This is a genomic window from Allobosea sp. GW821-FHT09G06 (assembly GCF_059416005.1).
The window spans coordinates 1-54,550 of the sequence record NZ_JBWKOI010000010.1; the positions used below are offsets into that span (position 1 = coordinate 1).

48 protein-coding genes are annotated in these 54,550 nt (G+C 64.2%); 27 read left to right on the forward strand and 21 right to left on the reverse strand.

What is annotated here, in order from left to right:
* Positions 1–398 precede the first annotated feature (398 nt).
* From AC07NY_RS25605 to AC07NY_RS25645, 9 genes are all read right to left on the reverse strand, one after another.
* Entirely contained in the window at positions 399–1,115 is a 717-nt protein-coding gene (locus AC07NY_RS25605; protein WP_492287788.1) for a GntR family transcriptional regulator, read from the reverse strand.
* A gap of 92 nt (positions 1,116–1,207) precedes the next feature.
* Complete coding sequence (locus tag AC07NY_RS25610; RefSeq protein ID WP_492287787.1) at positions 1,208–2,620, reverse strand: M20/M25/M40 family metallo-hydrolase; 1,413 nt, start codon at positions 2,618–2,620, stop codon at positions 1,208–1,210.
* A 99-nt stretch (positions 2,621–2,719) separates the two neighbouring features.
* Positions 2,720–4,255: an ABC transporter substrate-binding protein gene (locus AC07NY_RS25615; protein WP_492287786.1), complete on the reverse strand. Its 1,536-nt coding sequence runs from the start codon at positions 4,253–4,255 to the stop codon at positions 2,720–2,722.
* A 41-nt stretch (positions 4,256–4,296) separates the two neighbouring features.
* The gene (locus tag AC07NY_RS25620; protein WP_494586083.1) at positions 4,297–5,796 is read right to left on the reverse strand and encodes an ABC transporter substrate-binding protein; all 1,500 of its coding nucleotides are present in this window, start codon (positions 5,794–5,796) and stop codon (positions 4,297–4,299) included.
* Between the two features lie 81 nt (positions 5,797–5,877).
* Positions 5,878–6,678, reverse strand: a complete 801-nt coding sequence (locus tag AC07NY_RS25625) for an ATP-binding cassette domain-containing protein (RefSeq protein ID WP_191124880.1) — start codon at positions 6,676–6,678, stop codon at positions 5,878–5,880.
* Positions 6,675–7,655 (reverse strand): ABC transporter ATP-binding protein, encoded by a 981-nt coding sequence (locus AC07NY_RS25630; RefSeq protein WP_492287784.1) that lies wholly within the window; start codon positions 7,653–7,655, stop codon positions 6,675–6,677. Before AC07NY_RS25630 ends, AC07NY_RS25625 begins: the two co-directional genes overlap by 4 nt.
* A gap of 29 nt (positions 7,656–7,684) precedes the next feature.
* Positions 7,685–8,524, reverse strand: a complete 840-nt coding sequence (locus AC07NY_RS25635; protein WP_492287783.1) for an ABC transporter permease — start codon at positions 8,522–8,524, stop codon at positions 7,685–7,687.
* A gap of 2 nt (positions 8,525–8,526) precedes the next feature.
* Positions 8,527–9,537, reverse strand: coding sequence for an ABC transporter permease (locus AC07NY_RS25640; protein WP_055727152.1), 1,011 nt, complete (start codon positions 9,535–9,537; stop codon positions 8,527–8,529).
* A gap of 27 nt (positions 9,538–9,564) precedes the next feature.
* Complete coding sequence (locus AC07NY_RS25645; RefSeq protein WP_492287782.1) at positions 9,565–11,031, reverse strand: amidase; 1,467 nt, start codon at positions 11,029–11,031, stop codon at positions 9,565–9,567.
* A gap of 518 nt (positions 11,032–11,549) precedes the next feature.
* Here AC07NY_RS25645 and AC07NY_RS25650 point away from each other — a divergent pair.
* Positions 11,550–11,756: a hypothetical protein gene (locus AC07NY_RS25650; protein ID WP_156367018.1), complete on the forward strand. Its 207-nt coding sequence runs from the start codon at positions 11,550–11,552 to the stop codon at positions 11,754–11,756.
* A gap of 55 nt (positions 11,757–11,811) precedes the next feature.
* Here AC07NY_RS25650 and AC07NY_RS25655 read toward each other — a convergent pair whose 3' ends face one another.
* From AC07NY_RS25655 to AC07NY_RS25680, 6 genes are all read right to left on the reverse strand, one after another.
* Positions 11,812–12,969, reverse strand: a complete 1,158-nt coding sequence (locus tag AC07NY_RS25655) for an alpha-hydroxy acid oxidase (protein ID WP_492287781.1) — start codon at positions 12,967–12,969, stop codon at positions 11,812–11,814.
* 56 nt (positions 12,970–13,025) lie between these two features.
* Positions 13,026–13,811 carry an ABC transporter permease gene (locus AC07NY_RS25660; RefSeq protein WP_191124885.1) on the reverse strand — a complete coding sequence of 262 codons (786 nt, stop codon included), beginning with the start codon at positions 13,809–13,811 and terminating at the stop codon, positions 13,026–13,028.
* Positions 13,793–14,536, reverse strand: a complete 744-nt coding sequence (locus tag AC07NY_RS25665) for an ABC transporter permease (RefSeq protein ID WP_492287780.1) — start codon at positions 14,534–14,536, stop codon at positions 13,793–13,795. The genes AC07NY_RS25660 and AC07NY_RS25665 overlap by 19 nt, the downstream gene beginning before the upstream one ends.
* Positions 14,533–15,522, reverse strand: coding sequence for an ABC transporter substrate-binding protein (locus AC07NY_RS25670; protein WP_492287779.1), 990 nt, complete (start codon positions 15,520–15,522; stop codon positions 14,533–14,535). The genes AC07NY_RS25665 and AC07NY_RS25670 overlap by 4 nt, the downstream gene beginning before the upstream one ends.
* A gap of 32 nt (positions 15,523–15,554) precedes the next feature.
* Positions 15,555–16,352 (reverse strand): ABC transporter ATP-binding protein, encoded by a 798-nt coding sequence (locus AC07NY_RS25675; protein ID WP_248312644.1) that lies wholly within the window; start codon positions 16,350–16,352, stop codon positions 15,555–15,557.
* 93 nt (positions 16,353–16,445) lie between these two features.
* Positions 16,446–17,405: an ABC transporter substrate-binding protein gene (locus AC07NY_RS25680; protein ID WP_492287778.1), complete on the reverse strand. Its 960-nt coding sequence runs from the start codon at positions 17,403–17,405 to the stop codon at positions 16,446–16,448.
* Positions 17,406–17,583: 178 nt separating this feature from the next.
* Between AC07NY_RS25680 and AC07NY_RS25685 the strand changes: the two genes are divergently transcribed.
* The 3 genes from AC07NY_RS25685 (at position 17,584) to AC07NY_RS25695 (ending at position 21,554) form a co-directional block, all read left to right on the forward strand.
* Positions 17,584–18,657, forward strand: a complete 1,074-nt coding sequence (locus AC07NY_RS25685) for a hydroxyacid dehydrogenase (protein WP_492287777.1) — start codon at positions 17,584–17,586, stop codon at positions 18,655–18,657.
* A 235-nt stretch (positions 18,658–18,892) separates the two neighbouring features.
* Positions 18,893–19,600: a class II aldolase/adducin family protein gene (locus AC07NY_RS25690; protein ID WP_492287776.1), complete on the forward strand. Its 708-nt coding sequence runs from the start codon at positions 18,893–18,895 to the stop codon at positions 19,598–19,600.
* Between the two features lie 28 nt (positions 19,601–19,628).
* Positions 19,629–21,554, forward strand: coding sequence for an FAD-binding monooxygenase (locus AC07NY_RS25695; protein ID WP_492287775.1), 1,926 nt, complete (start codon positions 19,629–19,631; stop codon positions 21,552–21,554).
* Between the two features lie 48 nt (positions 21,555–21,602).
* On the opposite strand, the gene AC07NY_RS25700 is transcribed toward AC07NY_RS25695, so the two are convergent.
* From AC07NY_RS25700 to AC07NY_RS25710, 3 genes are read right to left on the reverse strand one after another with little or no spacing between them, the layout of a single operon-like run.
* Positions 21,603–22,520 carry an EamA family transporter gene (locus AC07NY_RS25700; RefSeq protein WP_492287774.1) on the reverse strand — a complete coding sequence of 306 codons (918 nt, stop codon included), beginning with the start codon at positions 22,518–22,520 and terminating at the stop codon, positions 21,603–21,605.
* A 43-nt stretch (positions 22,521–22,563) separates the two neighbouring features.
* Positions 22,564–23,745, reverse strand: coding sequence for a Gfo/Idh/MocA family protein (locus AC07NY_RS25705; RefSeq protein WP_492287773.1), 1,182 nt, complete (start codon positions 23,743–23,745; stop codon positions 22,564–22,566).
* A gap of 34 nt (positions 23,746–23,779) precedes the next feature.
* Positions 23,780–24,739: a PDR/VanB family oxidoreductase gene (locus tag AC07NY_RS25710; RefSeq protein ID WP_492287772.1), complete on the reverse strand. Its 960-nt coding sequence runs from the start codon at positions 24,737–24,739 to the stop codon at positions 23,780–23,782.
* A 116-nt stretch (positions 24,740–24,855) separates the two neighbouring features.
* On the opposite strand from AC07NY_RS25710, the gene AC07NY_RS25715 reads away from it, so the two are divergent.
* The 3 genes from AC07NY_RS25715 to AC07NY_RS25725 all read left to right on the forward strand — a co-directional run bounded on the left by AC07NY_RS25715 (position 24,856) and on the right by AC07NY_RS25725 (position 29,663).
* Entirely contained in the window at positions 24,856–26,190 is a 1,335-nt protein-coding gene (locus AC07NY_RS25715) for a Rieske 2Fe-2S domain-containing protein (protein WP_191124895.1), read from the forward strand.
* 135 nt (positions 26,191–26,325) lie between these two features.
* A complete protein-coding gene (locus tag AC07NY_RS25720; RefSeq protein ID WP_492287771.1) occupies positions 26,326–27,786 on the forward strand; it encodes an aldehyde dehydrogenase family protein in 1,461 nt (486 codons plus the stop codon).
* An 89-nt stretch (positions 27,787–27,875) separates the two neighbouring features.
* Entirely contained in the window at positions 27,876–29,663 is a 1,788-nt protein-coding gene (locus AC07NY_RS25725; protein WP_492287770.1) for a thiamine pyrophosphate-binding protein, read from the forward strand.
* A gap of 132 nt (positions 29,664–29,795) precedes the next feature.
* On the opposite strand, the gene AC07NY_RS25730 is transcribed toward AC07NY_RS25725, so the two are convergent.
* Positions 29,796–30,299 carry a MarR family winged helix-turn-helix transcriptional regulator gene (locus tag AC07NY_RS25730; protein ID WP_492287769.1) on the reverse strand — a complete coding sequence of 168 codons (504 nt, stop codon included), beginning with the start codon at positions 30,297–30,299 and terminating at the stop codon, positions 29,796–29,798.
* Positions 30,300–30,570: 271 nt separating this feature from the next.
* Between AC07NY_RS25730 and AC07NY_RS25735 the strand changes: the two genes are divergently transcribed.
* The 3 genes from AC07NY_RS25735 to AC07NY_RS25745 are packed head-to-tail and all read left to right on the forward strand — an operon-like array spanning position 30,571 to position 33,253.
* On the forward strand, positions 30,571–31,458 hold the full coding sequence (locus AC07NY_RS25735; RefSeq protein WP_248312645.1) for an ABC transporter ATP-binding protein: 888 nt from the start codon (positions 30,571–30,573) through the stop codon (positions 31,456–31,458).
* Positions 31,459–31,460: 2 nt separating this feature from the next.
* Positions 31,461–32,216, forward strand: a complete 756-nt coding sequence (locus AC07NY_RS25740) for an ABC transporter permease (RefSeq protein ID WP_492287768.1) — start codon at positions 31,461–31,463, stop codon at positions 32,214–32,216.
* Positions 32,183–33,253: a LysR family transcriptional regulator gene (locus AC07NY_RS25745; protein ID WP_494586084.1), complete on the forward strand. Its 1,071-nt coding sequence runs from the start codon at positions 32,183–32,185 to the stop codon at positions 33,251–33,253. The genes AC07NY_RS25740 and AC07NY_RS25745 overlap by 34 nt, the downstream gene beginning before the upstream one ends.
* A 220-nt stretch (positions 33,254–33,473) precedes the next feature.
* On the opposite strand, the gene AC07NY_RS25750 is transcribed toward AC07NY_RS25745, so the two are convergent.
* Positions 33,474–34,811 carry an alpha/beta hydrolase family protein gene (locus tag AC07NY_RS25750; RefSeq protein WP_492287766.1) on the reverse strand — a complete coding sequence of 446 codons (1,338 nt, stop codon included), beginning with the start codon at positions 34,809–34,811 and terminating at the stop codon, positions 33,474–33,476.
* A gap of 497 nt (positions 34,812–35,308) precedes the next feature.
* Between AC07NY_RS25750 and AC07NY_RS25755 the strand changes: the two genes are divergently transcribed.
* From AC07NY_RS25755 to pcaF, 11 genes are all read left to right on the forward strand, one after another.
* Positions 35,309–36,301, forward strand: a complete 993-nt coding sequence (locus AC07NY_RS25755; RefSeq protein WP_492287765.1) for an ABC transporter substrate-binding protein — start codon at positions 35,309–35,311, stop codon at positions 36,299–36,301.
* Positions 36,302–36,366: 65 nt separating this feature from the next.
* Positions 36,367–37,332 (forward strand): ABC transporter substrate-binding protein, encoded by a 966-nt coding sequence (locus AC07NY_RS25760; RefSeq protein WP_492287764.1) that lies wholly within the window; start codon positions 36,367–36,369, stop codon positions 37,330–37,332.
* Positions 37,333–37,358: 26 nt separating this feature from the next.
* Complete coding sequence (locus tag AC07NY_RS25765; RefSeq protein WP_492287763.1) at positions 37,359–38,174, forward strand: ABC transporter permease; 816 nt, start codon at positions 37,359–37,361, stop codon at positions 38,172–38,174.
* Positions 38,167–39,123, forward strand: a complete 957-nt coding sequence (locus tag AC07NY_RS25770) for a DMT family transporter (protein ID WP_492287762.1) — start codon at positions 38,167–38,169, stop codon at positions 39,121–39,123. Before AC07NY_RS25765 ends, AC07NY_RS25770 begins: the two co-directional genes overlap by 8 nt.
* Before the next feature lie 3 nt (positions 39,124–39,126).
* Positions 39,127–39,834, forward strand: a complete 708-nt coding sequence (locus AC07NY_RS25775; protein ID WP_492287761.1) for a CoA transferase subunit A — start codon at positions 39,127–39,129, stop codon at positions 39,832–39,834.
* Complete coding sequence (locus AC07NY_RS25780; protein ID WP_492287760.1) at positions 39,834–40,499, forward strand: 3-oxoacid CoA-transferase subunit B; 666 nt, start codon at positions 39,834–39,836, stop codon at positions 40,497–40,499. The genes AC07NY_RS25775 and AC07NY_RS25780 overlap by 1 nt, the downstream gene beginning before the upstream one ends.
* Entirely contained in the window at positions 40,496–41,215 is a 720-nt protein-coding gene (pcaH, locus tag AC07NY_RS25785) for a protocatechuate 3,4-dioxygenase subunit beta (protein ID WP_492287759.1), read from the forward strand. Before AC07NY_RS25780 ends, pcaH begins: the two co-directional genes overlap by 4 nt.
* Positions 41,199–41,900 (forward strand): protocatechuate 3,4-dioxygenase subunit alpha, encoded by a 702-nt coding sequence (gene pcaG / locus AC07NY_RS25790; protein ID WP_492287758.1) that lies wholly within the window; start codon positions 41,199–41,201, stop codon positions 41,898–41,900. The genes pcaH and pcaG overlap by 17 nt, the downstream gene beginning before the upstream one ends.
* A 13-nt stretch (positions 41,901–41,913) precedes the next feature.
* Complete coding sequence (locus tag AC07NY_RS25795; RefSeq protein WP_492287757.1) at positions 41,914–43,053, forward strand: lyase family protein; 1,140 nt, start codon at positions 41,914–41,916, stop codon at positions 43,051–43,053.
* 9 nt (positions 43,054–43,062) lie between these two features.
* Positions 43,063–44,253: a bifunctional 3-oxoadipate enol-lactonase/4-carboxymuconolactone decarboxylase PcaDC gene (gene pcaDC / locus AC07NY_RS25800; protein WP_494586085.1), complete on the forward strand. Its 1,191-nt coding sequence runs from the start codon at positions 43,063–43,065 to the stop codon at positions 44,251–44,253.
* A gap of 18 nt (positions 44,254–44,271) precedes the next feature.
* The gene (gene pcaF, locus AC07NY_RS25805; protein ID WP_492287754.1) at positions 44,272–45,480 is read left to right on the forward strand and encodes a 3-oxoadipyl-CoA thiolase; all 1,209 of its coding nucleotides are present in this window, start codon (positions 44,272–44,274) and stop codon (positions 45,478–45,480) included.
* A 74-nt stretch (positions 45,481–45,554) separates the two neighbouring features.
* Here pcaF and AC07NY_RS25810 read toward each other — a convergent pair whose 3' ends face one another.
* Complete coding sequence (locus AC07NY_RS25810; RefSeq protein WP_492287753.1) at positions 45,555–46,082, reverse strand: MarR family winged helix-turn-helix transcriptional regulator; 528 nt, start codon at positions 46,080–46,082, stop codon at positions 45,555–45,557.
* Between the two features lie 380 nt (positions 46,083–46,462).
* Here AC07NY_RS25810 and AC07NY_RS25815 point away from each other — a divergent pair, with 380 nt between their 5' ends.
* From AC07NY_RS25815 to AC07NY_RS25840, 6 genes are all read left to right on the forward strand, one after another.
* Positions 46,463–47,398 (forward strand): ABC transporter permease, encoded by a 936-nt coding sequence (locus AC07NY_RS25815; RefSeq protein WP_291552381.1) that lies wholly within the window; start codon positions 46,463–46,465, stop codon positions 47,396–47,398.
* 1 nt (position 47,399) lies between these two features.
* A complete protein-coding gene (locus AC07NY_RS25820; protein WP_191124912.1) occupies positions 47,400–48,257 on the forward strand; it encodes an ABC transporter permease in 858 nt (285 codons plus the stop codon).
* On the forward strand, positions 48,254–49,252 hold the full coding sequence (locus AC07NY_RS25825; RefSeq protein WP_492287752.1) for an ABC transporter ATP-binding protein: 999 nt from the start codon (positions 48,254–48,256) through the stop codon (positions 49,250–49,252). The genes AC07NY_RS25820 and AC07NY_RS25825 overlap by 4 nt, the downstream gene beginning before the upstream one ends.
* Positions 49,249–50,307, forward strand: coding sequence for an ABC transporter ATP-binding protein (locus tag AC07NY_RS25830; RefSeq protein ID WP_492287751.1), 1,059 nt, complete (start codon positions 49,249–49,251; stop codon positions 50,305–50,307). Before AC07NY_RS25825 ends, AC07NY_RS25830 begins: the two co-directional genes overlap by 4 nt.
* Positions 50,308–50,336: 29 nt before the next feature.
* Entirely contained in the window at positions 50,337–51,917 is a 1,581-nt protein-coding gene (locus tag AC07NY_RS25835; RefSeq protein ID WP_492287750.1) for an ABC transporter substrate-binding protein, read from the forward strand.
* 62 nt (positions 51,918–51,979) lie between these two features.
* Positions 51,980–53,137: a serine hydrolase domain-containing protein gene (locus tag AC07NY_RS25840; RefSeq protein WP_492287749.1), complete on the forward strand. Its 1,158-nt coding sequence runs from the start codon at positions 51,980–51,982 to the stop codon at positions 53,135–53,137.
* Positions 53,138–54,550 lie beyond the last annotated feature (1,413 nt).

Genomic DNA, 54,550 nt, shown 5'->3' on the forward strand with positions numbered 1-54,550 from the left:
GTCTGATCGGCGCGCAATGATCTCAAATGTCAGCGGGATTGCGTCAGACCCAAGATTGGACGCCGATCGGGGGGCAATATTCCGCGCCGTTTGACAGCCAGGATCGCGCCGAAGCATATCAAGGCCACAAGCGGAACGAGTGTTAGGCAATGAAGAAGATTGCCGAGCCGAATTTTCTGCATGTCAGTCCCACCCCATATGAGATGAGATACTTACTTAGAAAACTAAATATTCTGTTTCCCTCGCCGCCGGACCGGCTCACGCTTCGTTCCTAAAGCGCTCTCTCGCATCTGCCGGCCGCATTGCTCCGATCGACAGTTTGGGAACGTCTGCTGCATCCAAGGTTTCGGGCCGCGCCGACAGCACGGGATCGCGGCGAAACTCACAATCGCCGCAGTTCAACCGATCGCCACCTGGGTCACAAGGCGGTCATTTGAGGCGGAGTTCGATGTGATGATCTTAACTACGGTATCGTGTGCACGCGTGAGATAATGGTCGTAACGCTCCTGAGCGGCAACGACGTCGCGTTGTTTGATAGCATCGAGAACTCCATGGAGGATGGCGACGGTCGTGCGCTTCTCGTCAACACCAGTGGAGACGCTGAGGATAATCCGAATGTAGGATATGCGATCGAAAATGGATCGCAGCAGGTTGCGAGCGGTATCGTTGTTGTAGCCGCTCCAAAGCACCTCGATGAGATCGCCAATAGCACCCACATACTCGATCGGGCGCCCTATGCACTCTTCGGCACGCAGGAGCGCAGCCTCAAGCCGCCCGACAATGTCGGTGTCGAGCTGCCGGATCATTTTTTCCAGCATCTTGGCTTCGAGAATCCGCCGGACCTCGTAAATCTCGGACGCCTCAGTCGCGGTTATGCTTGAAACGACGACGCCTTTATTGTGCTCGCGGCGGACCAGGCCCTCTGCCTCGAGGTGACGCATCGACTCCCGAATGCAGGTCCGGCTTACGCCGGTCTCAAGGCACAGCTGCCGCTCGACGAGGCGTTCACCAGGCTTGAAGCGCATCGTAAGGATGGCGTTGCGAAGCACGGCCGTGGTGCGTTCTCGCAAGCTGACCTTATCCTGGACTACGCGCAGTGAAGGCACGTCATTCATGGCGATAATATCTGGTTTCAAGTGGATCGGCGTGGCACCGCCCCCCTAGCAGTCACGCCGCCCCTCGTAGACAGATTACGCCTTCGCGGCAATTAGCCGGGGTTGCCAGCTGACTGCGCGGTCGTTTCAGCCCCGATGTCCCAGAAGACACCAGCCATGATCCCTAGCCCGTCATGGAACAGCGAGATCAACCCATGTTCATCCGGGCCATGCTGACCACAGCCTCCATAGGACTGCGGGATCCAGAGAATCGGCACGCCGAGCGTCTGCTTGAAGAACTCCGACGGTCCCGAAGCCCCGATGTTGGGGATGAGGTTCGGCGGGCGGCCGACGGTCGTCTCCATCGATTCCGCCACACGGCGAACCCAGAGATCATCGGGATCCGTACGCGAGGGCGGAAACATGTCCCGCTCCACCACCGGCCGCACCTCGACCTCGGTGAAGCCCTGCTCCACCAGATGACGCTTCAGCGCCGGCGCGACTTCGGCAGCGTCGACGTCGACCGTGTGCCTGAGCTGGATGCGCGCCTTGGCAAACCCGGAAACCGCCGGCACCGGCGCCTCCGGCTGACCACTGACGGAGGCCAGCACGATGGCGCTGCTCCAGGCATAGATCTTCTCGGTCCGAGAGAGACCAGGCTCCCCCCAGCCCTCGTCAGGCTTCAGAGCGCCGGGCGCATCTTCGATCACGACGGCGCGGCTGGCCCGTGTGACCGATTCCGGCACCGACTTCGGCGTCCATCCTGGAACCAGGATCCGGCCATCGCGCGAGATAATCGTCGAGATCGCATGCGCCAGGATCACGGCGGGGTCCTTGAGCAGCCCGCCCCAGTGGCCGGAATGATGCGATCCCTCGCGTAGATCGACGATCAGATCGACCGCCAGCCCTCCCCGCGTGCCGAGCGTTATGTCCGGAACCTGCATGCTCTGACGCGGGCCGTCGAGCGCGATGAACACATCGGCGGCGCAGCGTTCTCGATGGCGTTCCAGGAACGCCTTCAGACCCGGCGAGCCAGCCTCCTCTCCGGTTTCGACGAAGATCTTGGCGTTGAAACCGAGCGATCCCTTTTCTTCCAGGATTGCACGCAGCGCCTCGATCGCCAGCAGGTGCTGACCCTTGTTGTCGACGACGCCGCGGCCATAAACACGATCGCCCTCGACCTTCAGCTTCCATGGATCGAGATCCGCACGCCAACGTTCCGGCATGGCCCGAACGACGTCGCCATGGCCGTAGATCAAGATGGTGGGCAGGCCATCGCCCTCATGCCGCGTCGCGAGGAGGACGGGCCCGTGTTCCTCCAACGGATTTGGCAGGATTTCGACCGAGAAGCCGAGTTTCGAGACGATCGGTCCCAGTCCCTCGGCGCAGTAGCGTTCCAGTTCCTTCTTTCTGCCGGGAGGATGGCTCTCGGTCTGATAGGCCACCAGATCCGCGAGCTGCCGCAGGAAGCTGCCATCGTCGATATACCCGCGTGCGCGGCGCAGGACCTGTTCGCGTACCGTCATCGTCTCAATCCAATACCGTTTCGGGGCGCTCGGGTGTCACGAGCGCCGACTTCGCGGAGCTTCACACCGGCCCGGTCGCTCGACCGGCCGGTGCAGAACTCAGGATACCGTGATGTCCGTGAGCCAAGGCTCGCCGGTGGCATCCGCCGGCCAGTTGATGTTCGAGCGAACGCCGTTCACCAGACGATGCGTCCAGAGAAAGACCACTGGCGAATCCTGCGAAAGCTTATCGCTCAAGGACCGCTGGAGATCGCACTGGACCTTGGTGTCGAACGCCGCCCTAACTTCACGGAACAGCCGGTCCGCCTCGGGATCCGAATAGTTCGTTCGCCGCGAGCCGCCTGTCTCGAAATACTGTGCCAGAGCTTCGAGCTGGTCGTTGGCCGCTGACCGGCCGGTATAGTAGAGCGGCAACTTTCCCTGACGGATGTCATTGGTAAAGTTCGCGTAATCGGGCGTGTTGAGCTTGGCCCTGATACCCACCTGCCGGAGCATCTGAGCCAACGCTTCGCCGACCTGCCGATCCGAGACGTAACGCCCGTTCGCGGTCGCGAACTCGACGTCGAAACCATCGGGGAAGCCCGCCTCCGCGAGCAGCGCCTTGGCCTTCTTGGGATCATATTCGGGCCGGGCCGCGCTCGGAGCAAAGCAATCCTGATGCTTGCCGATGGCCCCCTGCATAGGATCCGCAAGCCCGAAGAGCAGCCGTTTCACGATCAGATCGGCATTGATCGCATGCGCCACCGCCCGGCGCACCCGCGGATCGTCGAAGGGCTTGATCTTGACGTTCATGCCCAGGAACATCCATTCCAGCGAGCCTGTCTCGACCTCCTTCACGGCCGGGTTCGACTTCAGGCGATCGACCAGTTGCGGCGGGATCAGGCGCGCGATCTGCGCCTCGTTGTTGAGTAGAGCCGTGACGCGCTGCTCCGCTTCCAGAATCTGGCGATAGATCACCGTCTCCGGTGCCGAGGCCGGCATACCCGGCCATGAGGGATTGCGGGCGACGATCACACTGCGATCGATGTCGAAACGGTCGAGCTTATAGGGGCCCCAGCCGAAGGCGGCAGCCTTGTCGGCATTTGCGCCGTGCTTCTCGTGAAGATCAGCACTCGTCACCACGAAGCGGTCGAACAGGAGCGACAGCAGCTGCGCCACCGGGCGCTTCGTGACGATGTCGAAAGTCCGATCGTCGACGCGTTCGAACTTGTCGACCTCGGTGAGGAAGAACGCCTGCTGGCTCGCTGGGTCGCTCAGGATGCGCCGCCAGGAGTGCACGACGTCAGTTGATGTGGGGCCCGGACCGCCGTCGTGGCGCTTGAGATCGCTTCTGAGCTTGAACCGCCAGCGTGTCGGCTCGACGGTTTCCCAGCTCTCCGCCAGCACGCCCTCATAGGCCTTGGCGGCGTAGTTGTACCGGCCGAGGCTCCCGTAGATCTGGCTCCAGATATAGTAGAGGTGGATACTCGAGTGGGCGTAGGGATTGACGTTGTTCAGGATGCCCGTTGTCGTGATCGTGAGCGCCTTGCCCTGTGCGGAGGCAGCGGTCGGGATCAGCGGCAGCGGCATCAGTGCGGCCGCGGCCGCACCCATGATGGTACGCCTCGACGGGCCGCGCTTGGTCGGGTCGGTCATGGCTGAATCGCCTTCGTTTGTAGCGGGATAGTGGACTGTCATCAGAGGCGGACGTCGGGCAGCCAGATCTCGCCCGAAGCATCCGGCACGTAGCGCAGCCCCTTGCGGACGCCGCTGACGTACTGGTGATTCCAGAGGAAGATGCCTGGTGCCTCGGTCTCGATCAGCTGGCTGATCTCACGGATGATCTTGCAGCGTTCGGTTATGTCGAAGGTCCTGCGCTCGCGTTCGAACAGCTCGTTCAGCTTAGGATTGTCGTAGCCGATGCGCGGCGTGACGCCGGTCTCGAAATACTGCGACAGCCATTCGGACGGCTCGAGCGCAAGGCCGCGCCCCATGTAGTACATGGGCGCTTTGCCTGCCCTGACATTGGCCCAGAGCCCGGCGAACTCCGGCGTGTGGAGCGTTGCCTTGAAACCGGCCTGGTTCAACATCTGGGTGATCGCCTCGGCGATCTGTCGATCGGAGATGTAGCGGCCGGTGGCGGTGAAGAAGTCGACGACTGGCCCACCACCCGCATAGCCGGCCTCGGCCAGAAGCTTGCGTGCTCCCGCGACGTCATACGGCGTCTTTTGGTCGATCGGAGCCGTGTAGCAGATCTGCTGCGCTCCAACCGGGCCATCGAGCCGGTCTGCCATCCCAAACAGAATACGCTGGATGATCACATCCTTGTTGATCGCCATCGCAGCGGCCCTCCGCACGCGCGGGTCATCCCAAGGCTTGGTCTTGACGCTGAAGCCGATGAACATCGGCTCGTTCGAGGGTGCGCGCCGGATCTCGACGGAAGGCACGTTCTCCAGCCTGCCGACCAATTGCGGAGGGATCAGCCGCGCGATCTGAACCTCGCCGTTCAGCAGGGCCGTGACGCGCTGGTCCGGCTCGGGGATACGCCGGAACAGCACGTTGCGCGGAGAGGTTTCGACCTTGGCAGGATAGGCATCATGCCGTTCGAGCGCGATCCGGTCACTGATGGCGAAGTTTGTGAGCTTGTAGGGGCCCCATCCAATCGGCGCCGTGTTGTAGCTGGCGACGCCTCCTTGCTTCTTGAAGATCTCTTCGCTGGTGATCGTGAACTTGTCGAACAGTTGCCCCAGCAGCGACGACGCCGGCTCTTTCGTAACAACGTCGAAGGTATGGTCATCGACGCGCCGGATTTCCTTCACGCTCGAAAGATAGAACCGCCCCTGGCTTTGCGGATCGGTCATGACCTGGTTGTAGGAATGCAGGACGTCGGCAACGGTGGGACCGGGGCCGCCATCGTGCCGGACGAGATCCTTACGCAGATGGAAGCGCCAGGTGACGTCATCGCGCTGCTCCCAGCGTTCCGCGAGCTGGCCCACGAACTTGCGCTGCGCATAGTCGTAGCGGCCGAGGCAGCCGTAGACCTGACACCAGATCGAGTACATCTGGGCGCTGCTCTCGGCGTAGGGGTGACGCGTCACCAGCGTATCCGCAGTCGTGACGACGAGCGTCTCGTTGGCCGGCCGTTGCGCGGTCTGGGCTGAGGCGGGCGCTGCGATAGCGATGGCGGCAGCGATCAAGCTCGCTGCGAGAACGGGGCTGCTCTTATGTGACATCCTGGCTCCTCCGGCGTTATGGGCTGCTGTCCCGAGTACGTCGGCTCACCCAGCCATTCTTGGGACGGCTTGGATCAGCTTTCGCGTGTAAGCATGTTCGGGGTTGGAAATGACGGCGCTCGCTGCGCCGGATTCGACCACGCGCCCGTGCGCGAGGACGATGACCTTGTCGCAGAGATAGTCGATCACGCCGATGTCGTGGCTGATGAACAGGATCGTCAGGCCGAGCCTGTCGCGGATGTCGAGCAGAAGATTGAGGATCTGCATCTGCACGGAGACGTCGAGGGCCGACACCGCCTCGTCTGCGATCAGCAGTCGCGGGTCGGTAATCAACGCACGGGCGATGCCGATGCGCTGTCTCTGTCCGCCGCTGAACTGGAATGGATAGCGCGATCCGGCTTCGCCCGGCAGCCCGACCAGCTGCAGCATCTCCCGGACGCGCTCCGCCAGTACCCGCTTGTTTCGCTCGCCGGCGATACGCAACCCTTCACTGATCACATCCGCGACGGTCATCCGCGGATTGAGAGACGAGTATGGATCCTGAAACACCATCTGGATTTGACGGGAGGCGGCAGGCAGCGAAATACCCGCTGCGACGTCCACCAATGGCCGGTCCTCCGAGGCCAGGCGCCCGCCACTTGCCTGCTCGAGTCCGACGATGATCCGCGCGAGGGTTGATTTTCCGCAGCCGGATTCCCCGACGATGCCCAGGATCTCTCCCCGCGGGACTTCGAATGAGACGTCGGTCAGAGCCGTCACGCCGGGCTTGCTGCTAAACAGGCCGCCGCGCCCTGCATAGGTCTTGCTGAGACCCTCGGCACGCAGCACCGGATGGTCGGGGGTCATTGTGGATAAAGGCATCGGGCCGCCTGCGCAGTCTTGGTTGTCCGCAGCGGAATCTCGCCGCGGCGGCAATCGTCCTGGACGCGAGGGCAACGCGGAGCGAAGCGGCAGCCCTCAAACCAGTTGGCCACCCCGGGCACCTGGCCCTCGATGCCGGCCTGGCGCCGCCCGCCTTCGCGCCGACGCGGGATGCAATCGACGAGCGCGCGCGAATAGGGGTGTGTCGGGTGGTCGATCAACTGGTCCGCGGGGCCGCTCTCCATCAGAACGCCGCCATAGAGAACGCCGATGCGATCCGCGTAACGGCGCACCAGAGAAAGATCATGGGAGATGAACAGGATCGAGAGCGCATGCTGATCGCGCAGGCGCAACAATAGCTGCATGATCTCCTGCTGGATCGTGACGTCGAGCGCCGTCGTCGGCTCGTCCGCGATGAGCAGCGCGGGATTGTTGGCCAGTGCCATGGCGATCATCGCGCGCTGACGCATGCCGCCGCTGAGCTCATGGGGATACATGGAGCGCACGCTCTTCGGATCTGCGAACTGGACGCTCGCAAGCAGGTCGAGGACCCGCTCGCTGCGCTCGCGTCTGCTGCCTCCGCCCGCGACGGCGAGAGCCTCCGCGATCTGCCGCTCGACCGTCATCAACGGGTTGAGCGAGGTCATGGGCTCCTGGAAGATCATGCTGACCACACGACCGCGCATCGTCTGGACCTGGGACGAAGGCGCCGACACCAGGTCCACGCCATTCAGGGACAGTTTCCCCTCCATGCGCAGCATGGAGGGCGGAAACAACCTCATGATCGAGCGTCCAAGCACAGTCTTGCCTGAGCCGCTTTCTCCGACGACGGCGTAGAAGTCGCCCTTGCCAATCGTGAAGGTCACGCCGTCGACGATCTTCAGATGCCCGCCCTGATGCGTGCGCAGAAACAGCGAGAGATCCTCGGCCTGCAGCACCGGTGTTGAAGTTGAACCGTTCATGCGTGGAGGGGTCGCTTGCATGGCATTTGTCACGACAGGTTTAGAGCGGCCTTGGGATCGAGCTGATCGCGCAGCCAGTCTCCAAGCAGGTTGAGGCCAAGCACGGTGAAAAAGATGCCGAGGCCGGGCAGGACGGCCAGCCACCATGCGCGTGTGATGTAGGAGCGGCCCTCCGCGAGCATGCCGCCCCAAGTCGGGACGTTCGGAGGCACGCCCAAACCCAGGAAGCTCAGGCTCGATTCCGCCAGGATTGCGGTGGCCATCGTGAAGGTGGCGATGATGATCGCGGAAGCGAGCAGGTTCGGCAGCACATGGTGACGCAGGATCCAGCCGGTACCGCCGCCCATGATCTTTGCTGCCGAGATGTATTCCCGGGAGCGGAGCATGAGCGCCTGCGCGCGGGCGATCCGGCAATAGGGAATCCAGCGCTGGATCGTGAGCGCGATGATCACGTTGCCCAGGCTCGGCCCGAAGAACGCGAGGATCGCGATCGCCAGCAGGATTGGCGGAAACGCCCAGAACGTCTCGACGACCTTCTGGATGACCGCGTCGCGGGCACCGGCGAGATAGCCCGACAGCGCTCCGATCAACACCCCAACGACCCCCGACAGCACGACCACCGACCCGGCAATCGCCAGGGAAATGCGCGCGCCAGAGGTCATCCGTGCCAACAGATCGCGGCCAAGATGGTCCGTTCCCAGATAATAGCCGCTCTCGATGCCGAATGGCGGCTCGAGCGCAAACATGAGGTTCTGCTCGTTAGGATCATGTCCGGCGACGAGGCCGCCGAGGAGTGCGAGCAGAACGATCGCTCCCAGGCAGATAGTGCCGATGACGAATTTGATCTCGAGAAAGCGCCAGGGCTGCATCGTCACGTCCTCGCGACGCGCAGCCGCGGATCCACGAGGACGTAGATCAGATCGACCAGTATGTTCATGAAGATGAAGATGAATGTGTAGGAGATGACGATACCCGTCGTCAGCGGAATGTCGCGGGCGGTCACCGCGGCATAGAGCAGCGAGCCAAGCCCCGGCCAGGAGAACACCACCTCGACGACGATGCTGCCGCTGATCAGCGTGCCAAGTTCCAGGCCGATGATCGTGACGATCGGCACCGTCGCGTTCGGCAGCAGATGCCGAGAGACCACCTCGCGGCGCTTCAATCCTTTGGCAACCGCGGTGAGCACGAACTCTTCCTGCCCGACATCGATGACGGCGGACCGCGAAATTCGCGCGATGATACCGATCATGCCGAAAGCCAGCGTGGCGGCCGGCAGGACGATGAAGGACAGCGCCTGACGGAACAGGTCGAACCGCCCCTGAAGGAGGCTATCCAGCAAGATAAAGCCTGTCAGCTCCCGGATCGGCACGTCGAGCGGTATCCGGCCGCTGGACGGCAGGAGATTGAAGTGGCCCGAGACCAGCAGCACAAGGAGAATACCGACCCAGAAGGATGGAGCGCTGACGCCGAGGACGGCCAGAAGCGAGCCCAAACCATCGAGCCAGCTGCCCTTCTTGAGAGCAGTCGCGACGCCGAGCGGCACCGCGATCACGGCAGCCAGTAGCAGGGCGGTGAGAGCCAGTTCGAGAGTGGCGGGCAGCCGTTGGCCGATCAACTCGGCAACGGGCGCATGGTAGCGATAGGACGTGCCCATATCGAGGCGCGCGAGATTGCCCAGGAAGTAGAAGAACTGCACCAGGACCGGCTGGTCGAGCCCCCATTGCGCGCGCATGCGAGCAATATCCGCCTCGCTCGCATCCTCGGCGGCGAGGGTACTGGCTGCGTCACCGGGCGCGAGCCTGACGAGAGCGAAGATGCCGAGTGCCACCAGGAGAACGACCGGGACGGCTCCCAGGATCCGCGTGGCGAGGGTTCGTAGCATGACTAAACGCTTCCTCCAGCTCGGCTGTCAGCCGACCGCTGCCACGGGCCGCATCCGATCATCGGCATGGGCCGCGCGAAGATAGGCAAGATCCGGCAAAGGCCTGGCGAGAACGGGCGAACGCGCGAGCACGGTCTCGATCGCCTCGGCGCAGCGCAGCAGATGAAGATCCGAGTTCCGGCGCCCGACGATCTGCAGGCCGAAGGGCAGGCCACGGTCGTCCAGGCCGCAGGGGATCGAGATGCAGGGATGGTTGATCAGCGTGATGCCATAGGTCAGGCCTACCCAATCAAAGTAGTTGGCAATCGCCCTGCCCTCTATCGAGGCTGGATACATATCGTGCTTTGGCCACGGATAGGCGCCGACCGTCGGCGTGATCAGGAGGTCGTACTCCTCGAAGAACGCCTGCACGCGCTGATAGATACGGCTGTGCTCGATGAACGCCAGCGACGCATCCTCGAGGCTGAAGCGCGATGCGTGGTCGAGGTTCTGCTGGACCAGCGGCCCCCACTGCCGAGGCTTCTGCTTTTGCCGATCGGCGAACATGCCGATGTAATTCACGGCGCGCAGCACCTCGTAGACATGGCGGGTGTCGCCGAAATCCGGGTGTGCTTTGGCCGTGGACCGGAAGATCGAGGCGAACGCGGCTGTTCTTTCGTCGAACACGTTCCGCAGCCCAGGCTCGCAGGGGGCGAAGCCGAGATCCTGCGAGAAGGCGACCTTCAGTGTCGAAGGATCGATCGGGCGGTCATCTCGCAGGGCAAGCGGGGTCGCGAGGGCGTCGATGGAGGCTGAGGTCGACATCGCATTCAGCATCAGCCGGACATCTGCCACGTTACGCGCCATCGGCCCCTGCACCGGCAGATGCGACAGGCCGATCAGGCGCTTTTCCGAAGCCACGATGCCCGCCGTCGGGCGGAAGCCGACCACGCCGCAATATGACGCCGGGATGCGCAAGCTGCCCGCATTGTCCGAGCCGTGTGCGAGCGGCATCATGCCCAATGAAAGCGCGATACCGGAGCCGCCCGAGGAGCCGCCGCACGTCAGCGCTACATCGAAGGGGTTTGCACTGACGCCGTAGACCGGGTTGAAAGTGTTACCGCCCGCGCCCCATTCCGGCGTGTTGGTCTTCGCGAAAACAATGCCGCCCTGGCGGCGGAGATTGGCGACCAGATGCTCGTCCGCGGCCGGAACATTCTCTTCGTAGAGCTTCGAACCGTAGGTCGTGCGCAGCCCGGCCGTATCGTTGAGGTCTTTCACGCCAACCGGCAATCCGTGCAGGGGCGCCAGCGCCTCCCCCGACAGAACGGCCTTCTCGGCTGTTTTCGCCGCTTCTGTCGCGCCTTCGACATCAAGAGCGACGACACCGTTCACGGCGCCGTTCACCTCCTCGATGCGGGACAGGCAGGAGTTGAGCAACTCCACGGGAGAAAGCTGCTTCGCGCCGATTAGAAAGCGCGCCTCGGACGCGGTCAGATCACAGGGCTGGGTCACGAAACATTCCTCGGATGGGCAGCATCACCGTTGTCAAACGGTATGCCATCATACGAATACGACTTTAGGGGCGTTCTAGTGTCAAGGCGCCGGGACGACCCTGCTAGCTACGCCCCGCAGAAACTGCTCGAAAATTAGGCAAAGAGAGCGCCGAGCTTCTTCAAAAGCCCGTGGCAGGCGGCCTCTCGGTAGCGAAACGTTGCTCGACCACGAAGCGGTCGCGTTGTAGCGAACCGAGTAAACGTTTGGAGAAGCGAGATTCTCTCTGGCATCGTGAGCACTCGCACATCTCTGGCTATTATTTAGGCAAACCGTTGAGATTGGCCTGAAAGACGGAATCGATCTGGCTCCGTCCGCAGCGCTGCCCTACGCCGAACTATCGGATACGTGCGACGCTTTCCTGGTCCTCGAACGGAAAGCCGAATGGCAGCAAGGCTGCTTTTGTTTTGGACCAGCCAACCACGATGGTTCAAGAATCCGGCAGGTTGCCTTGAGGCGACGCCGAACGGAGAATGACCATGCCACTGATCCGGATTGAGTCTGTCGAGGACGCCGCTTCCGGCCGGTTCGCGATCGAGATCTACTATCCTGCAGACGCTGAACGTCCCCTGGTCACGACGGCACCGCGCTATAAGAGCGCCGCCGCCGCCGAGCAGGACACGATCGCCATTCTGGCGTCCACGGCGAACAATCCGGCCCCCGAAGAGCCTGCCAACAGACGCTGATATCGCGACTTTCACACCGTCAGACGACGCGGCCGAGCGCGCCGTGGCAACGCTGTTATGGCGGCGGCGAAACGATCTGCATTTGCTGCAAGTCGACGAGATTGCCGGCTCCGGCCAGCGCCAGAGTCCGGTCGACCTCATCACGCAGGATCGCGAGGACCCTGGTGGCGCCGGCTTGGCCGGCAGCGGCCAGCCCGTAAAGGGTCGATCGCCCGAGCAGTACCGCATCAGCGCCCAGAGCTACGGCTTTGACAATGTCCGAGCCACGCCGGAACCCTCCATCGACGAGGACGCGTCCCCGTCCGCCGATTGCAGCGACCATGCCCGGAAGTGCGTCTATGGTCGCAGGGGCACCATCGAGCTGTCGGCCGCCGTGGTTCGAAACCACCACCCCGTCTGCCCCGGCCTCAAGCGCGCGGACGGCATCGGCCGAGGCCAGGATGCCCTTGACCAGGAGCGGCCCCTCCCAAATCCTCTTCAGCCGTTCGATATCCTCCCAGGCGAAGGACGGGTTACGCTGCGAGCGGGTGAAGTCCGCGAGTTGCGACGCGGACGCGCCCGGAGGCAGGAACTCCGCCAGGTTCTCGAAGCGAGGCATGCCCCGGCCGAGCCAGACTGAGCGCAGCCAGGCAGGATGGGCCAAACCGTCGAGCACCACGCGGGGGGTGATCCGGAGTTCGTGAGAGAATCCATTCCGCAAATCGCGCTCGCGCTTGCCTGCGGTCAAGGTGTCAACGGTCACGATCACCGCGCTGTAGCCGGAGCGCTTAGCCCGCTCGAGCAACCGCGCCGAGAAGGCGGCATCACCCCACGGATAGAGCTGGAACCAGCGAGTGCCAGGCCCGGTGGCCGCGACCTCTTCCAACGAATTGTTGGACGCTGTCGACAACGCGAACCCGACATCCGCGGATGCAGCTGCCCGCGCCAGTGCAAGATCCGCGTCAGGCCAGAACAGGCCGTTGAGGCCGGTAGGCCCGATCATGAAGGGCGAGGCGAAGCGTGTCCCGAACAACTCGACTGACTGGTCGCGCTTCGCATTCCCCGTCAGGACCCTAGGCATGATTTTTAGCCGCTCGAACCCGGCGCGGTTGTCACGCAGCGTGGTCTCGTCTTCCGCCCCGCCGTCGAGGTAATCCCAAACAACGCGCGGCAGACGGCGTCGCGCGGCCGCTGCGAAATCGGCGACATTCGTTGCGGTCTTGAGCAGGCTCATCTGATTTTATCCGGATTATGCGCCCGACCCTCGTCACGTGGCGCTGATAAGAATGCTCAGGGAACACCGTAGCGCCGGCCGATGGCGCGCAGGACGGCGTTGATGCTGAGTGCCAGCGCAAATACCAGGAGCAGCAGCGCGTACATTTCCGCGGTGCGGAAGGCGTTATAGTCCTGGATGATCAGGTACCCGAGCCCCTTGTTCGACATCTTTACTTCAGCGAGCAGTGCCCCGATCAGGGCCACGCCCACGGCAAGACGCAGGCTTCCGAGCAGAGGAACCACAATCGACGGCAGGTAGACGATCCGCACCAGCTGCAAGGTCGAGGCGTCGAAGCTCCGCACCACCTGCACCAGGATCCGCCGGACCTCGCGCATGCCGCCGAAGGTGGCGACCGCAACCGGAAAGAAGGAAGAAATCGCAGCCATTGCGATCTTCGGTCCGGCGTCGATGCCGAAGGCGAGGATCAGCACCGGCAGGAAGATGATCTTCGGCGCGGGGGCGAGGGCCCGGATCCACGGGTCCAGCATTGCCGCGAGGAAGCGGGACGCGCCCAGCGACACCCCACAAGCCACGCCCAAGCTGGCGCCGATCGCGACCCCCGCCGCGGCCTCGTATGCAGTGCGACCGAGATGCGGGTAGAACGCGGGATCGGCGACTTGGCGCAGCAATGCGACAGCGATGGCCGGCAGCCCTGGCATCGCACCCTCGAAGACAAGCCCTGAGGATGAGATTGCCTGATAGGCGGCGAGCAGACCCGTCAAGGTCAGCAGCCTGATGGCGCCCACGGACAACCCCCGGTCCGCGGCCGCGGCGGGCGGCGTCATGCCGATCGCAACCATGCTTCGCTCCGTTCGATGACGAGAAAGAATGCGCTGCTGAGCATGACGACGAAGACGATGGCGGAATACATCGATGGAATGTCGTAGCGATCGTACATATCGGCTACGAGATAACCGAGCCCACCCAAACCCACGAGAAACTCGACCGCGACGATGTTGATCATCGCATAGATCAGCGCGAGCCGCAGCCCGACGAAAATGCTTGGCAACGCTGCAGGCAGGATAATCTTGATCAGGCTCTGCACATCGCTCATGTGCAAGGAGAGCGCGAGATTGTGGAATACCGGCCGCAGGTTCACGATCCCTTCGCGGGTCTTGATGATCACGGGGATGACCCCAACGACGAAACCCATCACCACGATGGTTACGAGGCTGCGTCCGAAGAAGATCAGGAACAGCGGGTAAAGCAGGATGATGGGCGCCGAGAAGGCCGCCTCGAGCCAGGGCTCATAGGCCTGCCCGAACCTGCGGTGCCTCGCGAGCAGAGCACCGGCGGGCACCCCGACGAGCAAAGCAAGCGTGGTCGCCAGCAGCGTCGTCTGAAAGGTCACCCATGTGGCATATCCGAGCCCCTCGTGCAGGAAGAGCCCGGGTATCGCGGCCAGGGTCTCCGATGGGGCCGGCATAACAAAGGTCGAAACCCAACCGCCGCGCGACAACGCCTCAAGAGCTGCCGTCGCGACGATAAGAAGGCCCAGGCTGGCCCCACTTCCGCTGAGCCTCATGCGAGGAACCGCCCGACATTGGCAGTAAACGCCTTGATCTGGTCCGGTGTCAGCGGCTTCGACAGACGCTTATCCTTCACCGCCTGAGCGATGCTCAGTTCGATGTTCCCGATCGGCGCCAGCGCCAGCGCCGCCTTCGGATAGTTGGTGTCGCGGGCCTGCCGCGCCGTCGCGATATCGACACGGTTCAGCTCGGCATACATCTGCAGAGCCTCGTCGCCGTCATAGGCCCAGTCTATGGTCTGCTGCATTCCCTTCGACAGGCGCGCGAGCAACTCCGAACGTTCGGCCAGGAACCGGCTATTCGTCATTCCGACGCGGACAGTCTGCGCCGCAAGTCCTGGCGCGTCGTTGCCGCGCGCGATGATCCGCAGCTTGCCGGCGCGTTCCTCAGCGAGCCCCACCGTAGGTGCGGACCAGCCGACATCGATCTGGCCGGACATCACCTGGGTCAGTGTGGCGCCGGGACCGCCGGTTCCGACGAGCTTGGCCTTAACGCTGGCATGGTCGATCAGGGTCGATGCAATGAGCTCGGTCGATGCGCCGGGGCGCGAGAAAGCAATCGTCTTGCCGTTGCAGTCAGCAAGGCTACGGATCGGGCTTTCCGCCCGCACGTACCAGAACAGGTCACTCGAACCCGTCATGGCCGCGTTCGTCACGGCGATCGGCGCGCGCTTTTCGAATGCGCTCAACGCGCCAAGAATTCCGGGCGCGACGCCGAAGTCGGTCGAACCGGTGATGACTGCCTGTTGAATGTCCGACCCACCATCCGACCAGATGATGTCGAGATCGAGCTTGTGATCGGCGAAAATGCCCTTCTGCTGGCCAAACAGGATGAGAGTGGTGTCCCAGAAACCCTTCTGGCTGCTGACGATGCGCATCTTGTCGGCGGCGCGGGCGACGCGCGGCATCAGGCCGGCGGCCAAGCCACCGGCAATAGCCGTCCGCCGCGTCGGTCCGATCCAGTTCTTTCGTTCGGTATTCATCGTGGTCGTCCTCCCTCTGGCACAGCTGAACTTCAGGCCCGCTTGCGCTCACCCTCCTGCATCCCACGGCTGGCTTCGGCACGAAGATCCCCCCAGATCTCCGCGACATAGCGTCCGAAGCGCTCGTCAGTGATGCTTTCCGAGCTTCGCGGGCGCGGCAGATCGATGTCGATGACCTTGAGAATGCGGCCCGGGCGATAGGACATCACGACGACGCGGTCACTCAGTTGAACCGCCTCGGTGATGTTGTGGGTGATCAGAAGCGTCGTCTGTTGCAATTCGGTATGGATCGCCAGCACCCGATCACCGAGCAGGAGGCGAGTCTGCTCGTCCAGCGCCCCGAACGGTTCGTCCATCAGCAGCACGCGGGGCTTGAAGGCCAGCGTGCGCGCGATCGCCGTGCGCTGGCGCATGCCGCCCGACAGGGCTGCGGGCTTGCTCGCCTCGAAGCCCGTAAGACCGACGAGATCGATGTAATGCCGCGCCAGTTCCTCGCGTTCGGCGCGTGGCATGCCCTGGATTTCCAACGGCAGGGCGACATTGGCCAGGACGCTTCGCCACGGCAGCGTCGATTCCTCTTGAAAGACAATTCCGATGTCGCGATGCGTGCCGACATGAGACTGTCCGCCGACGCGAACCTCTCCGTCGTAATCACCGATCAGACCGCCGATAATCCCGAAGAGCGTGGACTTGCCGCAGCCGCTCGGCCCGATGACGGACACGAACTCGCCTTTCCGCACCGACAGGCTGACATCGCTGACGGCCAGTAGACCGCTCGACCGATCGCCATAGCGCTTGGAGACATTGGCGACCTCAAGATCATAGGCCAAAGACAACCTCCTGGATGCATCGCCGCCGCGGCGGCATTTTCCTGTGCTCGATCGCGCGCCCGGCTGATCGCGAGACCTTCGGTACAGCTGGCCTCAGCGGCTGGCGCGCAGAAAGGACGCATCGACCACGCGGCTTGCGTCGAACGGCTCGCTCGCGACCAGGCCTGCCGCCACAAGCGCCTCGTGCACCTTCTTCAACCCCGGCAGCGATACCTCCATGCCTGGCGTCAGGATCCCGAGGCGGGCGGTGTCGGCGATAGCGCGAGCAGCGAGGGGCTCGGACGTCTTCAGTTCGCGCGCGGCAACGGCGGCTGCAGTGGCGGGCTCCGCGGCGATAGCGTCGAGGCCGCGCCGCAATGCGCGCAGCGTCGCCGTCAGGCGATTCCGATTGGCTTCGGCCCAGCGCATATCGACGTTCACGCTGGTGAACTGCCATTCCGGGACGAAGCCGGACAGCGGTCCCAGGTTACTGAAGCCCGCCGCCTCCGCCTCGTAGCTCAAGGGAAACGGCTGCAACCCGGCGTCGATCTCGCCCGATCGCAGGAGGCGCCAGCGGGTCGGGGCGCCTCCAACCGCCTTGACGACATAGTCGCCCGGCTTCAGCCCGGCACTGCGCGTCACCTCGGGCACGAGATGGGTCGTGCCCTCCTGATCCGAGAGGACACCGATCGTCTTGCCGCGGAGATCGGCGATCGTCCGGATTTCCGGCCGGGCGATGATGAAGTGCGGTAAGCGTCCGGCATTGCCCGCGACCACCCGGAGGCTGCCCCCCTTGAGAGCATCGGCCATGATGCTCTCGGGCGTCGACATGGCGATCTGGACCGCCCCCGACCTGAGCGCCTCATTGATCTTTTCCGCGTTGTCGAAGACCTCGATACGCAGATCGATCCCCTCCTCCGCGAAGTATCCCTTCTCGGCCGCCAGCCAGAGCGGGAGGTAGAACACGGTGCGCGAGACGATGGCGAGGTCGATCCGATTCCCGGCTGCGCCGCTGCGAACCTCCTGTGCGTGTGCCGAGACCCAGCCAAAGGCCGCAATCATCAAGGCAAGCATCCACCTTCCGCCCATGGTGTCATCCTCCACACTCGTTTTGTTATAATGATTACTTAGGAAACTAATTTACAATTGCGCAGCTTTCAACCCACAGTCATGATGAGGCAACGAAGGGGCTCGCCGTAACCTCGCGCGCTGCGACTGCGGATGCCCTCAAAAGACGCCGAAGGGAGAGACAATGGCGGTCCGGGCAGGACAAAAGGCAGGTCTGGTGTTCTTCGAGAGCTGGGTCGATCCGATCGCAGAAGACATCCTGGGTGGAAGAGCCGACGTCGACCTGCGGAAACTGAGCTACTCGACCGTCGAGGCGGACAACTGGGACGTGATGTCGAGAGCACATGGCTATCAGGTCCAGGCGCGAACGGAGTTGCGCGAACCTTGGTTCCCCGATGCAGCACTGATCGCCCGTTGCCCTAACCTGCTCGCGGCGAGCTCCACAGGCGCCGGCTACGACTATATCGACGTCGAGGCCTGCACCGCCGCCGGCATCCTTGTCTGCAACCAGGGCGGCACCAATACCGAGGCCGTGGCCGAACATGCTCTAGGCCTGATGCTGTCGCTGTCCAAGCGGATCGGCATCGCAGACAAGGTGTTGCGGCGGCACGGAGCGCAGATCGACCGGTACGCCCTGCAAGGCAACGACATTCGTGGCAAGACGGTGGGCATCGTCGGGCTCGGCGCTATCGGCGGGAGGCTGGCCGAACTCTGCCATGGGCTCTTCGGGATGACGGTGCTTGCCTACGATCCTTATCTCGACGGTGCGGAAATCGTTCGGCGGCGCGGCACCAGCGCAAGTCTGGCGGAGCTTTTGCAGCGCTCGGACTTTGTTTCGGTGCACTGCCCGCGATCCAAGGAGACACTGGGCATGTTCGGAGAGGCTCAGTTCGCCGCAATGAAGCCGAGCGCCTATTTCATCAATACCGCGCGGGGGGGTATCCACGACGAACCGGCGCTCGAGACAGCGCTTCGAGAACGCCGCATCGCTGGCGCAGGGATCGACGTCTTTCTCAAGGAGCCGCCACCGCCAGACCATCCGCTGTTGTCCTTCGACAACGTAATCGCCACGCCGCACACCGCCGGGATTACAAAGGAAGCGCTGGAGCAGATGTCGTCCTCCGCCGCGGACCAATGGATCGAGCTTTTCAACGGCCGTGCGCCGCCCCGAGTGGTCAACCCTCAGGCGTGGCCTGCGTTCAGCCGTCGCTTCGCATCAATGTTCGGGTTCGAGCCCGAGCCCCTGCCTTATGCCTGAGCGGCCGCACCGTTCCCGCCAAGCGTCGCTGGCCGGTCGAAGGCCGGTTTGTGGCGGGAAGACAAGCCGAAATTGTCTCAGTTCGCGCCCTCGAACTTGAATAGTGAAGCCCGGGCCAGCGAGGCAGGGCATCCTCGAACCGTCGCAAGGAGGCGAAACCCGCATGTGTGACACCGCAACCGCCGTCACTGTTCCGGATGGCGCCGCTCCGGGAACGCCGCCGGCGCGGGAACTCATGGACGAGCTCGTCGCAGCCAACCACATTCTGTTCGACCAGGGCGTAGTGGACGCGTTCGGCCATGTGAGCGTGCGCCACGACAAGCGGCCGGATCGGTTCTTGCTGGCGCGCAATATGGCGCCGGGGCGTGTAACGGCAGAGGACATCGTGGAGTTCGATCTCTCGGGCCAGCCCGTCGATGCGAACGGCCGCGGCGTCTACCTGGAGCGGTTCATTCACAGCGAGATCTACCGCGCGAGGCCCGACGTCCAGTCCATCGTTCACAGCCACTCCCATTCGATCGTTCCGCTGAGCGTCGTGAAAGGAACCAGGCTGAGGGCGCTCTTCCATATGGCCGGCTTCATCGGAAAGGAAGCGCCTGTCTTCGAGATCCGGGCGACAGGCGGTGACGCGACCGACCTGCTGATCAGCAGCCCCGAACTGGGGCGTGCGCTGGCCCAGCATTTCCGCAACAGCGACATTGTCCTGATGCGCGGCCATGGATCGACCGTCGTTGGACCGACTGTGAAGAACGCCGTCTACCGGGCCGTCTACGCAGAGCTCAATGCCCGGTATCAGCTGCAGGCCACCCAGCTGGGCGAAGTGACGTACCTGACCGAGGACGAATGCCGGGCCTGCGTCGACCGGGTTGAGGGCCAGGTCCAGCGGCCCTGGGACCTTTGGCTCGAGCAGACCCGCCAGAGGCGGTCCGGGGGCCGGGCCTGACGGCCAAGGGAAGCTGCGAGGTGCCCCGATGCAGTTTCATTTGAACGGCTTCCTGCCCGGCGATCCTGCCATTCTTCCGGTCCCGGAAAGCCGGGCTCCAAGCGGGTCGTCGGACGTCGATGTGCTGATCGTCGGCTGCGGACCGGCTGGCCTCACCCTCGCGGCCCAGTTGTCCGCTTTTCCTGACATCCGCGTCCGGATCGTAGAGCGGAAGCCGGGTCCTCTTCGGATCGGCCAGGCCGACGGCATAGCCTGCCGAACCATGGAAATGTTTCAGGCCTTCGGCTTCGCCGAACGGGTAGCCAGGGAAAGCTACTGGGTCAACGAGACCACGTTCTGGAAGCCCGACGCCGCCGATCCCCGGCGCATCGCGCGCCATAGCCGCATCCAGGATACTGAGGACGGGCTTTCCGAGTTCCCGCACGTCATCCTCAATCAGGCGCGGGTGCATGATTTCCTGCTGGAGACCATGCGCAACTCGGCGAGCAGGCTGGAGCCGGACTACGCGGTGGAGTTCATCGGGCTGGACCGGCCAGCCAATACGACCGAGGCTGAAAGCCACCCCGTCACGGTTCGGCTGAAGCAGCTCGGGCCGGCTGGCTCGGAGCGCGAAGAGGTCGTCACAGCGCGCTACGTGGTCGGATGCGACGGGGCGCGAAGTGCCGTTCGCAAGGCGATCGGACTCGAGCTGCGCGGTGACTCGGCCAACAGCGCCTGGGGCGTAATGGACGTCCTCGCCATCACCGATTTCCCAGACATCCGCATGAAGGCCGCAATCCAGTCGGCCAGCCAGGGCAGCATGCTCGTGATACCGCGGGAGGGCGGCTATCTGGTGCGATTCTATGTCGAGCTCGACAAGCTGGCGAAAGACGAGCGCGTCGCTTCGCGGTCGCTGGAGGTCGTGGACCTTGTTGCTGCCGCGAACCGCATCGCGCACCCCTACCGGATCGACGTCAAGGAAGTGGCATGGTGGTCGGTCTACGAGATCGGCCAGCGGCTGTGCGACCGGTTTGACGACGGCTGCGAGTATGCCGGCCGGCCACCCCGTGTCTTCATCGCCGGCGATTCCTGCCACACGCATAGCCCAAAGGCCGGGCAAGGCATGAACGTCTCGATGGCGGATGGTTTCAATCTGGGATGGAAGCTGGCAGCCGTCATAAGAGGCACGAGCCCCGCGCAACTGCTGCTCAGCTACTCCGCGGAACGCCGGAAGCTCGCCCAGGAACTGATCGACTTCGACCGGGAGTTCGCGGCCATGTTCAGCGCTCGTCCAGCCGGCCCGGGGCCCGACGCCCAACGCGCCCGGGATCCCTCCGAGTTCCAGCGCTACTTCGTCAAGCAGGGTCGCTTCACCGCCGGGACAGCCGTGCGCTACGAGCCATCCGCGATCTGCGCCGACGGCATGCATCAGGGCTTGGCATCGGGCTACCAGATCGGCATGCGGTTTCATTCCGCACCGGTGGTCAGGCTCGCCGATGCCAAGCCCCTGGAACTCTCGCATCGCATCACAGCCGATGGGCGCTGGCGCATTGTCGCCTTCGCTGGAGCCGGCGATCCGTTCGACGGCGGGTCAGGCCTGTCGGAGCTCGTCAGCTTTCTCGACCACGACCAGGCCTCTCCAGTGCGGCGCTACACGCCGCTCGGGGATGCGGACGCCCTGATCGAGGTTATCGCAGTGCTGCAGCAGGCCCATTGCGAAGCCGATCTGGCGCGCGTTCCGCCTTTCCTCCAGCCGGCCAAGGGCCGATACGGCCTGACGGACTACGAGAAGGTGCACTGCGCGGACCAGCGCCCGGGCAGCGATATCTTCGACCTGCGCGGAATCGACCGCGAGCAAGGTTGCATGGTCGTCGTGCGTCCGGATCAGTATGTCGCCGACGTGCTCCCGCTCACCGAGGTAGAGCGCCTGTCGGGCTTCTTCGAGCGCGTCCTGCGCGAGCCGGCGCAGGGTTAAGGCGGCGCGCCGCAGCGACCATGCTCTCGCGGCGGCAGGCCCGCTTGCTCAGGCGACAACAAGCAATGCGCCGACGGTGGCAGCCACCGCCGCTGCGATCGTGATCCAGCCGGGCGCGCGTTCGGTCCGAAGCACGACCGTCGCAATCACCATCGAGACGAAAACCTCGAGCGACTGGATCGCCCCGACAGTCGAGATCGCGGTGTGCTGGATCGCATAAAAGTTGCAGATCTGGCCGATAGAGAAACAGAGGGCGGCCACAACCGCCCAGTTGTTCTTTAGGGACATGGCAGCGAACGTCGCCGTTCTCGCGCGGGCATTGAAGGAGACGGCGAATGCGTAATAGGCTACGGCTGCCATGGAGCCGACGAAGGTGCCGAGTGCGCCATCAGGCACATAGCCGAGGCCCAACTTGCGGGCCACATAGGCCGAGGCGTAGCACAGTGCCGATGCAGTCCCCCATGCGTAGCCGATCGACGCCACCGCACCCGCCTCGCTGCCGCCGCGGCGAGCCAGGTCGACCGCGACCAGAACCGCGATGCTGACGGCGATCAGTGCCAGGCCGAGAAGCTTATTGGAGTTCAGCGTCTCACCCAGAAAAAGGACCCCGAAGACTGCCGCGAAGAAAGGGATGGCACGCTTCACGGCCGATCCGCGCACTGCACCCAGATCGCGCACCGACATGAAGTAGAGGATGCGCGCCAGCGCCGTGGCGAGCAGGCCGGAGACGGCGAACCAGGCAAGCCCGATCATCAAGTCCGGCGTGTCCGGCAAGCTGCCGGCCGAGGTTCCCGCCACCGCCCAGATAAGGGCCGACAGCAGCGTCGTGAACACCACCGAAAGCACGGCGCCGCCATCGCCTTTTCCGTAGAGCTTCGCCTTTGCGATCGAGACCCCGCCATAAGCGAAGGCCAAGACAGAGAGAATGGCGAAGGTCTCGCCCAGCCTGCCCGCAAACCAAGCCATGCCTATTCCCTATCCGCACGCGACGCGGAACAACGGGTTGTCCTCAGCCGCGAGCAGAGGAAGTGCTTTGGCTGCCGAGCCGAACCTCTCGTCCGGTGGCGGCCGATTCGAGGATCGCGAGGCAAGCTGCGAGCGTCGCCATACCCCATTCGCCGGTGTGAAGCAGCGGGACGCCGAACCTGACCGCGGCATGCAGCTCGTCGACCACCTCCGCGCGCGGCACAGCTGGCGCCGGCAATGGATCGAGCCATTCGCGATCATTGGCATAGACACGGATCCCATCCGCCATGGGGCGCAGGTCGGCCTCGTCACAGGAGACCAGGAAATGGCCGAAATGATTATGAGCGGCGGGTGCCGTCCGGCCCGCAACGGTCGCGGACGTACCATAGGCGCGCTTCTCCTTGAGCGCAGCTTCCTCCTCCGGCGTCGAGACCGGCGCGAGGGCCCGACGCGCGGCGCCGTATTGCGAAGGATCGCGACGCTGCCCGAGCTCGCCGAACCAGCCGAGTTGCTCGTCGGTGTCGTACCGCCCATACCCGCTATATGTCAGCGTCGCGCTGGCTCCGTTCTCGAACAGCAGGAAGGCCTGATAAGCGCCTTCCGTCGGCCGGGCGGGGTCGAGGCGCGCGGTGACCGCCCGCAGTGACTCGATCTCCGCCCCAGCGAGAAGGCGGACGACATCAAGCTGATGCGCCGCCTGGCTGAAGACGACGCCGCCACCTCGGGACGTGTCCAGTTCCTCGGGCCGCCGCGGCCGGTACAGGAAGTCCGTATAGTTGCTTCCAACGATCAGGCGCGGGCGGCCGAAGCGGCCCGATCCGATCAGCTCGGCGGTGCGTAGATAAGGCAGATCGAAGGAATGGCTGTGGCCGACGGCCAAGTGGACACCGGCCTCTGCAGCCACATCGATCATGGCGCGACAGTCTTCCAGCCGCAGCGCCATCGGCTTCTCGACCAGGATGTGCTTGCCGGCCGCAGCGGCGCTGCGGACATGGGCGACATGGAACTGGTGAGGGGAGGCCACGTACACGGCCTCGACCGCTTCGTCTGCCAGCAAACCGTCGAGAGTGTCATAGGCCTTCGCGGCGAACCCGTTCGACGAGAATTCCTCGACGAACCGCGACCGCGCCTCCGGACGCGGATCGGTCGCAGCGACCAGTCGAACGAGGGGATGCTGCGCGAATGTCGGCAGCATCAGCATGAAGGCGCGGCCGAGCCCGACCACGCCCAATCGCAAAGGTTCGCTCACCACTGCCTCGCTAGAGATCGAGAACGAGGGCGCCGGATTTGGCGCGGGAGACGCAGATCATGATGTTTCGCGCCTTCTCCTGCTCGGAGAGCGCAAGATCGCGATGGTCGGGCTCGCCTGAGACCAATCGCGTCTTGCAGGTGCCGCAAGTCCCGCTTTCGCAGGAGCTGGGCAGCGTCTTTCCCGCCTCGCGCAGCACCTCGAGGATCGACTTGTCGACGGGAATCTCGAAGATCTCGCCGCTCTTGGCCAGTTCGACGGTGAAGGGCGCATTGTCTTCCGGCTTCGCCTTGGCCGCACCGAAATCCTCGAAATGGACGGCGGCCGAGGACCAGTGGCCGGTCATGTCCCGCACCGCCTCCATCAGGCCCCGCGGGCCGCAGCAATAGAGATGGGCCCCCTTCGGGTCTTCAAGGACCGGCCAGAGGTCAAACGCCTTGTCGGGGTCGCCGTTATCGTGGTGGATGACGACCTTGCCGCGGAATTCCGGCCCGGAGAACTCCTCCCGGAAGGCCATCATCGCCGGTGTGCGCGTGAAGTAATACAGCTTGAAGGGCTTCCCGCGCGTCGCCATCAGATGGCGGATCATCGAGCGGATCGGCGTGATTCCGATGCCGCCTGCGATGAAAATGTAGCTCGACGGGCCGTCCTTCAGCGGGAAATCGTTGCGCGGCGCCGAGATCAGGATGTTGTCGCCGACATTGGTCTGATCGATCAGACTGACGGACCCGCCCCGGCCGCCATGTTCCTTCTTGACGGCGATGACATAGCCCTCGGCTTCGTCCGGACCGTTGCAGAGCGAGTATTTCCGCGTCTCGCCGTTCGGCACCTTCACCGCCAGGTGAGCCCCGGGGGTGTAGGGCTCGAGCATGTTCTCATCCAGCGGCCTGAGATCGAACATGACGATGTCGTCGGCGACCGCCTCCTTCCCCACGATCCTGGCCTTTAGCCACTGCTCCTGATCGCTCATCCAAACCTCCGCGCGGCGCCGTCTCGACAAGCGCTTGAATTCCGAATAATGTGAGACTTAGATACCTAAGTATTATCCGGCTGACTAGCCCGGCCGTCAAATCTGGAGCGAATGAGATGCTGACCCACGAAGAGAACGAATTGCTCTGCCGCGTGGAAGGCGAGGCCCCGATGGGTCAGTTCATGCGGCGTCATTGGGTGCCCGCGCTGCTGTCGGAGCAGCTCATCGAAAGCGACGGCGCGCCTGTCCGCGTGCGTCTGTTCGGCGAGGATCTCGTTGCCTTCCGCGATACTGACGGACGGATCGGGGTGCTCGGCGAGTACTGCCCGCATCGCAAGGCTTCGCTGTTCTTCGGCCGCAACGAGGAGTGTGGCCTTCGCTGCCTGTATCACGGCTGGAAGTTCGACGTGGACGGCAAGGTCCTCGAAATGGTGTCGGAGCCGGCAGAAAGCGGCTTTGCCGATAAGGTTCAGCATAAGGCGTATCCGACCCAGGAGGCGGGAGGTTTCATTTGGGTCTATATGGGTCCGAAGGACCAAATGCCGGAATTCGAGGCCCCGCCGTGGGCGCCCACGCCCGAGGCGAAGGTCTCGATCGTGAAGATCGATCTGCCCTGCAACTGGGCCCAGATCATGGAAGGACAGATCGACTCGGCTCATTCGTCGAGCCTGCACTCCTCCGACATGAAGCCCTCGCGCGTGACGACCGCCGGCGCGACTGCGACGCATTGGACGCGTCCGTCGACCGACAAGAACCCGCGCATCCAGGTCCAGCTGACCAACTACGGCTTCCGCTACGCTGCGCTTCGCCGCCCGATCACCAATGCCCAGACCCACGACTATGTGAGACTGACCGTATTCGTTGCGCCTTTCGCCGCGCTGATCCCCCCCAACTCTTCCTATAACGTCGCGACGGTGATCGTGCCGAAGGACGACGTGTCGAGCTATTTCCATTTCATCGCATGGGGCAATGACGACTGCATCGATCAGGAAAGCTGGCGGAAGTTCTGCGTGGCGCAGGTCGGCATCGATCTCGACAAGACCTACAAGCCAATGCTGCGCAAGCGGGAGAACAACTACCTGCAGGACCGCAAGGCGATGAAGCTGGGGGATTTCACCGGCGTGCCCGGAATTCCCAACCAGGACATCATGATGTGGGAGTCGATGGGCCCGATCGCCGACCGTACCAGCGAGCGCCTCGGCGCGAGCGACATCGCGATCGTGCAGTTCCGCCGGGTGATGATCGATGCAGCGCGCAAGCATGCCGCCGGCGCTTCCCCGCTCGGTCTCGTCGAGCCGCATATCCCGCAGGCGAAGCTGCGTTCCTATCAGGGCATCGTCCCCAAGAGCGACGACTGGCGCAGGCTCGGCGCCTCCAATGAGGAAATCGCGCTGCTCGACGGCATGGAGCAGGACGACACCGAGGCGGAAATGGCGGCTGCCGGCAGCTGAACCCGACGGCGAGCCCGAACGATCATATCGGCTTGGGTGCCCAAGGGATAAAGTCTTGGAAACGCCGGCGGCGCTGCGCGAAACTGAACTTGGAGGGCCGGAGCAAGAGCCCTGGAAACGCATTGGGGTCTTCTTATGCTCGACAAGCCAGCTCCGGCCGGCCGCAGCCTCTACTACGGGGGTGAATGGCGCCATCCGATATCGGGGCGCTACGCCGCAACGTCCAATCCGGGCCTCGACGAGCCGATCGCCGAGGTTGCGGAGGCTGGCGCCAGCGACGTCGATCCCGCGGTCAAGTCCGCACGGCAGGCCTTTCTCTCCTGGCGCGGCGTTGCCCCGCTCGAAAGGGCCCGTCTGCTGAAGGAAGTCGCTGCCGTCGTCCGTGCCAATGCGCGCGAACTCGCGGCCCTCGACGCAGCCAATTGCGGCAATCCGGTTCGAGAAATGATGGGCGATGCCACGATCGCCGCCGCGCAGCTCGACTATTTCGCCGGGCTCGTGACGGAGATGAAGGGCGAGACCATCCCGATGGGGCCGGACGTCATCAACATGACGCTCCGTCAGCCCCTGGGCGTCGTCGCGCGCATCCTCGCCTTCAATCATCCCTTCATGTTCTGCGCCGGCAAGATCGCCGCCCCGCTGGCAGCGGGTAACGCGGTCATCGTCAAGCCGCCCGAGCAGGCGCCACTTTCCACGCTGCGCCTGGCCGAACTGGTACAGGATATCCTCCCGAGGGGCGTATTCAGCGTTCTGCCCGGCGGGCGCGAGGCCGGCGCGGCCCTTGCCTCCCACCCCGGGGTGGACAAGATCGCGATCATCGGCAGCGTCGGCGCCGGTCGTGCCGTGATGAAAGCGGCCAGCGACACCATCAAGCCGGTTCTGCTGGAACTCGGCGGCAAGAACGCATTGATCGCGTTCTCCGACGCCGACCCCGCGACCGTGGCTTCGGCCGTGATCGGCGGAATGAACTTCACCTGGTGCGGCCAGTCCTGTGGATCGACGAGCCGCGCGTTCATCCACCGGGACATCTACGAGGATGTGCTGTCCAGGCTGCCGTCGCTGGCCGGACACTATGTCCCGGGCCTCCCCACGGACGACCGGACGACCATGGGCGCCATCATCAGCCGGCAGCAGCACGCGCGCGTCCTGGAATACATCGCCTCGGCCAAGGAACAGGGAGCACGGCTCATAACTGGCGGTGCGGTGCCCACTGATCCGGCGCTGACGAAGGGATTCTACGTCGAGCCCACCATCTTCGCCGATGTCACGCCGGCGATGCGCATCGCGCGCGAGGAGATTTTCGGGCCGGTCCTCGCAGTCCTGCCCTGGGATGACGAGACGACGATGCTCGGCCAGGTCAACGAGGTCGAATATGGCCTGACGTGCTCCATCTGGACGAACGACCTGCGCAAGGCCCATCGCACGGCGCTTGCCGTCGAGGCCGGGTTTGTCTGGGTGAACGAGGTCTCCAAGCACTTTCTCGGTGCGCCCTTCGGCGGCTGGAAGCAGTCCGGACTGGGCCGCGAGGAATGCCTGGGCGAACTCCTCGCGTTCACGCAGGAGAAGAACGTCCATGTGAGCCTCCGCGGCGGCTGACCGGCGCCGTGGCATCCAATCACATGCGAGACCCTACGTTGCGGCCCTCGGACGGCCCGAATGCCGACCAGACAAGCAAAGGATACACGATGAGCACTCCGATCGACGGCATCGACACGCCTGTCGCATCGCAGGACAACGGCATTTGGGGCAGCGACGCCATTGCCTCGATGCTGCGGCTGCTGGACATTACTTATCTCGCGCTCAATCCCGGCTCGAGCTTCCGCGGGCTGCATGACAGCCTCGTCAACCACCTGGGCAACCAGGACCCCCAGATGCTGCTCTGCCTGCATGAGGAGCACGCCGTCGCTCTGGCTCACGGCTACGCCAAGGTCACCGAGCGGCCGATGGGCGTGGTGCTGCACAGCAATGTCGGGCTCATGCACGGCACGATGGCGATCTACAACGCCTGGTGCGACCGCGTGCCGATGCTGATCCTCGGCGCGACGGGTCCCGTCGATGCTGCCGAGCGCCGCCCCTGGATCGACTGGCTACACACCGCCAAGGACCAGGCCGCCATGATCCGCCCCTATATCAAGTGGGACGATCAGCCGGTCTCCGTCGCAGCTGCGCTGGAAGCTCTGGTGCGGGCGAACAACATCACCCGGGCCGCACCGGCGGCGCCGACCTATGTCTGCCTCGATGTCTCCATGCAGGAGCGCCGCCTGGAGCAGATGCCCGAGTTGCCCGATCCCAAACGCTTCGCTCTGACCTCCCCCGGTGTCCCGGCGGCGCAGGACATCAAAGCCGCCGCGACGCTTCTGAGGAGCGCAGAGCGGCCGATGCTCCTGATCGGCAGGGTTTCGCGCAGCACCCGCGACTGGGCGCGTCGCGTGGCCCTCGCGGAAGCGCTGAACGCGTCGGTGCTCACGGACATCAAGGTGGGCGCAGCCTTCCCGACCGATCACAGGCTGCATTGCGCCAAGCCTGGGCATTTCCTCGACGAGGCCGGCGCGAAGCGGATCGCGGACGCCGACGTCATCCTGTCGCTCGACTGGGTCGATCTCGCCGGCACCCTGAAACAGGGCGGCTGTTCGGCCGCGACCAAGATCATCAATATCCAGCTCGACCATCAGCTTCACAACGGCTGGAGCATGGACCACCAGGCCCTGCCGCCCGCCGACCTGCATTTCAGCAGCGATCCGAACGCGGCGCTCCATCTGCTCGCTGACGAACTCGGCGTCGGTCCCGGTTCCGAACCGGCCGACCTGACGGCATTGCCGGCATTCGACCTGCCCGGCGAATCACGCGAGCTCGACATCGTCTCGCTCGCGGCGGCGATGGGCACGGTGCTGCGCGATGAAGTCGTGTCGCTTGTCCGGCTGCCTCTCGGCTGGGCCGGTGAAAGCTGGCACTTCCGCCATCCGCTCGACTATCTCGGCACCGATGGCGGTGCCGGCATCGGGTCGGGGCCCGGCATGCTGGCCGGCGCAGCGCTCGCGCTTGCCGGCTCAGGCAGATTGCCCGTAGCCGTTCTGGGCGACGGCGATACGATGATGGGCGTTTCCGCGTTCTGGACAGCCGCACACTACAAGCTGCCTTTCCTGGCCATCGTCGCCAATAATCGCTCATTCTACAATGACGAGATCCATCAGGAACGCGTCGCGCGCACGCGCGATCGGCCGGTGGAGAACAAGTGGATCGGGCAGCGTATCGGAGATCCCGACATCGACATCGCCGCGATGGCTAGCGCCCAGGGACTTGTTGGGATCGGGCCAGTCTCGACCACAGACGCGTTGATCGATGCGATCCGGAAAGGGGTCGAGGCTGCTCGCAACGGCGCATCGGTCGTTATCGATGCACGGGTGAAGCCGGGCTACAACCCGGCCATGGCAGCAGGGATGACGCGCGAAGGCACCGGAAAAGTCGGCGACTAACTCGCCGGCACAGAAGCGGAGCCCGCTTTCCGATATGACTGGCGCAGGCGGGACGCTGGAGCATTAGACTTGCTCCAGCGCAGGGTGGCCCGTGAAACCCGGCCCCATGCGCCTGGTCTAGCGCATGGCGCCTCAGTCGATGTCTCTGCCCCCGGAAGGCGCGTCCGCCAGGTTTCGCTGCACCTGCGCCAGGCAACTGATCAGGCGAGCCTTTTCTTCGCCGCTCATCCCGGTTGTCGCGCGCTCGATGACTTCGTTGGCGCAGGGTATCAGTTTCGACTGCAGCGAGCGGCCACGTTCGGTCAGCCTGACGCAGAGCTTCCGCCGGTCGTGCGGATCCCGCTCACGGGTCACGAGACCGGACCTCTCCATTGTCGCCAGCGCGGACAGCGTCGTCGGCTCCATGGTTCCGATTCGCTGGGAAAGTTCTCGCTGGGTCAGGCCGTCCTCCAGCCAGAGAGCCCGCAAGAAATACCACATGCCTAGCGTGACACCATGCGGCTCGATCTGCGATTGCAGATAGCGCTGCACGGCTCTGTTGGCCATCCGGAGCTGATAGCCGACGCTTCCCTCAAGCGGGAGATCGTAGCGCTGCTCGGCGGGCGGCACAGAGGCCTTTGAGTTTGTTTCGGGCATTTCACTCCGTTCTTTCGATCGGACCTTAACGCCCATTGGACGTTGGAGCACGGCATTTTGTTGCCGTTTCGACCGCTACGCAAATGTTTGGAAGACAAAGCGATATAGTATTGGACCACGATGAGGGGCCACCCTAGCGTCGCCTACAAGCGGGCAACCTTCGAGAACGACCTCGCTGGAGGAGATGAATGCCTGCCATCAATCCATTCAAGACCGCATGGGTCGAACGCCCCGACACGCACTGGCGTGACAGGATGCAGGGGCGCAACTCATGAGCGGCAACGATCTGGAGGACGAAAGGCACATGCGGGGGGCTAACGCCAAACTGCGTCTTGCGAGCGAGACCATCGACGAGATCGATGTCGTCATCAAGGACGTTTCGATGCGCTTCGACACGCGCGAAGGAACTGTGACTGCTGTCGATGGCATGTCGTTCGAGATCAAGCGCGGCGAATTCGTTTCGATCATCGGCCCGTCGGGCTGCGGGAAGTCAACGGTATTCAACATCATGGGCGGCCTTGTAGGCGGCTATGAAGGCACCGTGACCGTCGGCGGCGAGAGCGTCTCGGGCCCGCATCCGTCCATCGGCATGGTATTCCAAGAAGAATCGACCTTTCCCTGGCGGACGGTCATCGACAACGTTGCCTTTCCGCTCGAAGTGAAGGGTGTGGGCAAGGAAGAACGCCACGCAACGGCCCGCAAATTCATCGAGATGGTCGGCCTTTCTGGCTTCGAGCAGCGCTACCCGTCGGAACTGTCGGGCGGCATGCGCCAGCGCGTCGCGCTGGCCCGGACGCTGGTGTTCGAGCCCAAGATCCTGCTGATGGACGAGCCTTTCGCTGCACTCGACGAACAGACCCGTGTGCTGCTGGGCGACAAAGTCCTCAAGATCCAACAGGATCTTCGGCAAACGACGCTGCTCATCACCCACAACATCACGGAAGCCGTGCAGCTCTCGGACAGGGTGCTGATCATGACGTTCCGTCCCGGCAAGGTGAAGCGGATCGTCGACATCCGCCTGCCGCGCCCACGCAGCAGCGATGTCGTCGGCAGCGATGCGTTCGGCCGCTATGTGGCGGAGATCTGGAACGATCTGCGAGAAGAGGCATCGCGCGGAATGGCCGATGCCGAGGAAGCAGCCCGCGCGAGAAAAGGCTGACGATGCGGATCCTCGCTTTTCCTCCGATCATATTCGGGCTGGCCACCGTTGCGCTTGTGCTGTGCGGTGTCGAGCTGTTGCTCTATGCCGGGCTGCTCAACCAGTTCGTGATCCCGTTTCCCTCCGCCGTGATAGGCAGCTTCGGCCGCCTGTTTAGCGAGGAGCAACTGGCTCATCGGCTGTTTGTGACCGGATCCGAGGCAGTCGCGGCAAGTCTGCTCGTCATTATCGTGGGTGTCGGCTTCGGAATCTTTCTGCACGAGAGACGCATTCTCAAACTTGCAGTGGAACCCTGGATCGCAGCTGCCGCCGCAGCGCCGATTGTGCTCGCCTATCCCCTCTTCCTAGTCATCTTTGGACGAAGCTCCGCGACAATCATCGCGATGGGATTCGTCGCGGGACTCGCGCCCGTGGCGCTCAAGACCATCGAGGGCTTCCAGGGCGTGAAGAAGACGTTCTTAAACGTTGGGCGCACCTACAATCTGACTCCGTCGCAGCTGTTCTGGAGGATCCAGTTTCCGGCGTCGATACCGACGATCTTCACCGGAATACGTTTGGGTCTGATCTTCACCTTGATCAATCTCATCGGCGTAGAATTCCTGATCAACTTCGGTGGTCTTGGTCAACTCATCAACGACCTGGCCGAACGCTATGATCTGCCCGGCGTCTTCGCAACGATCATCTTCGTCATACTCGTGAGCGTCGTCATTTTCTCGGCCCTGGAATGGCTCGAGCGCTGGATGCGACCCGCACGCTGAATCAGGCTCGGCTCCCGCAGCCGCGCCGGCACAGGGCCGACGCCTTCCTGAGTGCGCCCGTCTGCGCCATACTCCGGCGCAACGGCGAACATCGACAGGAGGAAGTGATCAATCTCAGGCAGCTGCGCTACTTCGTGCGGATCGCGGAAGTCGGCAACATCACCCGGGCTGCCGAACAGCTCAACGTCGCACAGCCAGCGCTCGGTCTGCAGATCCGTCAGCTCGAGCAGGAGCTCAAGACGGAACTCCTGGTGCGCCACTCGCGCGGCGTCGAACTCACCGAGGCCGGCAGGCTTCTGCTCGATCGGGCCCGCCGTATCCTGCAGGATGTGGAGGAGCTCAAGCGCGAAATCATCGGCAATGTCAGTCCCGAGCAAGAGATGATGATCTTGGGCCTCACGCCCAGCATCATGCTGCAGATGGACCCCGACATGCTGCTCAATGCCAAGCGGACGATGCCCACCGTATCGTTGAGCCTTGTCGAAGCGTTGAGCCGGGCACTGACGACATCCCTCGAACAGGGCGAGCTCAGCTATGCGCTGGCTTACGGCGTGGACGAAGCCCGCCCCGGAGTCAGCCGCCGCCCGCTGCTGGTGGAGGAGCTGATCTTTGCTCGTTCGGCGACGGGAGAGCCTCTGCCCCCAACCCTGACTCTGGCGGACGCGCTCTCTCATGACCTCGTGCAGGCCGGCGAGCGCGACATGGTTCAGCGGTTGCTGAGAGACGCCGCAGCCCGCTATTCGCTCGATCTCAGGATCGTCTACGAGGCGGAATCGATTCCGGCGATGCGCAGCCTGGTGGTGCGCGGAGCGGCTGCCAGCATGATGCCCTACGGCACCGCCAGTGAGGAGATCCGGGCCGGGAAGCTGGTGATGCAGCGTGTATCCGATATCCCGTTGACCCGAACCCTCTATCTGCTGAGGCCATCTAACGCGGCCTCTTTCAGAAGCCAGGATCTGATCGATCACTTCATCGATGGGATCGTGAGGCGCCTGCTCGACTCCCTGGGCCCCCTGGCGCGGCGCGTGGGCATCTAGAGCGCGCGGACTTCATTTCGAAACATGCCGTCATTCCGGTCCATAGGATGGAGCCCGGAACCCAGAACCGATGCGGGCCACCGAACGGCACGCGAATGCCGCGGCTGGTCGACGCAGGCGGCCTTGGTTCCGAATTCCGGGCCCATTCCGGCATGCACAGGAAGGACGCTGCGGTCCCATCGTAACCGCGCATAGTCTGGCAACGGCCCGTGCCAGCCCCTCAGCGCATCGTCGCGTCGACCCAGTTCTTCACCTGGTCGAACAGGTTGCGCACGCTGTTCGCATAGGCGTCAGGGTCGGCCGAGCAATTCCGGCACGGGGTGAAGCCGTGGCTGGCGCCCTCGATGAAAAGGAGTTCCTTTTTGGCGGCGACGCTGTTCTCGTATTCCTCTTCGGAGTCGCGAATGAACAGATAGCCCCCCATGCCGACCACGAGCGTCGGCGCGGCAATCGAGCGAACGGCGCAGATGGTGGAATTGTTGCTGGAGCAATGGTCGATACCATCGAGAGAGTTGCTAGAGCGCACGGCCTGAGTGCTCAGGAACGAGCGAAGCGACAGGATTTTTGTGCCGCGATCGAAGCTGTTGGTCGTCTCCTTCGTGTCGAGTTCTGGCGGACTGACGGAGGTAACGATCTGTTCGACGATGCTGCCGTCGTTGCGCACCAGTTTCTGCGGCGCGCGCGTGCGCCGAAGCGGGATCGCCGTATCGAGGCTGTGCAGTTGCGATGCGCCGCCGGGACCCGCGCCGGGATTACCGCCATGCGGGATGGCGAACAGGTCATTGTCCGGATAGGTCCCCTTGCCCTCCCGGATGGCTTTCACGCGCCCCTGCGCGGTCGCGATCAGCGCGTTCATGCGCGCCGACTGCGCAGCAAAATAGCGGGTCTGGAATTCCGGCGAATAGGTTGACGACGCTGTCGCGCTATAGCCGTTACTCGTCAGATACGGGTCGAGCGCGGCATCGAATTTGCCGGCCGTCTCGTCGAGCACCGACCCGTTCAGGCTGCGCAGCAGAATGACCGGCACGCCCGGATGAGCATCGGCGAGAATCAGGCCGTCGGCTTTCGGCATTCCGGCGAGATCGTCGCGGCAGGGCACCAGCTTCTGCGGATCCTTGCAGAAGCCGAGTCCGTTCTCGGCCACCGCCTGATAGAAGCTTGTGGTGGGGCCTCCGCCGCTATGGCCGAACAGCACGACTTTCTCGATACCCTGCTGCTTGCGCAGGAATTCGACGCCGGCCTTCACGTCCAGCGCGATCCGGTCCCAGTCGACCGCGAACTCGTTGTTTGTGAAGCGCGTGCTCATGCACAGGGCCGCAATACCACGCTTCGGCAGTTCGTTGCAGGCGATATGCGTGGTGTAGTTGGCGGTCCGATGGATGACGAGGGCTGCGACCCTGGCGCGCGCAGCCGGTTCGGCATAGACGGCGGTCGCTGGACCCAGGGCGAAGTAGGTGCGCTTCCCCTGGCCTGCCTCCTGGCCTCTCGCCGCCGAGGGCGCGGCGAGAACCGCGCCTGCGAGCAGCGCGAGGGTGATGGCCCGAAATGATCTGGTCATTGATATTCCTCCCTGATCTCCGCTGCGGCGCCTTCCCCTGGTGGACGGTGCCGCCCCCTCACGCACGCAGCGGCAGAGAGACGCGGTGCCGTTGCAAAAGGATCCGCGCCGCGCGGACATACATTGTTATGTGATGCAAAAACGTCGAGAGTCGCCCAGCCGAGATCACGGCATCATCGATCGCATCCCAGCGTTGGGCCGGGCACGATGTCCGCGCCTTTCAGGAGCGACATCAAGTATATTTTGGTTCCTTCTCGTATAAGAAAATCGTCTTGAAGGTCATCGCGCCATCCGGATTCTTCGACGGGCCGCTGCGGCGAACAAAACCTTACGGAGAGGCTGATCGCCTGCACAGTGCGCGTGACGCTGGCGCGACGAGGACGGGCGCCAAACCGTCGAGGTCTCACTGGCATCTCGCAGAAGTCTTTGTCCGAGCCGCGCCCCGGGCGCATCCTGCCTGAAAGCTGGGCCGATGATGCCCGCCTCGGGAGGAAGAATTGTCGAAGCTGCGACTTTCCATCGCGATCGGAGATTACGACCGCAATAGACCATTGCTTGACGGCGAAGTTCAGATCGACGGTGTCGACCCCGTGTTCATGAAGCTTTTCCCGGAGGAGATCTTCTTCCGCGCATTCCGGCATGCCGAATTCGACGTCTGCGAGGCATCCTTGTCGAGTTTCGCGGTGAAGGTCGATCACAGGACCAACCCGTATGTGGGCGTGCCCGCGTTCGTGTCGCGCGCGTTCCGGCATTCCGAGATCTTCATCCGGACCGACCGCGGGATCGAGAAGCCGGAGGACCTGAAGGGGAAGCGCATCGGGTGTCCCGAGTACCAGCTCACGGCATGCGTCTGGATCCGCTCCATGCTCGAGGACGATTATGGCGTGCGGCCCACCGACGTGACATGGGTCCGCGGCGGTATCGAACAGCCCGGGCGCGCGGAGAAGATCGCGGTTTCACTCCCCTCTGACATCCGGGTCGAGCAGGCTCCCGCGGACCGATCCCTAAACCAAATGCTGGCCGACGGTGAGATTGACGGCTTTATCGGCCCGAGGGCGCCCTCCGCCTTCGAGGCGGGCCACCCGAAGATCGCACGACTCTTTGCCACGCCTACGGCGGCGGCCTCCGACTACTACCGCCGCACGAACATCTTCCCGATCATGCATGTGATCGGTGCGCGACGCACGATCGTCGAAGACCAGCCATGGCTGCCGGCCGCTCTCCTGAAGGCGTTCGAGCAGTCGAAGCGGATCGCTCTCTCGCGGCTCACCGATACATCGGCCACAAAGGTCACGCTGCCATTCGTCGAGGAGCAGTTGCAATCGGCGAAGAAGCTGATGGGCAACGATTTCTGGTCCTATGGTGTCGAGGCGAACCGGCACGTGCTGGACGCGTTCCTTCAGGCGCATCACACGCAGGGCTTGTCGTCGCGGCGCCTTGGCGTCGAGGATCTGTTTCCCGCTCCCACGTTGGAGGCCTTCAAGATCTAACGTGCACGGCAAACGCAGCATCCAAGAAATCTGCGACGACCATCAAAAAATGAGGGAGGAAAGATATGACCTTGACGAAGCGAACGGTTCTGGCGGGCGCATTTGCCGGTCTTCTGTCACTCGCGGCAGGTCCGGCAAGCGCACAGGATCAGCTTAAGCTTGCGGTCGGCCAGCGCGGCAACTGGGATACCTCGGTCGCCGAAATCGGCACACGCCTTGGCATCTTCAAGAAGCACAAGCTCGACCTTCAGATGCTGTACACGCAAGGCGGCGGCGAGACGCAGCAGGCCGTGCTGTCGAACAGCGTCGACATCGGCGTGGCCGGCGGCATCATGGGCGCTCTCTCGGCGTTCTCCAAGGGCGCGCCGATCCGTATCATCGGGGCCGAGACGACTGGCGGACAAGATCTGTACTGGTACGTGAAGTCCGATTCACCGGTTAAAACCCTGAAGGATTTCGACGGGCGCACGGTCGCCTATTCGACAAACGGGTCATCGACGCATGGCGTCGTCAACGCCTTCGTCAAGGAAAACGGACTGAAGGCGAAATTGACCGCCACCGGGGGGCCGGCTCCGACGCTCACGCAGGTCATGTCGGGCCAGATCGACGTCGGCTGGGCGGCGCCGCCCTTCGGCCTCGAACAGCTCAGCAAGGGCGAAATCCGCGTCATCGCGACCGGAAACAACACCCAGGCATTCCGGGACCAGACCGTCCGTCTGCTGATCACGAACACGTCGGTGCTTCAGTCCAAGAAGGAGCAGCTCGATCGCTTCATGCTCGCCTACCGGGAAACCGTGGACGCAATGTATGCGAGCGACGAGGCCCTCAAGGTCTATGCTGATTTCGTCGGCGTGCCTCTCGAGATCGCCAAGCGTACCCGCGATGAATTCTTTCCGAAGAAGGCGCTCGATCCCGATCGCATTGTCGGGCTGGACACCATCGTGCCGGACGCCGTGACGCTGAAGTACACCGCGCAGCCGCTCACCAAGGAACAGCTCGGCGAACTGATCCAGATTCCGCCGCGCCGCTAAGACCCCAAGTGACGAGAGTCCGAGCCATGAACCAGGCCGCCGGATCCATGCCGTCTCGTACGACGCCGTGGAAACGCCCTTCGGAAGGGCAAGCAGTCATGCTGACACGCATCGCCATTGTGCTGGCGATCGTGATCGGATGGGAGAGCCTGGCCCGCTCGGGCCTGCTGTATCGCGACGTGGTGCCGCCGCTGCCGCTTATCGGCCGAGAGTTGGCGATGCTGCTGATCGATCGCGGCTTTTACCACAACCTCGCGGTGACCTTCGGCGAGGTTGTACTGGCCGTCGCCATCGGCGGCGGCGCGGGAGTTCTTGTAGGCATTGTGCTGGGACGCGACCGCTTCCTCAGTTCAGCATACGAGCCGCTCCTGCATTATCTGGGTCCGACGCCGAAGATCATCTTCTTCCCGATCATGATCATGTGGTTCGGCGTCGGCCCCGGTTCCAAGGTCGCGATGGGTGCCCTGTCTTGCTTCTTCCCGGTGGCCGTCAGCGTCGCCGCGTCCATGCGCGAGATCGATCGGGTCCTGATACGTGTGGGGATGACCTTCAGACTCACCTCGGCCCAGATGCTGACCAAGATCTATATTCCGGCGATGCGACTGCCGGTGATCAACGGCATCCGCATTGGCCTCGGCGTCGCCATCGTGGGCACGTTGCTGGCAGAGACCAAGCTCGCAAACCAGGGGCTTGGCTACGCCGTCATCCAGACTTACACGACCTTCAACATGCCCCGCATGTACGCATTGCTGCTGATCGTTTTTCTGTTGGCAGTCGGTGTCAACTCCGTGCTCGGCCGCTACACCGAAGTGCGTATGGCGAAGAAGCGCAGCGATGGCTGAACTCGACAGGGGCAAGCCGGCCGCATCCGCGGCAAGTCCCATCCCGCTGGCCTACGTCATCGCCGCGCTGCCTCCGCTCTTCTGGGCGGGTAATTTCCTGATTGCGCGGATGATGCGCGACGACATTCCACCGATCCAGATGTCGTTCTGGCGCTGGGTGCTCGCGTTGGCGATCATGCTGCCTTTCGCATGGTCCTCGCTGCGGCTCGATCGTTCGCGGCTGCGGGAGGAATGGCCGTTCCTGGCCCTGCTCGGCGCAATCGGTGTGACAGCGTTCAACTGCTTCATCTACACGGCGCTGCATCACACGACGGTGATCAATGCTGCCCTTGTGAATTCGCTCCTGCCTGTCGTGACGATCATTCTGGCCTGGGTTCTTCTGGGCGAGCGGATCTTTCCGCTGCGGGCGCTCGGCATCACCGTCTCGCTTGTTGGTGCGGTGCTCGTGATCGCGCGCGGTGACCTTCTCGCTCTGGGCGATCTCGAAGTGGGTCGGGGCGATATCCTGGTCGTCCTCGGCATGAGCTTCTGGGCGCTCTACATGGTTCTCGTCCGACGCCGGCCGCTCGGCCTGAAACCGCTCTCACTGCTGGGAGCGACGACCGTCTTCGGTATTGTCTTCCACTTGCCCTTCGTCCTGGTCGAGACAACCGCGAGCGGTATCTTTGTGCCGACGCTGCACAGCCTGCCGGCTCTGATCTATTTTGCGATTTTCCCGTCGATACTGGCCTATGTCTTCTGGAACCGCTCGATCGCGACGCTCGGCCCGGCAACGACCGGCATGTTCATGCACCTCATGCCGATCTTCAGCGCCATTCTTGCAGCTGCGCTGCTCGGAGAGCGTCTCGCCTGGTACCATCCGGTCGCCTTCATCGTGATCGTGGGGGGCATATTGCTCGCAACGAGGCGCCCCTCCGCAACACCTCAGCCAAATCACCAGAAGCGATAAAAGATGCGCAAGATCTATGACGGCCCGGCAGCGGTGCTGGAGGGCCTGCTTTTCGACGGCATGACGATCATGTCCGGCGGCTTCGGCCTCTCGGGCAATCCCGAAAGCCTGATCCCCGAGATTCGCGATTCCGGCGTGAAGGACCTGACGGTCATCTCGAACAATGCCGGCGCCGATGGCTTCGGCCTCTGGATGCTGCTGCAGACGCGGCAGATCAGGAAGATGATCGCGTCCTATGTCGGCGAGAACAAGCTTTTCGAGCAGCAATATCTTGCCGGCGAGCTGGAGCTGGAGCTCAACCCGCAGGGCACGCTGGCCGAGCGCATCCGCGCCGGCGGCGCCGGCATCCCGGCCTTCTACACCAAGACCGGCGTCGGCACCGTCATCGCCGAGGGCAAGCCGGTCGAGGAATTCGAAGGGCAGCTCTATGTCCGCGAGACCTGGCTCCGGGCCGACCTCGCCATCGTCAAGGCCTGGAAGGCCGACACCGCCGGCAACCTGATCTATCGGCGCACGGCGCGGAACTTCAACCCGAACATGGCGACCGCCGGCAAGGTGACCGTGGCCGAGGTCGAGGAGATCGTGCCGGTCGGGTCCTTCGATCCGGACACGATCCAGACGCCCGGCATCTATGTCGACCGCGTCATCAAAAGCACCATCAACGAGAAGCGCATCGAGAAGCTGACCGAGCGCAAGAGGGAGGCAGCCTGATGGCCTGGACTCGCGAGGAGGTCGCCGCGCGTGCGGCCAAGGAGCTGCAGGACGGCTTCTACGTCAATCTCGGCATCGGCATCCCGACGCTGGTGGCGAACTACATCCCCGACGGCGTGGACGTGACTCTGCAGTCCGAGAACGGCCTGCTCGGCATCGGCCCCTTCCCCTATGAGGGCGAGGCCGACCCGGACCTGATCAACGCCGGCAAGCAGACGATCACGATCCTGCCGAGCTCGAGCATCTTCTCCTCGGCCGACTCATTCGCGATGATCCGCGGCGGCCATATCGACCTGACCATCCTCGGCGCGATGGAAGTCGCGGCCAATGGCGACATCGCCAACTGGACCATCCCCGGCAAGATGGTGAAGGGCATGGGCGGCGCCATGGACCTCGTCGCCGGCGTCAAGAAGGTCATCGTCGTGATGGATCACGCCAACAAGGCGGGCGAATCCAAGGTGCTGGAGCGCTGCGCCCTGCCGCTCACCGGCGCGGGCGTGGTCGACATGATCATCACCGACCTTTGCGTCATGACCTGCGACAAGGCGAATGGCGGCGGGCTCACCCTGATCGAGCTCGCGCCGGGCGTCAGCCTCGACGAGGTCAAGGCAAAGACAGCCGCCTCCTTCGCGGTTGCCACCGAAAAGCAGGACAAGGCGGCGTGAGCAGGCTCATCTTTCCCTATTCACCCAACGATGAGGGCTCTCCCCCCTCTCACTGGCCGGATTACCGCTCCACGGTAGCGAGAAGCCCGCGGCAGGCGCCGCTCGCGATCCCGCAGACGCTGACGGAAGTGACCGGGCCTGGCGACTGGGGCCGGCTGATGGGTCCTGCGATGCTGGACCTGACGACGCAGCACAAGGCTGCACCGCAGGGCCAGCGCATCGTCGTCACCGGCCGCGTGCTCGATGAGGACGGCAGGCCCGTGCCGAAAACCGTCGTCGAAATCTGGCAGGCCAATGCCGCCGGCCGCTACATCCACGCCAAGGACGACTGGCCCGCGCCGCTCGACCCCAACTTCACCGGCGTCGGCCGCGTCATTACCGATGCCGAGGGCCGCTATCGCTATGTCACGATCCGCCCCGGCGCCTATCCCTGGGGCAATCACAAGAACGCTTGGCGACCGGCCCATATCCATCTCTCGCTGCTGGGGCCCGCCTTCGCGACCCGGCTGGTGACGCAGATGTATTTCCCGGACGATCCGCTGATCGAGATCGACCCGATCGCGAATGCCGTGCCGATGCCCTATCGCCAGCGCATGGTCTCGCGCTTCGACATCGACGCTACCGTGCCGAACTGGGCGCTGGGCTATGTCTTCGACATCGTGCTCAAGGGCCGCGACCAGACGCCGTTCGAGGACGACCATGACGACGACCACTGATCTGGAGAGCCGCAACGCCGCCCCGCGACAGGACAGCCAGGATCCGTCGATCTTCGGCCAGACGCCCTGGCAGACCGTCGGCCCCTACTTCCATTACGGGCTGCCCTGGAAGGGCGGCGCCGATCTGGTGGCCGTGTCCGAGATGGGCGCCCGGCCCGACCTGATGCCGCCGGAGCATTTCCTGCTCTCGGGGTCCAACCTCTCGGGCACGCCGCAGGGCGAGGTCATCGAGATCGCCGGCTCGGTGCTCGATGCCGAAGGCCAGCCGATCCCCGACGCCATGATCGAGATCTGGCAGGCCAATGCCGCCGGCCGCTATGCCAGCGCGGACGATACCCGCGAGGATGTGCCGCTCGACCAGCATTTCGTCGGTTTCGGCCGCGGCTCGACCGACAAGGACGGCGTGTTCCGCTTTCGCACGATCCGCCCCGGCCGCGTGCCCGGCCCCGGCAATACGCTGCAGGCGCCGCATGTCGCCGTCTCGGTGTTCGGCCGCGGGCTTCTGAAGCGCCTGCCGACCCGGCTCTATTTCGCCGATGGCGAGGGCAACGAGGCCGACCCGATCCTGAACCTCGTGCCGGAGGCCCGCCGCCACACCCTGATCGCCCAGCGCAAGCCGGACGGAACGTGGTGGCTCGACATCAATCTCGCCGGCGAGAACGAGACGGTGTTTTTCGATCTGTGAGCGTCCTGATACCATGAGCGCTATGCTCAGGCAGCGCCCTGCAACCACCGATACCATGCTGGCCGTCTTCGCGGACGAGGCCACGCTGCGGCATGCGCTCGCCTTCGAGGCGGGTCTCGCCCGCGCGGAAGCGGCCGAAGGGCTGATTGGCGCGGCGGAAGCCGAGGCGATCGCGAAGGTCTGCGCCGCGATCGTCATCGATCCGGCCGAACTCGCCGATGAAGCGGCGCTCGCCGGCACGCTGGCGATCCCACTGGTGGCGCGGCTGCGCGCCGCCTTGCCGGACGTGCCCGCGAAAGTGCTGCATAAGGGCGCGACCAGCCAGGACGTAGCCGACACAGTTCTCGCCTGCCAGATCCGCGCCGCCTTCCGCCTGCTCGACGCTGATCTCGCGCGCCTCGCAACGGCGCTTGCCACGCTTGCCGGGCGCTACGCTACGACCCCCGCCATCGGCCGCACCTTGCTGCAGGATGCCCTGCCGATCGGCTTCGGCCTGCGCATCGCGCAATGGCAGGCCGGCATCGCCGAGGCTGCGGCACGGCTCGGCCGCGAAGTCGAAACCAGCGCGACACTGCAATTCGGCGGTGCGGCCGGAACCCGCAGCGGACTGGACGGCAAGGCTGCCCCCATCGCCTCACGCCTCGCGGCCATGCTGGGCCTCCCCGATGCCGCGCCCTGGCAGAGCCGCCGCGGCGGCATCGCCGGCATCGCGACGGCGCTCGCCATCCTGATCGGCTCGCTCGGCAAGATGGCGCGGGACGTTTCGCTTCTCGCCCAGAACGGCATAGGCGAGGCCCGCGAACCCGCCATTCCTGGCCGTGGCGGCTCCTCCGCCATGGCCCACAAGCGCAACCCCACCGGATGCCAGATCACCCTTTCGGCCGCTTTGCGCGCCCCCGGCCTCGTCGCCGGCATCCTCGCCGGGCTGCCGGCCGAGCAGGAGCGCGGGCTGGGCGGCTGGCAGGCGGAAGGCCCGGCGCTCGCCGATCTCTTCCTGCTCGCCGCTGGAGCCACGGAGGCGATGGCGACGGTCGTGGAAGGGCTGGAGGTAGACGAGACCGCCATCGCCCGCAACCTGGCGGCAGCCGGCATCGGAACGGATATCGGCGAGAGCGCGGCGCTGGTCGCCGATCTTCTCGCCATCAACGATTGAGGACAGGCCATGCCTTTCGCAGCAAGCAGCGGCGCCCGCATCTATTGGAAGCTGGAAGGCGCCGAGGACAGGCCGGTTCTCGTCCTGCTGAACTCGATCGGCACCGACATGTCGCTCTGGGACGCGGCGATGCCCGGCCTCCTAGCCTCGTTTCGCACGCTGCGGATCGACACTCGTGGCCATGGCGCCTCCGATGCACCCGATGGCGAGTACAGCTTGTCGATGCTGGCCGGTGACGTCACCGCTGTCATGGACGCGGCCGGGATCGAGCGCGCCGCGATCGCCGGCGTCTCGCTTGGCGGCATGATCGCGATGGAACTGGCGCTCGGCCACCCTAAGCGCGTCTCGGCGATAGCCCTGATCTGCACCTCGGCCACCATGGACGGCACCGTCTGGCGGGATCGCATCGCGCAGGTGCGTGCCGGCGGCACCGCTTCCATCGCCGATGCCGCCCTGCAGCGTTTCCTGTCCCCGGCCTTCGCCGCCGGACAGCCCGCCGTCGCGGCGAGCCTCAAGCGCAACCTGATCGCCCAATCCGGCCACGGCTATGCCGCGGCCGGCGCCGCCATCCGCGACATGGACCTGATCGGCCGGCTTCCCGGCATCACCTGCCCGGTGTTGGTCGTCACCGGGCAACGCGACGTCTCGACGCCCTTTGTCGGCCATGGCGAGAAGCTGCTCGCCGCAATCCCCGGCGCAAGCCATGCGCATCTGGATTGCTCGCACCTCGCGCCCGTCGAAGCCCCGGCGGCGGTCGTCGGCGCGCTGCGCGGCTTCCTGTCACCCGGACCGGACACCGAGGATGCTTCCGAAGCCCTCTTCGAGGCCGGGTTGACGAACCGTCGCCGCGTTCTGGGCGACGCCTGGGTCGACCGCTCGCTCGCCAACCGGACACCGTTCAACGCCGAGTTCCAGGCGATGATTACGCGAATCGCCTGGCAGGAGATCTGGAGCCGGCCCGGGCTGGACGACCGCACGCGCCGCCTGCTGGTGCTCGCCATCACCGCGAGCCTCGGCCGCTGGGAGGAGTTCCGCCTGCATGTCCGCGCGGGCCTGAGCCGCGGCGGCTTCACGCAGGACGATCTCAAGGAGGTGCTGATGCAGACGGCGATCTATGCCGGCGTGCCCGCCGGCAACACCGCCTTCGCAGAGGCGGCAGAACTCATCGCCGAGATCGACGGCGAACAACCAACATCCTAACGAGTGACAGGGAAGATCATGCCCGAGGCCTATATCTGCGATTACATCCGCACGCCGATCGGGCGGTTTGGTGGGTCGTTGTCCGCTGTGCGAGCGGATGATCTTGGCGCGGTGCCGCTAAGGGCGCTGCTTGAGCGCAATGGCGGCCTCGATCCCGCCGCGATCGACGAGGTGATCTACGGCTGCGCCAATCAGGCGGGCGAGGACAACCGCAACGTCGCGCGCATGTCGCTGCTGCTGTCCGGCCTCCCCGAGACTGTGCCCGGCACCACGATGAACCGGCTTTGCGGCTCTGGCATGGATGCCGTAATCACGGCCGCGCGCGCCATCAAGGCGGGCGAAGCCGAACTCGTCATCGCAGGCGGCGTCGAGAGCATGAGCCGCGCGCCCTTCGTCATGCCTAAGGCCGAGAGCGCCTTCTCGCGCAACGCCGAAATTCACGACACCACGATCGGCTGGCGCTTCGTCAACCCGCTGATGAAGAAGCAGTACGGCGTTGTTTCGATGCCGGAGACCGGCGAGAACGTCGCGGCCGATTACAAGGTCTCACGCGAAGATCAGGACGCTTTCGCTGTCCGGTCGCAGCAGAAGGCGGTTGCAGCGCAAGCGAGCGGTCGGCTCGCAAGGGAGATCGTCCAGGTGACGATCCCGAGCCGCAAGGGCGATGCGACAATCGTCGACACTGACGAGCATCCGCGTGGCGACACCACGATCGAAAAGCTCGCCAAGCTGCCGACGCCCTTCAGGAAGGACGGTGGCACCGTAACCGCCGGCAACGCATCCGGCGTCAACGACGGCGCGGCCGCGCTTATTGTCGCCTCCGAAGCGGCGATGAAGCGCTTCGGCCTGACGCCGCTGGCGCGTATCGTGGCCGGTGCAACCGCTGGCGTCGCGCCCCGCGTGATGGGCATCGGGCCCGCGCCCGCAACCCAGAGGCTCTGCAAGCTGATCGGCGTGCAGCCTTCCGATTTCGATATCATCGAGCTGAACGAGGCCTTCGCCAGCCAGGGCATCGCGGTCCTGCGCGAACTCGGGATTCCGGAAGACGGCGCCCATGTGAACCCGAACGGCGGCGCTATCGCGCTCGGCCATCCGCTCGGCATGTCGGGCGCCCGCATCGCGGGCACAGCGGCGCTGGAACTCTCGCTCACGGGCAAGAAGCGCGCGCTCGCCACCATGTGCATCGGCGTCGGTCAGGGCATCGCTATCGCGCTCGAGGCGATCTAGCAACGCGCAGCGACTCGATACCAGATCAGCAGGCATGCGGGCTCTGTTCCGCCAGTGACTATGTAACTTCAATACTAAGGCTGGCGAACATCCTGATCGAGCCCGGCATTGATTTTCTCGACGATGGTAATGAGGAGGGCGACCTCCTCATCGGACAGGAACTGCAGCGCGCGCTCGTTCACGTCGCTGACGCATTGTTCGATACGCGGCCTTAGCGTACGCGCCTTGTCGGTCAGATGGATGTTGGCGACCCGCATGTCCCGCTCATCCCGGACGCGCCGCGCAAGCCCGGCGCGCTCGAGTTGGTTGACCGCGCTGACGACCGAGGGGCCTACGGCCTTGACTGAACGCCCGAGGACCACCTGCGGCACGCCGTCTTTCTTGTAGAGGGCCCAGAGATAGGGCCACATCCCGATGTTGATACCCTGCTCGCCGAGCAGAACCTTGATCTGATCCCGCGCCCGGCGGCTGACCGTCCGGATCAGGTATCCGACATTCCACGGGCCGGAATACAGCGCCCGACGCTCCTCCTCCGACAGCCTCTGTCGACGGCACCCGCCGGGAGCCAGCAGGGCCGTGGCCGTGTCCGATCTGTCACCCATCCGGGCCCTCCCCGACGTTCCGTTTCGAGCGCGGACCCGGCGCGACTGCCGGAAGACGCTCCACTCGTTCTTCCTGCACCGGCCGCCGCGAGCCCTCGTGCAAATCGTCCATTCCATGCGTCGTCGCGCTGATTGGCAGGGCGACAACGCCGAGCCCCCGCAGATGCCGAGGCGAAAAGGACGCGGCGCAACTTACACTGGAAACTCGCCCGGCGATTTAGACCAACAATCCGGATTGACAAGCCCGGCTTCGCCGATAACTTAGTTAGCATAACTAACTTCCTGACGCGAGTAGGGGATCACCCCGCGGAGAGGGACGTGCTGAAATTCCGCAGATCGCGCGCTAACGCCAGAAAGGGCCGGCTTGTCCGGGTCGAGCCTTGCTGAAGGCCGTATCCGCCCGCCTAGCGCTGTCGGTGCCCGTTTTGGCGGGAGCGATCCTCTTCGGATTCGTGCTGCTGCGGGTCGTGCCGGGCGATCCGGCCGCGCTGCTTGCCGGGCAGTCGGCATCGGCTCAGGTGGTGTCGCAGCTGCGGATCGAGATGGGGCTCGACAAGCCCTGGATAGTCCAGCTGATCCACTATTTCGGCGATGTCATCGTCGGAGACCTGGGCCGGTCGATCATCTCGAACCGCTTGGTGCTCGAAGAACTGATCGAGGCTTTCGGCCCCACCGCCGAGCTGGTGCTGACCGCTTTGCTCGTCGCAGTGCCGGTCGGCATCGGACTGGGCGTCGTCGCGGCCGTTCAGCGCGGCACGATCATCGACCGAAGCATTATGGCCCTGGCGGTCGCAGGCATATCCCTTCCCGTCTTCTGGGTCGGCTACATGCTGATCCTCACCTTCGGTGTGCAATGGGGGCTGCTGCCCTTCACGGGGCGGCTCGGCCCCATGTGGACGCTGGAGGGCCTGCAGGGACTTGCTCTGCCGGCCCTGACGGCTGCCTTCACGCTGATCGGGCCTATCGCCCGCATCTCGCGGACTGCCCTTCTGGAGACGCTGCATGCCGAGCACATCAAGCTCGCCAGGGCGAAAGGGGTTCCCGAATACCGGGTGGTGATCAAGCACGGCCTGCGCAACGCGCTCCTGCCCATCGTCACGCTGATTGGAATGCAGATCGGCCATCTGCTCGGCGGCACCGTGATCATCGAGACGATCTTCGCTTGGCCGGGCGTCGGGCGGTTGATCGTGGGCGCGATCATGAACAGCGACTATGCGACCGCGCAGGGCGGGCTGCTGCTGATGGCCTGTGTTTTCGTGATGGTGAACCTGATGGTCGATCTCCTCTATTCTGCGCTCGATCCGAGGTTGTCCTGAGATGGCCGTGGCAGCCAAGCAGGTAACGACCGGCCCCAAATCGAAGCGCCGCCGGGCGCGGGGACAGATCGCCACGATCGCTGCAGCGACAGTGATCGGCGTCATCACCTTCGCTGCAATCTTCGCCCCGCAGCTCGCGCCTTACGATCCGTATCAAGTCGACCTGCCGTCCGCGCTCCAGGAACCGAGTTGGGAGCATTGGCTCGGCACGGACATGCAGGGGCGCGACCTGCTCAGCCGGATCATGTACGGCACACGCCTGACATTGCTCACCAGCCTGACCGCATTACTGATCGGCAGTGTCTTCGGCGCGCTGCTCGGCCTGGTGGCTGTCTTCTTCCCAGCGTCCGATGGTCCGATCGGCCGCCTGCTCGACATCCTGCTGTCGTTTCCCGCCGTGCTGTTCGGCCTGGCACTTGGCGCGAGCCTCGGCCCCGGCCTCCTGCCCGTGACGATCGCGCTCGCGATCGCGACGATCCCAGAGGTGGGGCGCATCACCCGGGCCGCCGCCCTGGTCGTGGCGCGTCAGGAATACATGCAAAGCGGCAAGGCCATCGGCCTCAGCCGCGCGACGCTCTTCTTCAAGTATCTGGCATGGAACTGCGTGCCGACCGTGTTCGTGTTCCTGACCCTGAGGTTCGGATTCATCGTCCTTCTCGGAGCCGGGCTCAACTTCCTCGGCCTCGGCGCCGCGCCACCAACGGCCGAACTCGGCGTTCTCGCCGCAGAAGGACGCAACGTGCTGGCCTTTGCCCCGCATGTGGCGACCTATCCCAGCCTGGCGATCTTTCTGCTGGTGCTTTCGCTCAACGTGCTCGGCGATGCCCTGCGCGACAAACTGGACAAAAGGCTCCTATGAAGCCGGCGCTGCTCGACGTCGAAGATCTGACCGTCGTCTACGATGGCGACGATGGCTCCCGGGTGGACCTGGTCGCAGGCGTCTCCTTCGTCCTCCGCGCCGGCGAGACACTTGGCCTCGTCGGCGAAAGCGGTAGCGGAAAGAGCCTCACCGCTCTTGCGATGATGGACCTGCTCGGTCCCAACCTGGCCGCAGGAGGCACGATCACGCTCGACGGGCGAGAGCTCGGCGGTCTTTCGAGCCGGCAGCGGCGGCGGCTATGCGGTACCGAACTCGCGATGGTCTTCCAGGACCCGATGACGGCGCTGAATCCGGTCTACAACATAGGCGACCAGATCGCGGAGGTGCTGCTAACCCACCGCCTGGTCTCGCGTGGTCAAGCGCGGGCGCGGGCGATCGATCTGCTGCGCCAGGTCGGCATCCCGGATCCGGCCCAGCGCGTCGATGCCTACCCCCATCAGCTGTCGGGCGGCATGCGGCAACGCGTGGTCATTGCCATCGCGCTGGCGGGGGACCCTTCGATCCTCATCGCCGACGAGCCGACGACGGCGCTGGACGTCACGGTACAGGCCCAGATTCTGGAGCTCCTGCGCTCGCTACGCGATCAGCGCGGGATGGGAACGATTCTGATTTCGCATGATCTAGGCGCCGTCGCCGAGATCGCCACGCATGTCATGGTGATGTACGCCGGCCAGGTGGTCGAACATGCACCGGCCGCCAGCCTGTTCCGCGAGCCCCAGCACCCCTACACGATCGGCCTGCTGGGCTCGCTTCCCAAGCTCGGCGTGCGCGAGCGACGCCTGACCACCATCGGCGGCAGGGTGCCGCTGCCCAGGACCGTCAAGTCGGGCTGCCGCTTCGCGGACAGATGTCCCTGGGTGCTGGAAACCTGCCGGCGAGAGGCGCCGCCACTCCTGGAGGCTGCGGCCGATCACCGTGCGGCATGCTTCCGCGTGCCGCTACCGACCGCCGACGGACTCGGAGGCCGCGCATGACGGACGGGGAACAGCTTCTATCGGTCCGCAACCTAGAGAAAGTCTTCGGCTCCCAGTCGTTCTTCCGCCACGCCGGCCGGGGAGTCCACGCGGTGAACGGCGTATCCTTCGAGATCGACCGTGGTGAGACCCTGGGGCTCGTCGGCGAAAGCGGCAGCGGGAAATCGACGGTCGGGCGAATGCTGCTGGGCCTGATGCCTACGAGCGGCGGATCGATCACGTTCGGAGGCCAGGATCTGCAGGCGCTGGCGACCTCGGGCGAGATCCGCCGCAAGATCCAGATCATCTTTCAGGACCCGCACGCCTCGCTGCATCCGCGCCTCACCGTCCGGCAACTGATCGCCGAGCCCGTGCGCCTTCACCACGGCCTCTCGGGCGCTCCGCTGAACGCAGCCGTGGACAGGCTTCTCGAGGATGTCGGCCTCGCACCGGAGCTCGCCTCACGCTATCCGCACCAGTTCAGCGGCGGGCAGCGTCAGCGCATCGGCATCGCCCGGGCCCTTGCCTGCGATCCGCAGCTGATCGTCTGCGACGAACCGGTCTCCGCGCTCGACGTCTCCGTCCAGGCCCAAATCATCAACCTGCTGAAGGATCTGCAGGAACAGCGCGGGCTCTCGTACCTCTTCATCGCGCATGATCTTGCGGTGGTTCGCCATATCAGCCACCGCGTCGCCGTCCTCTATCTCGGACAAATCGTGGAAAGCGCTCCCTCGGACGTTCTGTTCTCGGGGGCCCGGCATCCCTACACGCAGGCATTGCTGGCATCGATCCCGCGAGCCGGTGCGGTTCCGGACGCCAGGGCGCGGCTGAAGGGCGAACCTCCATCTCCGTTCCACAGACCCGATGGCTGCGCATTCCGCGGACGATGCCCGCACGCCACCGAAATCTGCACGACGCCACCGCCGGCAGTGCGTCTACCCGACGATCACGTCGTCGCCTGCCATCACGTCGCGACGATTGCGCCATTCGCCCCGCCGCCGGCCGCACTCGTCTCGCCACGGCTGACGGCGTTGGCAAGAGCCTACGCCCCCCAGGTTGCCGCCGAAGCCTCCTGATCGCGAACCGGATCGAAAGGGAAAGAGGAATGTCGAAATCGCTCAAGGCCACCCTCTTGCTGGCGTTCGCCCTCGCCGGCTCAAGCGCTTCGGCGCAGGGCACGAGCCAGGTCACGATCCTGCGCGCGGCGGAAGCCGAGCGCTACGATCCCCACAAGGTCGTCAGCCGGCCGATGACCGAGATCGCGTTCCTGCTCGCCGATACGCTGCTGGCGCTGGACTATGATCAGAAGACGGTGAAGCCGCTGCTGGCGACGTCATGGAACACCTCGCCGGACGGCCTGACCTACAGGTTCACGCTGCGAGACGACGTCCGCTACTGCGATGGTCGCCCGATGAAGGCCGAGGACGTCGTTTTCTCGCTGAAGCGGTGGATCGCGCCGGAGACGCGGGCTCCGCTCGCAAACCAGGCCGGAAGCGTGAAGGACATCAGAGCCGAAGGCGAAACGACGGTCGTCTACGAACTCAACGAGCCGCACTCGGAGCTGCTGATCAACCTGACGCAGGTGTCGTCATCCATCATCGATCGCAACGAGGTCGAGAAGCTGGGGACCGATTTCGGCGTCAAGCACTTCAACGGCACAGGTCCGTACTGCTGGGTGCGCTGGCTGCCCCGCAACGAACTCGTCCTGAAGCGCAATCCCCACTATAAATGGGGACCCGACTTCTATCAGAACCGCGGCCCGGCTCATGTCGACCAGATCGTCCTGAAGCAGGTGCCAGACGAAGGCACCCGCATGGCCGCGATGACGGCCGGGCAAGCGGATCTCACGCAGTACGTGCCGCGCTGGTCGATCGCGCGCTTCGAGTCGGCCCGGCAATTCTCCGTGGTCCGGCCAGCGACCTTCTTCTCGCTGCTGTATCTCGGTTTCAAGACCGATCGCCCGATGGTGTCGGACGCCCGCGTCCGCAAGGCGATGAACATGGCCATCAACCGGGATGAACTGGCCCGCACCGTGTTCTTTGGCCGATCCGACCCCGCCTACAGCTACACGCACCCCCAGTCGACCGACTACAATCCCGAGCTCGGGCCGGTCCTGTCCCGCTTCAACCTGGCTGAGGCCAATGCGTTGCTGGATCAGGCCGGATGGTCCCGCGGAGCGGGCGGGTTCCGTGCCAAGGATGGCGTCCGCCTGGCTCCGGTGGTGGTGATCCCCGCGCCGATCATGGCTGACGTCGCCCAGGCCATTCAGGGCTCTCTGCGCCAGATCGGCGTCGACGCCAAGCTCGAGCTGCTCGACGGAGCCGTGTTCTTCCAGCGAGCCGCCCAGCAGGACTTCGAGATGTATGGGCTGCAGCAGCCATACCTGACCTCGGGCATGATGATGTCGGAGAACTTTGCATCGACCGCAATCCCCGTCCCGAACCGCATGAACTGGCGCAACGCGGAGTTCGACAAGCTCGTCCGGGAGGCACGGTCCGCCACCGACCCCGCGAAACGCGAGTCGGCCTACAAGCAGGCCCAGCTGATCGTGCACAAGGACGATGTGTGGATGCCGCTCGTCCACGACCAGGCCTACATGATCATGGGCCCTCGCCTTGCCCCCATGAAGGCGCACGGCAACCAGGCCGTCACCTTGTACAAGGCCCTCGACCTTCGCCTCAAATAGTCGGCATCGGCGGCTCCCGCCGCCAGTCGCCGCTTGCCCACGCCTTTCCTGGAGACGACGTGATGGTGCGCAGCATCAACAATCCTGACCGCTCGATCGAAATAAGCGGCTTCTGCAGTCCCGCCTTCGCGGCGGTGAAGGATGCCTTCTACAAGAACTTCACCGCGCGCGATGAAGTCGGTGCGTCGGTATCCGTGACCATCCGCGGAGAGACCGTCGTCGATCTCTGGGGCGGAAACACAGATGCCGCGCAAAAGGAGCCCTGGCAGAAGGACACCATCTGCTGTGTCCAGTCGGTCTCCAAGGAAATTACCGCCCTCGCCTTCCACATGGCCGTCGACCGCGGGCTGATCGACGTCGATGAACTCGTGACGACGTACTGGCCGGAGTTCGGACAGGCGGGAAAGGAGAAGACAAAGGTTCGCTGGTTGCTGGACCACCGCTGCGGTATCCCGATCGTCGCCGGCGCTACGCCTGGAATGGCCTATGACTGGACGCGCATGACGGAAGGCCTGGCAGCAACAGCGCCGCTGTGGGAGCCGGGCACGACACCCTGTTATCATTCCGCGAACTACGGCTTCATCATCGGGGAGGTTCTTCGGCGAGTGACGAACCGTTCGGTCGGGGAGTTCCTGCGCAAGGAGATCGCCGAGCCTCTTGGAATCGATTGCGTAATCGGGCTCAGCGACGAGGAGAATGCTCGCGTCGCGACCTTCCTGGACAAGGAAGACCATGCGTCGCAGGGCTGGATCGACGAAGGCACGAACATCTTCGCCAAGAGCTGGAAGATCTTCTGGGACGATGAGGATTTCAACAGCCGCCAGTGGCGGCGTGCCGAGATTCCCTCCGTCAACGCGCATACGAATGCGCGGGCGCTCGCTCGCCTCTGCGGCGTCATGGCGTGTGGCGGCGCCGTTGACGGCGTGCGGCTCATAAGTGCGGCCGCCGTCGAGCGGGCGGCGGAGGTGCAGTGGACGGGGAAGGAGGTTCAGGACCGGCTGCTGTCGCTTTCACTCGGCTTCCTCATGCCGACCGAGAGCTTTCCAAGCACTGGACCGAGGACGATCGGCATGATGGGCGCCGGCGGAGCAACCGCCTTCGCCGACCCCGATCTCAATCTCGGCTTCGGCTACACCATGAACGCGATGGATCCGGCGCAATCCGGCCGTCAGCGTCCCCAGGCGCTGGTCGCGGCGCTCAACAGATGTCTCGGCCGCTGACCGCCCCCGCCGGAACAGAGCGACGCGCAGGCATTGCCGGCGCGTTGCCGCACGCTATTGTGCGATGCTGGACGAGGCAGCGATCGCAGCCTTCAAATCGAGCGGGCTCCGGTGAGCCCGGGGCGGTTCAGGTGGCCTAGCGTCCGCTGATTGTGCCCAAGAGAGACGCGGTGGCATTGCGGTTGACCAGAAAAAGGACCAGTCCGGTTGGCATTTTGCTTCGACCGGAGGCAGAGCATCATCGAAATCGGTCACCGCATCGCCCTTTTGAAGCGAGTCACCCCCGATCGAGATCTCTCCATCCATAACATAGAGCCATTGCGGACAGTCCGTCGACGTGCGGGATCTTGATCGACTCTCCGACCCTAAGATGAGCGTCGTAGACGGTAACGTCCTGCCGTATCGAAAGCGGAGGACCCTCTCCTTCCGCTGCAGCACGGCCCTCCCCGGGACCGAATCCGCAAGTGCTGTCGGGAATGGTTGAAGGGAAGGCTTGCCTTTCTGCCTCTCATAAATTTGGTCGAGAGCCCTCAAGACGCGCTTTCTCGCCGCCGCCTCCTGCCGGAGCCTCGTCTCCGCCGCCTTGGCCTGGGATCTCGAATCCTCCTTCCCCTTCTTCACCATGGCGCGCTCGAACCGGAGCCCACCTCGATAACGCAGCGAGGATTGAAGTCGGCGTTTTCGCGACTTCCGTCCGCGCCTGGGTACCCCCCCTGATTAGCAAAGACGCGCGTTCGCCCGACGAGATAATCGTGTGCCCCATGATCGTGCCCGTGGATCCACGGGGCAGGCTGATGCTGGTTGATCAGTTCGCTAAGATCAGAGGCGAAGGCTGGCGAGAGCGAGCTCCCCTGGTGTCGCGGCTGCACTGAATCTGGGTGAGGCGCGTGATGGGTGACCACCACTGTCGGCCCGTCATGCTGAATCGCGAGCGTGTCGCGAATAAAGTCGCGATCGAGCCTGTGCTCGGCCGCGGCATGCCAAGGCATAAACCGTGAGACATGGTCAGGGCGTTCTCGGTACTCGATCACTCTGTGATCATTTAACTCGTGCCCCGCGTGGACCATAGATGGTTTAGGCGTGCCAAGGAGCCGGTAGTTCGTCCAGAGGACGGCACCCACGAAGCGCACCCCATCGATGACGGCGGCCCGCCTGTTCAGCAGGTGAATTCCTGCCTGCTGCGCCGCCTCCTCCGATAGCGTCCGTCAACGTGGTGTAATTTCGGGTGTGGGACCGGGCCGTCATGATCAGGCGGCCTTTGGTGTAATCTGAAGGGGCTTATCGTCCTCGATCGCGGGTGGGTTGAGGTCCGCCATGGTGTGTTTCGGCGTGCAAGTTTGGGTCTGACTCAAATCTGCTGCAGGTCGGGGCTGTTTTGATGCTGGTTTCCAGAAGGAATCAGCGCGATGAAGC

Coding starts and splice junctions, on each gene's coding strand:
- AC07NY_RS25840 (WP_492287749.1), top strand. CDS start 51,980: ATGGTGCGCAGCATCAACAATCCTGACCGCTCGATCGAAATAAGCGGC.
- AC07NY_RS25835 (WP_492287750.1), top strand. CDS start 50,337: ATGTCGAAATCGCTCAAGGCCACCCTCTTGCTGGCGTTCGCCCTCGCC.
- AC07NY_RS25700 (WP_492287774.1), bottom strand. CDS start 22,520: ATGGCTTGGTTTGCGGGCAGGCTGGGCGAGACCTTCGCCATTCTCTCT.
- AC07NY_RS25695 (WP_492287775.1), top strand. CDS start 19,629: ATGCAGTTTCATTTGAACGGCTTCCTGCCCGGCGATCCTGCCATTCTT.
- pcaG (WP_492287758.1), top strand. CDS start 41,199: ATGACGACGACCACTGATCTGGAGAGCCGCAACGCCGCCCCGCGACAG.
- AC07NY_RS25710 (WP_492287772.1), bottom strand. CDS start 24,739: ATGAGCGATCAGGAGCAGTGGCTAAAGGCCAGGATCGTGGGGAAGGAG.
- AC07NY_RS25770 (WP_492287762.1), top strand. CDS start 38,167: ATGGCTGAACTCGACAGGGGCAAGCCGGCCGCATCCGCGGCAAGTCCC.
- AC07NY_RS25605 (WP_492287788.1), bottom strand. CDS start 1,115: ATGAATGACGTGCCTTCACTGCGCGTAGTCCAGGATAAGGTCAGCTTG.
- AC07NY_RS25795 (WP_492287757.1), top strand. CDS start 41,914: ATGAGCGCTATGCTCAGGCAGCGCCCTGCAACCACCGATACCATGCTG.
- AC07NY_RS25810 (WP_492287753.1), bottom strand. CDS start 46,082: ATGGGTGACAGATCGGACACGGCCACGGCCCTGCTGGCTCCCGGCGGG.
- AC07NY_RS25660 (WP_191124885.1), bottom strand. CDS start 13,811: ATGGTTGCGATCGGCATGACGCCGCCCGCCGCGGCCGCGGACCGGGGG.
- AC07NY_RS25625 (WP_191124880.1), bottom strand. CDS start 6,678: ATGACCCCCGACCATCCGGTGCTGCGTGCCGAGGGTCTCAGCAAGACC.
- AC07NY_RS25690 (WP_492287776.1), top strand. CDS start 18,893: ATGGACGAGCTCGTCGCAGCCAACCACATTCTGTTCGACCAGGGCGTA.
- AC07NY_RS25670 (WP_492287779.1), bottom strand. CDS start 15,522: ATGAATACCGAACGAAAGAACTGGATCGGACCGACGCGGCGGACGGCT.
- AC07NY_RS25765 (WP_492287763.1), top strand. CDS start 37,359: ATGAACCAGGCCGCCGGATCCATGCCGTCTCGTACGACGCCGTGGAAA.
- pcaDC (WP_494586085.1), top strand. CDS start 43,063: ATGCCTTTCGCAGCAAGCAGCGGCGCCCGCATCTATTGGAAGCTGGAA.
- AC07NY_RS25830 (WP_492287751.1), top strand. CDS start 49,249: ATGACGGACGGGGAACAGCTTCTATCGGTCCGCAACCTAGAGAAAGTC.
- AC07NY_RS25725 (WP_492287770.1), top strand. CDS start 27,876: ATGAGCACTCCGATCGACGGCATCGACACGCCTGTCGCATCGCAGGAC.
- AC07NY_RS25665 (WP_492287780.1), bottom strand. CDS start 14,536: ATGAGGCTCAGCGGAAGTGGGGCCAGCCTGGGCCTTCTTATCGTCGCG.
- AC07NY_RS25720 (WP_492287771.1), top strand. CDS start 26,326: ATGCTCGACAAGCCAGCTCCGGCCGGCCGCAGCCTCTACTACGGGGGT.
- AC07NY_RS25630 (WP_492287784.1), bottom strand. CDS start 7,655: ATGAACGGTTCAACTTCAACACCGGTGCTGCAGGCCGAGGATCTCTCG.
- AC07NY_RS25650 (WP_156367018.1), top strand. CDS start 11,550: ATGCCACTGATCCGGATTGAGTCTGTCGAGGACGCCGCTTCCGGCCGG.
- AC07NY_RS25635 (WP_492287783.1), bottom strand. CDS start 8,524: ATGCAGCCCTGGCGCTTTCTCGAGATCAAATTCGTCATCGGCACTATC.
- AC07NY_RS25775 (WP_492287761.1), top strand. CDS start 39,127: ATGCGCAAGATCTATGACGGCCCGGCAGCGGTGCTGGAGGGCCTGCTT.
- AC07NY_RS25825 (WP_492287752.1), top strand. CDS start 48,254: ATGAAGCCGGCGCTGCTCGACGTCGAAGATCTGACCGTCGTCTACGAT.
- AC07NY_RS25685 (WP_492287777.1), top strand. CDS start 17,584: ATGGCGGTCCGGGCAGGACAAAAGGCAGGTCTGGTGTTCTTCGAGAGC.
- AC07NY_RS25730 (WP_492287769.1), bottom strand. CDS start 30,299: ATGCCCGAAACAAACTCAAAGGCCTCTGTGCCGCCCGCCGAGCAGCGC.
- AC07NY_RS25680 (WP_492287778.1), bottom strand. CDS start 17,405: ATGCTTGCCTTGATGATTGCGGCCTTTGGCTGGGTCTCGGCACACGCA.
- AC07NY_RS25760 (WP_492287764.1), top strand. CDS start 36,367: ATGACCTTGACGAAGCGAACGGTTCTGGCGGGCGCATTTGCCGGTCTT.
- AC07NY_RS25745 (WP_494586084.1), top strand. CDS start 32,183: ATGGCTCGAGCGCTGGATGCGACCCGCACGCTGAATCAGGCTCGGCTC.
- AC07NY_RS25640 (WP_055727152.1), bottom strand. CDS start 9,537: ATGCTACGAACCCTCGCCACGCGGATCCTGGGAGCCGTCCCGGTCGTT.
- AC07NY_RS25735 (WP_248312645.1), top strand. CDS start 30,571: ATGAGCGGCAACGATCTGGAGGACGAAAGGCACATGCGGGGGGCTAAC.
- AC07NY_RS25715 (WP_191124895.1), top strand. CDS start 24,856: ATGCTGACCCACGAAGAGAACGAATTGCTCTGCCGCGTGGAAGGCGAG.
- AC07NY_RS25780 (WP_492287760.1), top strand. CDS start 39,834: ATGGCCTGGACTCGCGAGGAGGTCGCCGCGCGTGCGGCCAAGGAGCTG.
- AC07NY_RS25740 (WP_492287768.1), top strand. CDS start 31,461: ATGCGGATCCTCGCTTTTCCTCCGATCATATTCGGGCTGGCCACCGTT.
- AC07NY_RS25610 (WP_492287787.1), bottom strand. CDS start 2,620: ATGACGGTACGCGAACAGGTCCTGCGCCGCGCACGCGGGTATATCGAC.
- AC07NY_RS25750 (WP_492287766.1), bottom strand. CDS start 34,811: ATGACCAGATCATTTCGGGCCATCACCCTCGCGCTGCTCGCAGGCGCG.
- AC07NY_RS25655 (WP_492287781.1), bottom strand. CDS start 12,969: ATGAGCCTGCTCAAGACCGCAACGAATGTCGCCGATTTCGCAGCGGCC.
- AC07NY_RS25615 (WP_492287786.1), bottom strand. CDS start 4,255: ATGACCGACCCGACCAAGCGCGGCCCGTCGAGGCGTACCATCATGGGT.
- AC07NY_RS25820 (WP_191124912.1), top strand. CDS start 47,400: ATGGCCGTGGCAGCCAAGCAGGTAACGACCGGCCCCAAATCGAAGCGC.
- pcaF (WP_492287754.1), top strand. CDS start 44,272: ATGCCCGAGGCCTATATCTGCGATTACATCCGCACGCCGATCGGGCGG.